The 55,294-nt window shown below is 69.2% G+C and carries 52 protein-coding genes (1 of these 52 cut by a window edge); 18 read left to right on the plus strand and 34 right to left on the minus strand.

Going from position 1 to position 55,294, the window contains the following annotated elements; translation table 11 throughout:
• Positions 1-68: 68 nt before the first annotated feature.
• Entirely contained in the window at positions 69-1,265 is a 1,197-nt protein-coding gene (locus AVJ23_RS02990; RefSeq protein WP_058860641.1) for a M24 family metallopeptidase, read from the plus strand.
• 127 nt (positions 1,266-1,392) lie between these two features.
• Positions 1,393-2,553 (plus strand): acetylornithine deacetylase, encoded by a 1,161-nt coding sequence (gene argE / locus AVJ23_RS02995; protein WP_058860642.1) that lies wholly within the window; start codon positions 1,393-1,395, stop codon positions 2,551-2,553.
• A gap of 68 nt (positions 2,554-2,621) precedes the next feature.
• Here argE and AVJ23_RS03000 read toward each other — a convergent pair whose 3' ends face one another.
• The 3 genes from AVJ23_RS03000 to ribA are packed head-to-tail and all read right to left on the minus strand — an operon-like array spanning position 2,622 to position 5,278.
• A complete protein-coding gene (locus AVJ23_RS03000; RefSeq protein WP_058860643.1) occupies positions 2,622-3,137 on the minus strand; it encodes a L,D-transpeptidase family protein in 516 nt (171 codons plus the stop codon).
• Entirely contained in the window at positions 3,134-4,135 is a 1,002-nt protein-coding gene (locus AVJ23_RS03005; RefSeq protein ID WP_058860644.1) for an LLM class flavin-dependent oxidoreductase, read from the minus strand. The genes AVJ23_RS03000 and AVJ23_RS03005 overlap by 4 nt, the downstream gene beginning before the upstream one ends.
• 60 nt (positions 4,136-4,195) lie before the next feature.
• Positions 4,196-5,278 carry a GTP cyclohydrolase II gene (ribA, locus tag AVJ23_RS03010; RefSeq protein ID WP_058860645.1) on the minus strand — a complete coding sequence of 361 codons (1,083 nt, stop codon included), beginning with the start codon at positions 5,276-5,278 and terminating at the stop codon, positions 4,196-4,198.
• A 147-nt stretch (positions 5,279-5,425) separates the two neighbouring features.
• Here ribA and AVJ23_RS03015 point away from each other — a divergent pair, with 147 nt between their 5' ends.
• Positions 5,426-6,112, plus strand: coding sequence for a response regulator transcription factor (locus AVJ23_RS03015; protein WP_058860810.1), 687 nt, complete (start codon positions 5,426-5,428; stop codon positions 6,110-6,112).
• Between the two features lie 538 nt (positions 6,113-6,650).
• Here AVJ23_RS03015 and pnp read toward each other — a convergent pair.
• On the minus strand, positions 6,651-8,792 hold the full coding sequence (gene pnp, locus AVJ23_RS03020) for a polyribonucleotide nucleotidyltransferase (protein WP_058860646.1): 2,142 nt from the start codon (positions 8,790-8,792) through the stop codon (positions 6,651-6,653).
• Between the two features lie 290 nt (positions 8,793-9,082).
• On the opposite strand from pnp, the gene AVJ23_RS03025 reads away from it, so the two are divergent.
• Positions 9,083-11,335, plus strand: a complete 2,253-nt coding sequence (locus AVJ23_RS03025; protein ID WP_058860647.1) for a trypsin-like peptidase domain-containing protein — start codon at positions 9,083-9,085, stop codon at positions 11,333-11,335.
• Between the two features lie 65 nt (positions 11,336-11,400).
• On the opposite strand, the gene rpsO is transcribed toward AVJ23_RS03025, so the two are convergent.
• The 3 genes from rpsO to AVJ23_RS03040 form a co-directional block, all read right to left on the minus strand.
• Positions 11,401-11,670, minus strand: coding sequence for a 30S ribosomal protein S15 (gene rpsO, locus AVJ23_RS03030; protein WP_058860648.1), 270 nt, complete (start codon positions 11,668-11,670; stop codon positions 11,401-11,403).
• Positions 11,671-11,800: 130 nt separating this feature from the next.
• Complete coding sequence (locus AVJ23_RS03035) at positions 11,801-12,937, minus strand: calcium-binding protein (RefSeq protein WP_084794251.1); 1,137 nt, start codon at positions 12,935-12,937, stop codon at positions 11,801-11,803.
• 104 nt (positions 12,938-13,041) lie between these two features.
• The gene (locus AVJ23_RS03040; protein ID WP_058860650.1) at positions 13,042-13,563 is read right to left on the minus strand and encodes a DUF1643 domain-containing protein; all 522 of its coding nucleotides are present in this window, start codon (positions 13,561-13,563) and stop codon (positions 13,042-13,044) included.
• 101 nt (positions 13,564-13,664) lie between these two features.
• Between AVJ23_RS03040 and AVJ23_RS03045 the strand changes: the two genes are divergently transcribed.
• The gene (locus AVJ23_RS03045; protein ID WP_058860651.1) at positions 13,665-14,633 is read left to right on the plus strand and encodes a threonine ammonia-lyase; all 969 of its coding nucleotides are present in this window, start codon (positions 13,665-13,667) and stop codon (positions 14,631-14,633) included.
• 3 nt (positions 14,634-14,636) lie between these two features.
• Here the strand turns inward: AVJ23_RS03045 and AVJ23_RS03050 are convergent, their stop codons facing one another.
• The 7 genes from AVJ23_RS03050 to AVJ23_RS03080 all read right to left on the minus strand — a co-directional run bounded on the left by AVJ23_RS03050 (position 14,637) and on the right by AVJ23_RS03080 (position 19,737).
• The gene (locus AVJ23_RS03050; RefSeq protein WP_058860652.1) at positions 14,637-14,831 is read right to left on the minus strand and encodes a Trm112 family protein; all 195 of its coding nucleotides are present in this window, start codon (positions 14,829-14,831) and stop codon (positions 14,637-14,639) included.
• Positions 14,828-15,469, minus strand: a complete 642-nt coding sequence (locus AVJ23_RS03055) for an LON peptidase substrate-binding domain-containing protein (protein ID WP_058860811.1) — start codon at positions 15,467-15,469, stop codon at positions 14,828-14,830. Before AVJ23_RS03055 ends, AVJ23_RS03050 begins: the two co-directional genes overlap by 4 nt.
• 27 nt (positions 15,470-15,496) lie before the next feature.
• Positions 15,497-16,417, minus strand: a complete 921-nt coding sequence (locus AVJ23_RS03060; protein ID WP_058860653.1) for a thioredoxin family protein — start codon at positions 16,415-16,417, stop codon at positions 15,497-15,499.
• Between the two features lie 73 nt (positions 16,418-16,490).
• Positions 16,491-17,279 (minus strand): exodeoxyribonuclease III, encoded by a 789-nt coding sequence (locus AVJ23_RS03065; protein WP_058860654.1) that lies wholly within the window; start codon positions 17,277-17,279, stop codon positions 16,491-16,493.
• Positions 17,280-17,350: 71 nt separating this feature from the next.
• Complete coding sequence (locus AVJ23_RS03070) at positions 17,351-18,394, minus strand: succinylglutamate desuccinylase/aspartoacylase family protein (protein WP_099045462.1); 1,044 nt, start codon at positions 18,392-18,394, stop codon at positions 17,351-17,353.
• A gap of 64 nt (positions 18,395-18,458) precedes the next feature.
• Positions 18,459-18,980 carry a GNAT family N-acetyltransferase gene (locus AVJ23_RS03075; RefSeq protein ID WP_058860656.1) on the minus strand — a complete coding sequence of 174 codons (522 nt, stop codon included), beginning with the start codon at positions 18,978-18,980 and terminating at the stop codon, positions 18,459-18,461.
• A 103-nt stretch (positions 18,981-19,083) separates the two neighbouring features.
• Positions 19,084-19,737: a peroxiredoxin gene (locus AVJ23_RS03080; protein WP_058860657.1), complete on the minus strand. Its 654-nt coding sequence runs from the start codon at positions 19,735-19,737 to the stop codon at positions 19,084-19,086.
• A 168-nt stretch (positions 19,738-19,905) separates the two neighbouring features.
• Here AVJ23_RS03080 and AVJ23_RS03085 point away from each other — a divergent pair, with 168 nt between their 5' ends.
• A complete protein-coding gene (locus AVJ23_RS03085) occupies positions 19,906-21,345 on the plus strand; it encodes an aldehyde dehydrogenase family protein (protein WP_058860658.1) in 1,440 nt (479 codons plus the stop codon).
• A gap of 166 nt (positions 21,346-21,511) precedes the next feature.
• On the opposite strand, the gene AVJ23_RS03090 is transcribed toward AVJ23_RS03085, so the two are convergent.
• From AVJ23_RS03090 to AVJ23_RS03125, 8 genes are all read right to left on the minus strand, one after another.
• Positions 21,512-22,159 carry an RluA family pseudouridine synthase gene (locus tag AVJ23_RS03090; protein ID WP_058860659.1) on the minus strand — a complete coding sequence of 216 codons (648 nt, stop codon included), beginning with the start codon at positions 22,157-22,159 and terminating at the stop codon, positions 21,512-21,514.
• 43 nt (positions 22,160-22,202) lie between these two features.
• Positions 22,203-24,647 carry a GcvT family protein gene (locus tag AVJ23_RS03095; protein WP_058860660.1) on the minus strand — a complete coding sequence of 815 codons (2,445 nt, stop codon included), beginning with the start codon at positions 24,645-24,647 and terminating at the stop codon, positions 22,203-22,205.
• A gap of 66 nt (positions 24,648-24,713) precedes the next feature.
• Positions 24,714-25,634 (minus strand): homocysteine S-methyltransferase family protein, encoded by a 921-nt coding sequence (locus AVJ23_RS03100; RefSeq protein WP_058860661.1) that lies wholly within the window; start codon positions 25,632-25,634, stop codon positions 24,714-24,716.
• The gene (locus AVJ23_RS03105; RefSeq protein ID WP_058860662.1) at positions 25,631-28,069 is read right to left on the minus strand and encodes a GcvT family protein; all 2,439 of its coding nucleotides are present in this window, start codon (positions 28,067-28,069) and stop codon (positions 25,631-25,633) included. The genes AVJ23_RS03100 and AVJ23_RS03105 overlap by 4 nt, the downstream gene beginning before the upstream one ends.
• 4 nt (positions 28,070-28,073) lie before the next feature.
• Complete coding sequence (locus AVJ23_RS03110; protein WP_058860663.1) at positions 28,074-28,448, minus strand: GFA family protein; 375 nt, start codon at positions 28,446-28,448, stop codon at positions 28,074-28,076.
• A gap of 16 nt (positions 28,449-28,464) precedes the next feature.
• On the minus strand, positions 28,465-29,034 hold the full coding sequence (locus AVJ23_RS03115; protein WP_058860664.1) for a helix-turn-helix domain-containing protein: 570 nt from the start codon (positions 29,032-29,034) through the stop codon (positions 28,465-28,467).
• A gap of 113 nt (positions 29,035-29,147) precedes the next feature.
• Positions 29,148-29,615: a GAF domain-containing protein gene (locus AVJ23_RS03120; protein WP_058860665.1), complete on the minus strand. Its 468-nt coding sequence runs from the start codon at positions 29,613-29,615 to the stop codon at positions 29,148-29,150.
• A 59-nt stretch (positions 29,616-29,674) separates the two neighbouring features.
• Positions 29,675-30,847, minus strand: a complete 1,173-nt coding sequence (locus AVJ23_RS03125; protein WP_058860666.1) for an acetyl-CoA C-acyltransferase — start codon at positions 30,845-30,847, stop codon at positions 29,675-29,677.
• An 88-nt stretch (positions 30,848-30,935) separates the two neighbouring features.
• On the opposite strand from AVJ23_RS03125, the gene AVJ23_RS03130 reads away from it, so the two are divergent.
• The 4 genes from AVJ23_RS03130 to AVJ23_RS03145 all read left to right on the plus strand — a co-directional run bounded on the left by AVJ23_RS03130 (position 30,936) and on the right by AVJ23_RS03145 (position 33,307).
• Positions 30,936-31,271, plus strand: a complete 336-nt coding sequence (locus tag AVJ23_RS03130; protein WP_058860667.1) for an STAS domain-containing protein — start codon at positions 30,936-30,938, stop codon at positions 31,269-31,271.
• 27 nt (positions 31,272-31,298) lie between these two features.
• Entirely contained in the window at positions 31,299-31,766 is a 468-nt protein-coding gene (locus AVJ23_RS03135) for an ATP-binding protein (RefSeq protein WP_058860668.1), read from the plus strand.
• A 433-nt stretch (positions 31,767-32,199) separates the two neighbouring features.
• Positions 32,200-32,769 (plus strand): DUF805 domain-containing protein, encoded by a 570-nt coding sequence (locus AVJ23_RS03140; protein WP_058860669.1) that lies wholly within the window; start codon positions 32,200-32,202, stop codon positions 32,767-32,769.
• A gap of 4 nt (positions 32,770-32,773) precedes the next feature.
• A complete protein-coding gene (locus tag AVJ23_RS03145) occupies positions 32,774-33,307 on the plus strand; it encodes a DUF805 domain-containing protein (RefSeq protein WP_058860670.1) in 534 nt (177 codons plus the stop codon).
• A 4-nt stretch (positions 33,308-33,311) separates the two neighbouring features.
• Here AVJ23_RS03145 and AVJ23_RS03150 read toward each other — a convergent pair whose 3' ends face one another.
• The 3 genes from AVJ23_RS03150 to AVJ23_RS03160 form a co-directional block, all read right to left on the minus strand.
• Positions 33,312-34,682, minus strand: coding sequence for a glutamate--cysteine ligase (locus AVJ23_RS03150; RefSeq protein WP_058860671.1), 1,371 nt, complete (start codon positions 34,680-34,682; stop codon positions 33,312-33,314).
• Positions 34,683-34,744: 62 nt separating this feature from the next.
• On the minus strand, positions 34,745-35,278 hold the full coding sequence (locus AVJ23_RS03155) for a hypothetical protein (RefSeq protein WP_058860672.1): 534 nt from the start codon (positions 35,276-35,278) through the stop codon (positions 34,745-34,747).
• A gap of 16 nt (positions 35,279-35,294) precedes the next feature.
• Entirely contained in the window at positions 35,295-36,017 is a 723-nt protein-coding gene (locus AVJ23_RS03160; protein WP_058860673.1) for a 16S rRNA (uracil(1498)-N(3))-methyltransferase, read from the minus strand.
• 11 nt (positions 36,018-36,028) lie between these two features.
• Here AVJ23_RS03160 and ubiA point away from each other — a divergent pair, with 11 nt between their 5' ends.
• The 5 genes from ubiA to AVJ23_RS03185 all read left to right on the plus strand — a co-directional run bounded on the left by ubiA (position 36,029) and on the right by AVJ23_RS03185 (position 40,901).
• Positions 36,029-36,997 carry a 4-hydroxybenzoate octaprenyltransferase gene (gene ubiA, locus AVJ23_RS03165; protein WP_058860674.1) on the plus strand — a complete coding sequence of 323 codons (969 nt, stop codon included), beginning with the start codon at positions 36,029-36,031 and terminating at the stop codon, positions 36,995-36,997.
• A 62-nt stretch (positions 36,998-37,059) separates the two neighbouring features.
• A complete protein-coding gene (locus AVJ23_RS03170) occupies positions 37,060-38,964 on the plus strand; it encodes an OmpA family protein (RefSeq protein ID WP_058860675.1) in 1,905 nt (634 codons plus the stop codon).
• On the plus strand, positions 38,957-39,283 hold the full coding sequence (locus tag AVJ23_RS03175; protein WP_058860676.1) for a hypothetical protein: 327 nt from the start codon (positions 38,957-38,959) through the stop codon (positions 39,281-39,283). The genes AVJ23_RS03170 and AVJ23_RS03175 overlap by 8 nt, the downstream gene beginning before the upstream one ends.
• Positions 39,284-39,370: 87 nt before the next feature.
• Positions 39,371-40,243, plus strand: coding sequence for a TIGR01459 family HAD-type hydrolase (locus AVJ23_RS03180; protein WP_058860677.1), 873 nt, complete (start codon positions 39,371-39,373; stop codon positions 40,241-40,243).
• A 214-nt stretch (positions 40,244-40,457) separates the two neighbouring features.
• The gene (locus AVJ23_RS03185) at positions 40,458-40,901 is read left to right on the plus strand and encodes a MaoC family dehydratase (RefSeq protein ID WP_058860812.1); all 444 of its coding nucleotides are present in this window, start codon (positions 40,458-40,460) and stop codon (positions 40,899-40,901) included.
• A gap of 294 nt (positions 40,902-41,195) precedes the next feature.
• Here AVJ23_RS03185 and AVJ23_RS03190 read toward each other — a convergent pair whose 3' ends face one another.
• Complete coding sequence (locus tag AVJ23_RS03190; RefSeq protein ID WP_058860678.1) at positions 41,196-42,242, minus strand: NAD(P)/FAD-dependent oxidoreductase; 1,047 nt, start codon at positions 42,240-42,242, stop codon at positions 41,196-41,198.
• Between the two features lie 48 nt (positions 42,243-42,290).
• On the opposite strand from AVJ23_RS03190, the gene mnmC2 reads away from it, so the two are divergent.
• Positions 42,291-42,986, plus strand: a complete 696-nt coding sequence (mnmC2, locus tag AVJ23_RS03195) for a tRNA (5-methylaminomethyl-2-thiouridine)(34)-methyltransferase MnmC2 (protein ID WP_058860679.1) — start codon at positions 42,291-42,293, stop codon at positions 42,984-42,986.
• A gap of 54 nt (positions 42,987-43,040) precedes the next feature.
• Positions 43,041-43,910, plus strand: coding sequence for a DMT family transporter (locus tag AVJ23_RS03200; protein WP_058860680.1), 870 nt, complete (start codon positions 43,041-43,043; stop codon positions 43,908-43,910).
• A 161-nt stretch (positions 43,911-44,071) separates the two neighbouring features.
• Here AVJ23_RS03200 and AVJ23_RS03205 read toward each other — a convergent pair whose 3' ends face one another.
• Entirely contained in the window at positions 44,072-46,033 is a 1,962-nt protein-coding gene (locus AVJ23_RS03205) for a lytic transglycosylase domain-containing protein (RefSeq protein WP_058860681.1), read from the minus strand.
• Between the two features lie 144 nt (positions 46,034-46,177).
• Here AVJ23_RS03205 and dapA point away from each other — a divergent pair, with 144 nt between their 5' ends.
• On the plus strand, positions 46,178-47,053 hold the full coding sequence (dapA, locus tag AVJ23_RS03210) for a 4-hydroxy-tetrahydrodipicolinate synthase (protein WP_058860682.1): 876 nt from the start codon (positions 46,178-46,180) through the stop codon (positions 47,051-47,053).
• 85 nt (positions 47,054-47,138) lie between these two features.
• On the opposite strand, the gene AVJ23_RS03215 is transcribed toward dapA, so the two are convergent.
• From AVJ23_RS03215 to AVJ23_RS03245, 7 genes are all read right to left on the minus strand, one after another.
• Positions 47,139-48,455: a M16 family metallopeptidase gene (locus tag AVJ23_RS03215; RefSeq protein WP_058860813.1), complete on the minus strand. Its 1,317-nt coding sequence runs from the start codon at positions 48,453-48,455 to the stop codon at positions 47,139-47,141.
• Positions 48,455-49,801, minus strand: a complete 1,347-nt coding sequence (locus AVJ23_RS03220; RefSeq protein ID WP_058860814.1) for a M16 family metallopeptidase — start codon at positions 49,799-49,801, stop codon at positions 48,455-48,457. Before AVJ23_RS03220 ends, AVJ23_RS03215 begins: the two co-directional genes overlap by 1 nt.
• A gap of 82 nt (positions 49,802-49,883) precedes the next feature.
• Positions 49,884-50,390: a DUF3035 domain-containing protein gene (locus AVJ23_RS03225; RefSeq protein ID WP_367576922.1), complete on the minus strand. Its 507-nt coding sequence runs from the start codon at positions 50,388-50,390 to the stop codon at positions 49,884-49,886.
• 71 nt (positions 50,391-50,461) lie between these two features.
• A complete protein-coding gene (gene lspA, locus AVJ23_RS03230; protein WP_058860684.1) occupies positions 50,462-50,932 on the minus strand; it encodes a signal peptidase II in 471 nt (156 codons plus the stop codon).
• A gap of 253 nt (positions 50,933-51,185) precedes the next feature.
• Complete coding sequence (gene purH, locus AVJ23_RS03235; protein ID WP_058860685.1) at positions 51,186-52,775, minus strand: bifunctional phosphoribosylaminoimidazolecarboxamide formyltransferase/IMP cyclohydrolase; 1,590 nt, start codon at positions 52,773-52,775, stop codon at positions 51,186-51,188.
• A 19-nt stretch (positions 52,776-52,794) separates the two neighbouring features.
• On the minus strand, positions 52,795-54,543 hold the full coding sequence (locus tag AVJ23_RS03240) for a heparinase II/III family protein (RefSeq protein ID WP_058860686.1): 1,749 nt from the start codon (positions 54,541-54,543) through the stop codon (positions 52,795-52,797).
• 79 nt (positions 54,544-54,622) lie between these two features.
• Positions 54,623-55,294: the 3' portion of an RsmB/NOP family class I SAM-dependent RNA methyltransferase gene (locus tag AVJ23_RS03245; RefSeq protein ID WP_058860687.1), read on the minus strand. 576 nt of this gene lie beyond the right edge of the window; only the last 672 of its 1,248 coding nucleotides appear in the window; its start codon lies beyond the right edge, outside the window; it ends in the stop codon at positions 54,623-54,625.

A 55,294-nucleotide genomic window follows, 5' to 3' on the forward strand; every position in this document is an offset into this window, starting at 1 on the left:
CTGAACCAGAATTCCGGCAGCTTTCCCACGTAGCGCTGAAGAAAGACCCCCGGAACGGAGCCGACCACGTGCGTCAACACCGCTTTGACAAGGACATCCCGTTTACCGAAGGCGAGTACCTGCGTCGCCTCGCCCTGACCCGTGCCGCGATGGATCGCGCGGGCATCGAGGTGCTGCTGGTCACCGACCCGTCCAACATCGCGTGGCTGACCGGCTATGACGGGTGGTCCTTCTACGTGCACCAGGCCGCGCTGGTCTTCCACGATCGCGACCCGGTCTGGTGGGGGCGCAACCAGGACACGAACGGCGCGCTGCGCACCGTGTGGATGAACGACGACCGGGTGATCGGCTACGAGGACAGCTATGTCCAGAACCCCGACAAGCACCCGATGGAGGATCTCGTGCTGCGCCTCGTGGGCATGGGCTTTCCCGCCCCGCGGCTGGGCGTCGAGATGGAGAACTACTATTTCTCGGCCCGCGCCTATCTTGCCCTGGGCGAGGCGGCGCCCGAGGCCACGCTGATCGACGCCACCGGGTTGGTGAACTGGGAACGCGGCATCAAGTCGGACGAGGAAGTGGTCTTCATGCGCCGCGCCGCGCGGATCTCGGAAAAGATCGTCGACGGGCTGCTGGAGCGGGTCGAGCCGGGCGTGCCCAAGAACGAGATCGTCGCCCAGATCCAGCATGACGCCTATACCGGCGCCGACGGGCACTGGGGCGATTACGCCGCCATCGTGCCGCTGCTGCCCTCGGGCTCGGACGCGGCCGCGCCGCACCTGACATGGGATGGCCGTCCTTTCCGCAAGGGCGAGGCCACCTTCTTCGAGATCTCGGGCTGCTACCGGCGCTACCACGCGCCGCTCTGCCGGACGATCTTCCTGGGCGAGCCGCCCGAGATCTTCCGCGCTGCCGAGGCCGCGCTGATCGAGGGGCTGGAGGCCGGGCTGGAAGCGGCCCGCGCCGGCAACCGCGCCTGCGACATCGCCCATGCGCTGGCGGCGCCGCTGGAACGCGCCGGGATCGAACGCGGCGCCCGCTGCGGCTACCCGATCGGCCTGTCCTACCCGCCCGACTGGGGCGAGCGCACGGTCAGCCTGCGCACCGAGGACGAGACCGTTCTGCAACCCGGCATGACCTTCCATTTCATGCCCGGGCTGTGGATGTCCGACTGGGGGCTGGAGATAACCGAATCCATCCTGATCACCGAGGACGGGCCGGCGGAATGCTTCTGCGATCGGCCCCGCAAGATGTTCGTCAAACCATGACCGAGCTCGACCGCAACTGCGCCCCGCCGCATCGAAGGCGCGCGCCCGCCGCCTGATCCGCTCCCGGCCGGCCCGGGGGTCCCTGCCCTGCCCCGGGGCCCGTTCTTTTCCATGGGAGGTCACAGAAATGACCGTTCTTGCACAGACCGAAGACCTGCTGTCGCGCCTGATCGCGCATCCCACCGTCTCCACCGACAGCAATCGCGAGATGCTGGCCGACGCGGCAAGCTGGCTGGAGCATCACGGCGCGCGGGTCGACCTGATCGAGGATTCGACCGGCCGCAAGGCCAATCTCTGGGCGACGATCGGCCCCGAGGGCGATGGCGGCATCGTGCTGTCGGGCCATTCCGACGTGGTCCCCGTCACCGACCAGGACTGGAGCGTCGATCCCTTCGCGCTGACCGACCGCGACGACCTGCTCTATGGCCGCGGCGCCTGCGACATGAAGGGCTTCATCGCCGCGGCGCTGGCCATGGCGCCGCGCTATGGCGAGGTGCCTCTGCGCCGCCCGGTGCATATCTGCCTGACCCATGACGAGGAAGTGGGCTGTCTGGGTGCGCGCGCGCTGGTGCCCGAGCTGCAGCGCCGCGGCATCCGGCCCGGCATCGCAATCGTAGGCGAGCCGACCTCGATGCGCATCATCGAAGGGCACAAGGGCTGCTGCGAATACACCACCCGCTTTACCGGGCTGGAGGGGCATGGCTCGGCCCCCGATCGCGGCGTGAACGCGGTGGCCTATGCGGTGCGCTATGCCACGCGGCTGATGGAGCTGTCGGAATCGCTCAAGGCCCGCGCGCCGCTGGGCTCGCGCTTCGACCCGCCCTGGAGCACGGTCAATATCGGCCGGCTGGCCGGAGGCGTGGCGCATAACGTGATCCCCGGCAAGGCCGAGCTGGAATGGGAGATGCGCCCGGTCCACTGGACCGACACGGACTATGTCAAGAACGCGCTGGAGAGCTTTGTCGCGGCCGAGCTGCTGCCCGCCATGCGCGCGATTTCGCCCCATGCCGACATCACCACCGAGGTGATCGGCGAGGTGGTCGGGCTGGAGCCCATGGCCGAGAACGCCGCCCGCGACCTCGTTGCGGGGCTCACCGGGCAGGAGACCTGCGACCTGGTCCCCTTCGGCACCGAGGCCGGGCTGTTCCAGGAAATGGGCATGTCGGTGGTGGTTTGCGGCCCGGGCTCGATCCAGCAGGCGCACAAGCCTGACGAGTACGTCGCGCGCACGCAACTGGCCGATTGCCTCGAGATGCTGGAGGGGCTGGGCCGCAGCATCGCCGCCTGACCCCGGCCGCGCGCCGTCGGGGCGCGGGGGATGTGAGTATTTTCGGAAAGATGAAAGAGGGGGCGGGCCTAGCGCGCCAGCCCCTCCGGCACGATGAGCCGGGTGTCATAGGTGATGCGCTGCGCGATGGCGAGCAGGTCCTGCGGGGCGAAGGCGATGCACCCCTCGGTCGGGTATCCGGGCCGGCGCCAGCGATGCAGGAAGATGGCCGAACCGCGCCCGCGCTCGGCGCGCGGCCAGTTCCAGTCGGTCAGGATCACGAGATCGTAGAGCCGGTCGCCGCGGCGCAGCCGCTCGTGGCTGTGCGGATAGGGCGCGCGGACCATGAGGTTGTAATCCTCGTGGCCCGGGTCATCCGACCACAGGTCGGAAGGGCGGATCGGCACCGCCCAGTCCACCGGGCGGGCGATGCGATCGGGGCGGTAGAGCAGGCCGACGATGCGATGCGTGCCCGCGGGCGTGGCGCCGTCGCCCTCGCGCTTGTCGGTGGTCACGCCGCCGCGCCCGATACTGCAAGGCCATATCCGGCCGGCACAGCGCAGGCCGACCGGGGTCAGCACCATGTCCGAAACGGCGGCGCTCATGCGGGCTCGGGCACGGCGAGGCGCTGCAGGATGTCGGCGGCGATCTCGAAGGAGCGCAGCCGCGCGGCCGGATCATGGATCTGGCCGGTCAGGATCACCTCGTCCGGGCGGTGGCGCGCGACCAGCTCGGCGAGCTGCCGCTCGACCGTCTCGGGCGCGCCCACGGCCGAGATGCGCAGCGCCGCGTCGATCTGCGGCTGCACCTGCGGCGGCACCACGGTGTCGAGATCGTCGACCGGCGCGGGCAGCTTGCCGGGCTGGCCGGTACGCAGCCGGTAGAAGGCCTGTTGCATCGAGGTCCGGAGGCGGCGCGCTTGCACGTCGGTCTCGGCGGCGAAGACGTTGACCGCCAGCATGGCATGCGGCCGTTCCAGCGTCTGCGAGGGGCGGAATCGCGCGCGGTAGAGGGCCAGCGCCTCTTCGAGGTGATCGGGCGCGAAATGCGAGGCGAAGGCATAAGGCAGGCCCAGCGCCGCCGCGACCTGCGCCCCGTGCAGAGAGGAGCCAAGGATCCAGAGCGGCACCTGCGTGCCCTCGCCGGGCAGCGCCCGCACGCGCAGCGCGTCATTCGGCGGGCCAAGAAGGGTGCGCAGCTCGGCCACTTCGTCGGCGAACCGCTCGGCCCGCGAGGGATGCACGCCCAGCGCCTGCATCACCGCGCGATCGCCGCCCGGCGCGCGGCCGAGCCCGAGATCGATCCGGTCGGGATAGAGCGTGGCCAGCGTGCCGAAGGTCTCGGCCACGGCCAGCGGCGCGTGGTTGGGCAGCATGATGCCCCCGGCCCCCACCCGCATCCGCCGGGTCAGCCCGGCGACATGACCGATCAGCACGGCCGTCGCAGAGGAGGCGATGCCGGCCATGTTGTGATGTTCGGCCAGCCAGTAGCGGTGATAGCCCCAGCCCTCGGCCTGGCGGGCGAGGTCGCCGGTGTTCTTCAGTGCCTGCGCGGCATCCGATCCCTCGGGAACCGGGGCGAGGTCGAGTAGCGAGTAGCGCATGTCCGTCTCCTTTGGGTGTCAGCTATGCAGCGCCGCGCGCGGCGCAAGGGGCGGGCCGCGTCATAGCAGGTGCCCGGATTTCTCGGCCTTGACGGCAAGGTAGCGGGCGTTGAAGGGCGTCTCGCCCACTTTCAGCGGCACGCGCTCGGCCACGGCGATGCCGCAGCTTTCCATCATCGCCAGTTTGGCAGGGTTGTTGGTCATCAGCCGCACCGCGCCGAAGCCCAGCGTCTGAAGGATCTGCGCGCCGAGGCGGAAATCGCGCTCGTCATCCTCGAAGCCCAGCCGGTGATTGGCCTCGACCGTGTCGAAGCCCTGGTCCTGCAGGGCATAGGCGCGCATCTTGTTGGCCAGCCCGATGCCGCGGCCCTCCTGCTGGAGATAGAGCAGCACGCCCGCGCCCTCCTGCCCCATCTGCATCAGCGCCGCGTTGAGCTGCGGGCCGCAATCGCACTTCAACGAACCCAGCAGGTCGCCGGTGAAGCAGGCCGAGTGCAGCCGGGCGAGCACGGGGGCGGCGCGGTCGGGGCGGCCGATCTCGATCGCGTAATGCTCGTCGCTGCCATCCTCGGGACGGAAGATGTGCAGCCGCGCCTGTTCGGCGGCGCGCAGCGGCACGCGGGCCGTCACCACGTGATCGAGCGGCGGCAGCAGGTCGAGCAGCGGGGCCAGTGCCTCGACCGGCAGGGTGACGAGCCCGCCCTCGGCCGGCAGGCGCGCCGGCACCGGCACGACCAGCGCGGCGGGCAGCAGCCGGGCGGTCTTGCACAGGCGGATGGCCAGGCGATGCGCCTCGGCCGGGCCGCCGCGGCGGGTCGACAGCGGGCCTTTCATCGGGCTGTCCAGGTCGTTGGCCGGGTCGGCGAGATCCCGGATCCAGCGCAGGTCGGCGCCCTCCGGCACCACGACACGGGCGAGGTCGCCGTCATAGGCGCGGGCCTTCAGCGTCTCGGCCCGGCGGGCGGTCAGCGCGAGATCCACCGCACCCAGCGCAAGGATCTCGGCCAGCCGCGCGGGGCGCAGCGTCTCCGCCGCGGCCAGCAGCAGCGTGCCCTCGGGACCGGTCAGCGCCACCGGCACGCCCATGCGCAGATCGGCGCGCGCCCGCGCTACGTTCTCGTTCAGATCCGGTCCCAGTGCCATGCCCGCCCCTTGCCCATCGTGCCGTTTCGACGCAGGTCCTGTAACATTTCCCCCTCGCGGACACGAGACCGTGAGAGGGATGCAGCAATCCTTGCCCGCCTGCGCATGACCGCACACTTGCTGCAAAACGAGCACGGAGACAACGCGATGGCACAGCTGAGAAACATCCTTCTGGTCGACGATGACGAGGACCTGCGCGAGGCGCTGGCCGAGCAACTGGTCATCACCGAGGATTTCGAGGTGTTCGAGGCCGAGAACGGCGCCTCGGCCATGAGCCGCGCCAAGGAACAGATCTATGACCTGATCATCCTCGACGTGGGCCTGCCCGACACGGATGGGCGCGAGCTGTGCCGGCTGATGCGCAAGCAGGGCGTCAAGTCGCCGATCATCATGCTGACCGGCCATGACAGCGACGCCGACACGATCCTGGGTCTCGATGCGGGCGCCAACGACTACGTCACCAAGCCGTTCAAGTTTCCCGTCCTGTTGGCCCGGATCCGGGCGCAGATGCGCCAGCACGAGCAATCCGAGGACGCGGTCTTTACCGTGGGGCCCTACACGTTCAAGCCCTCGATGAAGGTGCTGGTGACCGAGGATGACCGCAAGATCCGGCTGACCGAGAAGGAAACCAACATCCTCAAGTTCCTCTACCGCTCGACCGAGGGCGTGGTGCCACGCGACACGCTGCTGCACGAGGTTTGGGGCTACAATGCCGGAGTGACGACCCACACGCTCGAGACGCATATCTACCGGCTGCGCCAGAAAATCGAGCCGGACCCGTCCAACGCGCGGTTGCTGGTCACCGAGTCGGGTGGCTACCGGCTGGTTGCCTGAAATTTCGGCAATTCCGCAGCCCGGGCGCACAAAGCCGCGCCAGTGACGCAAGGATATGGGCAAAAGCGCGGCAGGAATGCCGCAGTACAACTTGACGCAGATCAAAGGCGTATTGCCCGCCTGCCTTTATTCCGGTCATACTGAAGGGTGAAAGTTCCCGTTGCATGTGCGGGTCATCGCATGCACCTCCCTGTTGGACCTGGCCGGGCCTCGTGCCCGGTCTTTTTTTTGCGGCATGCACAGGGCGGAAGGGTCGGGCCCCGGCATCCCCGCCGAGGCCCACGGCGCGTTCCGTGAGTGATGTGGTGAAACGGCCGATCCGTCGACACGTGCCATGATTGACGGTGCCGATAACGGGTAAAGACTTCGTCAACTTCCCCGCGTCTCGCGTATAGGTAGCACGCAACGGGCTGGCCACAAACAACCATGAGGCGATATCGGCAGGGCTTTGCCAGTCGCCAGGCCGCCTGGCACGAAAAAGGGGCGCCCGAAGGCGCCCCGATCAAGGTCGCGCACGTGGCGCGCGATGGAGGACCGCTCAGTCCGCGGCCTCTTCCTTCTTTTCCTTGGTCATTTCTTCGCCGGTCTCCTGGTCGACCATCTTCATGGCCAGGCGCACCTTGCCGCGATCGTCGAAGCCCAGAAGCTTCACGAAGACCTCCTGGCCTTCCTTCAGCACGTCGGACGGATGGTTCAGGCGGCGATTCTCGATCTGGCTGACATGCACCAGCCCGTCGCGCTTGCCGAAGAAGTTCACGAAGGCGCCGAAATCGACGATCTTCACGACCTTGCCCTTGTAGATCTTGCCCTCTTCCGGCTCGGCCACGATCGAGTAGATCAGGTCATAGGCCTTCTTGATGGATTCGCCATCCGGCGAGGCGATCTTGATGATGCCCTCGTCGTTGATGTCGACCTTGGCGCCGCTGGTCTCGACGATCTCGCGGATCACCTTGCCGCCCGAGCCGATCACTTCACGGATCTTGTCGGTCGGGATCTGCATGGTCTCGATGCGCGGCGCGTGCACGCTGAAGCTGCCCGCCTCGCTGAGCGCCTTGGCCATCTCGCCGAGGATGTGCATGCGGCCCGCCTTGGCCTGGGCCAGCGCGGTCTTCATGATCTCGGGCGTGATGCCGGCGACCTTGATGTCCATCTGCAGCGAGGTGATGCCGTTCTCGGTGCCCGCCACCTTGAAGTCCATGTCGCCGAGGTGATCCTCGTCGCCCAGGATGTCGGTCAGCACGGCATAGTCACCGTCCTCTTCCAACACGAGGCCCATGGCCACGCCGGCCACCGGCGCCTTGAGCGGCACGCCCGCATCCATCATCGACAGCGACCCGCCACAGACCGAGGCCATCGAGGAAGAGCCGTTCGATTCGGTGATCTCGGAGACCACGCGGATCGTGTAGGGGAAATCGGTCGCTGCCGGCAGCACCGCCTGCAGCGCGCGCCATGCCAGCTTGCCGTGTCCCACTTCGCGACGGCCCGGAGGGCCAACGCGCCCGACTTCGCCGACCGAGTAGGGCGGGAAGTTGTAGTGCAGCAGGAAGTTGGAGCGGTAGTTGCCGTGCAGCGCGTCGATGATCTGTTCGTCATCGCCGGTGCCCAGCGTGCTGATGACCAGTGCCTGCGTCTCGCCGCGCGTGAACAGGGCCGAGCCATGCGTCCGCGGCAGGACCGAGGTCTCGGACACGATCGGGCGCACCTCGTCCAGGGCGCGGCCGTCGATGCGGCGCTTGTTCTTCACCACGTCCGAGCGCAGCACGACCGATTCCAGCTTCTTGATGGCGGCGCCCAGATTGGGATCCTCCAGCTGCTCCTCGGTCAACGCGGCCTTGATCGCCTCCTTGGCCGCCGACAGCGCGGCGACGCGCTCCTGCTTGACCGTGATGGCATAGGCGTCGCGCATCTTCTGCTCGCCCGCGGCCTTCACCGCCTCGTAGAGTGCCGAGTAATCCGGCGGCTGGAAGTCGAACGGCTCCTTCGCGGCGTCCTCGGCCAGCCCGATGATCAGGTCGACGACCGGCTGGATCTGCTCGTGCGCGAAAAGCACCGCGCCCAGCATCTCTTCCTCGGTCAGCTCATAGGCCTCGGACTCCACCATCATGACGGCATCCTTGGTGCCCGCGACAACCAGGTCGAGCCGCTGCTCGGGGTTGTTGCGCAGCTGGTCCATGTCGTCGACGGTCGGGTTCAGAACGTATTCACCGTCCTCGAAGCCCACGCGGCAGCCGGCGATCGGGCCCATGAAGGGCACGCCCGAGATGGTCAGCGCGGCCGAGGCGGCGATCATCGCCACGATGTCGGGATCGTTGACGAGGTCGTGGCTCAGCACGGTGCACATGACCAGCACTTCGTTCTTGAAGCCGGGCACGAAAAGCGGACGGATCGGACGGTCGATCAGGCGGGCGGTCAGCGTTTCCTTCTCGGTCGGCCGCGCCTCGCGCTTGAAGAAGCCGCCGGGCACCTTGCCGGCCGCATAGTATTTTTCCTGGTAGTGAACGGTCAGCGGAAAGAAGTCCTGGCCTTCCTTGGCCTCCTTGGCGAAGGTCACGTTTGCCATGACGCTGGTCTCGCCCAGCGTGGCAATCACCGTGCCATCCGCCTGACGGGCAACCTTGCCCGTTTCCAGTGTGAGCGTCTCCTCGCCCCACTGCATGGTCTTCTTGGTCTCTTTGAACATCATCGTATCCTGTAGGGGAGCGCGCCCGGCCCCTGCCGGGTCTCCCGTTTGAGTGGCGGCCCCATTGCCGCCGGTCCCTCTCATCTATCCTTCACGGCGCGGGGACCGTCGCACCACGTCTCAGATGTGCGGCTCCGTTACATGTTTTCGGGCGATTTGGAAAGCCTTTCCGCCGCCCGGGCGACGATGCGCCCCGCCCCGCGGGCGCCCGTGACCGGGGGTATTCAGGACTTGAGATCGCATCCGGGCCGCGCTTCACTTACCGAAGACCGCCCAGCCCGGAGCCTGCCATGCGACGCCTTGCCCTGCTCTTCGCCCTTCTCGGCCTGTCTGCCGCGCCCGCCTCGGCCCAGGGCCTGGCCAGTTGCGATTTCGGTTTTGAGGTCGACACGCAAAGCTCGGCCTTCCAGGCCATGGTCGTCGATGGCGAGGCCAAGCCGGGCTTCTGGCTGTCGATCAACCGTGCGCCTTCGGATGTGCGCGAGATCGCGCGCTTCGTGGGCCGCATGCAGATCTGCCTCTCGACCCCGGACGGCAAGCCGCGCGAGATCACCCGCAACGGCCGCCGGATCACGCTGGACAGCCCCTTCGTGTCCTCCTGCACGGTGGCGCTGCTGCCGGGCAACCGGCTGCTGACCAACCGGCATTGCTTCCACGATCCCGATCTCGAACGCGGCGGCTTCGAGATCGTGCAGGAGGCGCGGGTGAACTTCAACTACACCGATCAGGACACGACCTCGGCAGTACGCACCTATCGCGTGCTGCCGCGAGCGCTGGCCGAGGATGCGGCGCTGGATGCGATGGTCCTGCAGGTGATCGGGGGCGATGCGAATGCCGATCTCGGAGGGCATCTGCCGCTGCGCATGATGACGCGGGCCGAGCCCTTCCAGGAGCTGCGCATGATCCACCATCCCGGGGGCGATCCGCAGCAATACTCCACCGGCACCTGCCAGGTGCATCGCCGCCAGTCCGAGATTCCGCCCGAGGACTCGGTCTTCCGCCACACCTGCGAAAGCACCGGCGGCTCGTCCGGCGCGCTGCTTTTCGATGCGCGGACGCTGGCGGTCGTGGCGCTGCACAACCAGGGCGGGCTGAGCCGCGTGGGCGACAGTTTCAACGGCGGCCACAAGATCGGCCCGATCGCCGCGGCGCTGGGTCTGGGTTTCGAGTCCGTCGAACAGGCCGAGCCCGAGCGCGATCCTGCACCGGACCGCGCGGCGGCGGCCACGGCAGCGCTGGGAGCCGCGCTGATCCCGACCGATCCGCAGACCCGCATGGAGGCCCTCGCGCGGGTCGCGGAAGACTTCGACGGCACGCCGGCCGCGGCGACGGCCAAGCGCCTGCAGACACAGTTGCGCGACGAGCTGGCGGCCGAACAGGCGAGGCAGTCCGAACGGGCCGAGGCCGAGCGGACCCAAGCGGCCCAGTCCGCGCTGGAGGCCGCGCTGAACCCGCTGGATCCAACGGCGCTGCGCGCGGTGCGCGACCGCTTTGCCGGCACCGAGGCGGCACGCCGGGCAGAGGCCGAGCTGGACCGGATCGACGCCGCAGAGACGCTGGAGCGCCGCGCCAATGACGCGCTGTCCGCCGCGCTGCGGATCGACGATCTGACCCGGCGCATCGCGCAGCTGCTGGTCGTGGCCAAGGATTTCCCCGAGACCCGTGCCGGGCTGCGCGCACAGGACGCCGCCGCCCGCTATGCCGAGACGCTGCGACAGGAGCGGGCGGACCCGTCCGAGGCGCTGATCGCCCTGTTCCGGCAGGGCCCCGAGGCCGACCTGTCGCAGATCCCGGTAGTCCGCGTGCCGATCATCGAGAATCCCGGCCCGCAGAAGGACATCCAGGCGCGGCTCGTGACGTCCAAAGCGCGCAGCCCGGTGGACACGCTCTACGATCATCTGCGCGTGCACCTGCAGACCATGGAGGTCTCGGGCCGCGACGATGCCTTGCGCGCGCAACTGGGCGGGGCCCGCAATTTCCGCGCCGTGCAGGTCTATCACGACACGGACGGCACCCGCGCCGCGCTGCGGGGCTGGGTCTCGGGCGGCGAGCTGTCGATGCTGGTGCTGGTGCTGCCGGCCGAGGCACGCCCGGCGCGGCTGGTGCGGCTGGCGATCCCGGCCGGGCCGCGCGGTCTGCACCCGGGCGACGATCCGGGCTATGTGGTGCCCGATTCCAACTATGTCGCGCAGGCCCCCGATGGCGGGCTGCTGATCCAGCTGGACACGGCGCGCCGCTGTTCAGGTACACGACGGATGGGGATCATCGTCTCGCTTGCGCCCGGGCTCAACCGGCTGAACTGGGTCTCGCCCATCCGCACCGCCGGCGGCAACCATTTCGGCTTTACCGAAGACAGCCTCTTCGCGGTGGATGGTGGCTCCTGCGAGAATGACTACCTGTACGAGATCGACATGGCGACCGGCCGCGTGAAGACGCGCGAGGTAATCCCCTCGGCGCAGGATGCCGGCGATTTCACCGCGGTGGACGGCAAGGACCTGTACCTGGTGCTCTACAACCGGTTCATGCAGTTCCGCCTGCCCTAGAACGGGAAACGCCCGCTCCGACATGGAGCGGGCGCCTGTCCCTCGGTATTCTGAAGCGATCGCTCTTAGCGGCGAATGCCCAGGCGCTTGATGAGGTCGCGATACCGGCCCTCATCCTTGCCTTTCAGGTAATCCAGCAGCTTGCGGCGCTGTGCCACGAGCTTGAGAAGGCCACGACGCGAGTGGTTGTCCTTCTTGTGGGTCTTGAAGTGCTCGGTCAGCGTCGCGATCCGCGAGGTCAGAATGGCCACCTGAACTTCGGGCGAACCGGTGTCGCCGTCCTTCGTGGCGTATTCCTTCATCAGGCGGGTCTTTTCCTCGGCCGTGATCGACATCGGGGTCTCCTTTTCGGATCAATGGGTTATGGCACAAGCCGGGATGTCGTCCAGCAAGGCCCATGGAGGTGCTCCGCAAAGCGGATGCGTGCCTTTACGTGATTCTGAGCGGATTGCCAAGCGCGCCCGGTCAGGCGAAGGCAAGCTCTCCCGCGGCGCTTTCGCCCACCAGCACCAGCTGGTCGGGGCTGGGCGCCTCGGACGAGGGCAACACGGTCAGCACCGTGCCATCCACGACGATTTCGGTCATCTCCGGATCCTCGGCACTGGGCCGGATGTCCAGCTGCGGATCGGCGCCGCCGTCGCTGTCGTAATAGACGATCACGATCTGGTCCTCGGCCGCGTCGAAATCCATCAGCTCGGACGGGCCCTCGACGATCCAGTCGCCCAGCACCAGCACATCCGCGCCCTCGCCGCCCGAGACAACGTCGCCCGTGCCGATTCCGATCGTGTCATCCCCGTCGCCGCCGTTCAGGAAGTCCGGCGCGTCGATATCCTGCCCGGTGGCCGGATCGCGCAGCACGCCGTTGAGCATGTCATCATCCCAGCCGCCGAACAGCGTGTCGGGCCCCGCACCGCCATCCAGCGTGTCGGCGCCTTCGCGACCATGCAGCGCATCCGCACCCTCGCCGCCCAGCAGCATGTCATGGCCAAGACCGCCCTGCAGCTCATCCGCACCGGCGCCGCCATGCAGCCAGTCATCGCCGTCATGCCCGAAGAGCGCATCATCGTCCGCGCCGCCCTCGATCCAGTCCGTGCCGCCCTCGCCATGGGCTGTGTCGGCCCCGTCCCCGCCCAGCACGGTATCATCGCCCGCGCCGGTGCGGATCTCGTCACCTCCGCCGAGCCCGTCCACGTGGTCATCGCCCTCGCGCCCGCCTAGCAGGTCGATATCACCCGTGCCACGCAGCGCGTCATCGGCCTCGGTCCCCGGTTCGATCACGCCATGGCCATATTCCAGCGGCTCGGGGGCGGCATCCTCTTCCGGTGCGGCTGCCGTTGCGTCATCTTCCGGTGCGGCCCGGGCCACCGCCGCCTCGGCCTCGGCACCGCCGAGCCCGGGCATGTTGATCAGCCCCAGCTGGGCAAAGAGCGAGGTGCCCTCGCCCCCCTCGACCTCGTCCTCGGGCAGGTCATCGGGGTCGCCGGACGCGCCGGTGCGGGCCACCGACGACTCGTCGGTCTCTTCCTCTTCCGGTGTCGTGGTGCTGACGATGGCCACCGATCCCAGCGCCATCATGCCCAACAGCCCTGCAAGAAACATCATCGGCCCGGCCTCATACGAAAACGCATGAAATATCCCAGATCACCCCTGACCGATCAACGGAATTCGCAGTGGAAGGTTAACGAGGCGTCCCGCGCCGGGACCGCTCAACCCCCGGCATAGCGCGCCTCGCGCGGCCAGGGCGTGGGGGTGACGGCATAGGATACGTAGAGCGGGTGGCGCGGGTGGCCGTCGCGGGTCAGGCCCAGGTGGCGCACGTCCCCGGCCAGTTGCGGAGCGATCGCGGCCCCCTGCCCCTGCAACGCGCCATGCACACCCCAGGCCGCGATGGTGACATCGGCGCCAGCCGACCACCCTGCCAGCAGCGCGGCATTCTCGGGGCCGACCGGGTCCTCGGCGCGGCGCAGATCCTCGGGCCGGGTAGCGCGGAAGGCAAAGAGATTGGCGATCCGCATCCCGCCGAAGCCCAGCCGCAGCGCCCGGCGCTGGCAGCGCTCGATCGTGGGATCATTGGCCGCCTCGGTCGCGGTCGAAGGGTTCAGCATGACGAAGAGCAACTCGGGCCCGGCCGGGTCCCAGACCCGCCGCAAGCCGTAGCGATAGCGTTCGCAAGGAGAATAGAGCGCGGTGCTGCGCTGCGTCCCGGTCTCGGCCATCCGTTCGATCATGGTCGGCACGCTGCCGCGGGCGGCACCCGGGTGCAAGACGCGTTGACATGGCCGGGCCGGCGCGCCCTAGTCCGCAGAGGCAAGACAGGGAGCATGACACCATGGATATCGCCGCGATCGAAGCCGCCGCCACCCGGGCCGAGGGCCATGTGCGGCGCACGCCGCTGCTGTGGTCGCCCGCGCTGGACGCGCTGGCCGGCCGGCGGGTGCGGGTCAAGCCGGAATGCCTGCAGCACACCGGCAGCTTCAAGCTGCGCGGCGCATGGTCGGCCATCTCGGCGCTGGACCCGGAGGTGCGCGCCCGGGGCGTGCTGGCCTATTCCTCGGGCAACCATGCGCAGGGCGTGGCCTGGGCGGCGCGTGCCTTCGGCGTGCCGGCGCTGATCATCATGCCGCGCGATGCGCCCGCCGCCAAGATCGAGGGCACGCGGGCCCTAGGCGCCGAGGTGGTGCTCTATGACCGCGGCAGCGAGAGCCGCGAGGAGATCGGCGCACGGATGGAGGCGGAGCGCGGGCTGACCCTGATCCGTCCCTATGACGAGCCGATGGTCATCGCCGGTCAGGGCACCTGCGGGCTGGAAATCGCCGCGCAGGCGGCCGAGCAGGGTATCGAGACGGCCGATGTGCTGGTCTGCTGCGGCGGCGGCGGCCTGACGGCCGGGATCGCGCTGGCGCTGGAGGCAAAGGCGCCCGGGCTGCGCGTGCGCCCGGTGGAGCCTGCGGGCTATGACGACACTGCCCGCTCGCTGGCCAGCGGCACGCGGCAGGGCAATGCGACCGAGGCTGGCGGGCTCTGCGACGCGATCCTGACCCCCATGCCGGGCGAGATTACCTTCCCCGTCCTGCACCGGCTCTGCGGGCCGGGCGTTGTGGTCAGCGATGACGAGGTGCTGCGCGCCATGGCGCTGGCCTTCCGGCATCTCAAGGTGGTGGCCGAGCCGGGCGGGGCCGTCGCGCTGGCCGCGGCGCTGTTCCACGGCGACGCGCAGGAGGGCGACGCCGTGATCTGCACGATCTCGGGCGGCAATGTCGACACCGCCACCTTCACCCGTGCACTCGAACAGGGCTGAGGGTCAGTCGTCGAGCTTGCGCGCCTCGTCCACCAGCATGACCGGGATGCCGTCCCGGATCGGGTAGGCCAGACCGGCGCGGTGGCTGACCAGCTCCTGCCGCTCGGCATCGTACTCCAGCCCGGTCTGGCTGACCGGGCAGATCAGCGCCTCGAGCATGCGGCGGTCGAATGCGGCCGTCCCGGAGGTCTCGGTCATTGGATCAGGTCCTCTTCCCCGCCACGCATGGCGTATTCGATCAGCGTCACCAGCGTCTCGCGCCGCGTGGCGAGCGAGGGCGCCTCGAGCAGCGCCTGCTTGTCCTCCGGCCCGAACTCGAGGATCATCGACAGCGAGTTGACCAGCAACTCGTCATCCGCCTCTTTCAGCGTATCCCAGTCGGCCGACAGGTTCTTGGCCGCGAAGAACCGGTCCAGCAGGTCGAGGAAGCGGCGCCGGTCGAACTGGCCATCCTCCTCGCTGCCGGCACGGTCGCGGTCGAACCCGTCCCACGACACCTCGCAGCGGCGATAGGGCGCGAAGCCCTCGACCTCCTTCGAGACGCGGAAGCGCGAGATCCCGGCCAGCGTGACCAGGTAGCGCCCGTCCTCGGTCTCGGAGAACTGCGTGATGCGCCCGGCGCAGCCGATCTTGTGCAGGCCCGGCCCGTCGCGGCCCGGCATCTCGTTGGGCTGGACCATGCCGATCAGGCGGGTCTGGGTCTTGAGCGCATCGTCCAGCATCGCAAGGTAGCGCGGTTCGAAGATATGCAGTGGAAGCCGGGCCCGGGGCAATAGCAGCGCCCCAGACAACGGGAAGACCGGAATTGTGTCCGGCAGATCTGAGAAGCGTGTCATGAAGGCCAAGCTAGCCCACGCCCCTGCTCAGGCAAATATCATCGAGCTGAGTTTCCGACGGCCGTTCAGCACCACCGGGTCGTTGGGCTTCAGCGCCTCGAAAATCGTGAAAAGCTGGGCCTTTGCGGCCCCGTCATTCCACTCGCGATCGCGCCGGAACAGCTCCAGCAGCTGCGCCACCGCGCCCTCGGCATCGCCCTTGGCATAGAGCGCTTGCGCCAGGTCGAAACGCGCCTGGTGATCGGCCGGATCGGCTTCGACCCGGGCCATCAGATCGGCCACCGGGCCGGCATTGGCGGCCTGCTTGGCCAGCTCGATCTTGGCGTGCACGGCCTCCAGCTCGGGCGCCTTGGAGATCTCGACCGGGGCGCCGTTCAGGATCGCCTCGGCCTGGTCGAGATCCTCCATCGCCACATGCGCGTCCACGAGACCCGCATAGGCGCGCGCGTTGGCGGGCTCTTCCTCGAGGATCGCGGCAAAGGTCTGGGCCGCATCCACGGCCGCGCCCTGCTCCAGCATCTCCTCGGCCGCGGCGATGGCCTCGTCCAGCCCGCCGCCCGGGGCCTCGCCGCCGGCCGCCGCCACCACGCGGTCGATGAAGGCCTTGAGCTCGGAGCCCGGCAGCGCACCCTGGAACCCGTCGACCGGCTGGCCCTGCCAGAAGGCATAGACCGTCGGGATCGACTGGATGCGCAGCTGACCCGCGATCATCTGCGCCTCGTCGACATTGACCTTGACCATGCGCACGGCGCCCTTGGCCGCGCGCACGGCCTCTTCCAGCGCGGGGCCCAGCGTCTTGCAGGGGCCGCACCAGGGCGCCCAGAAATCGACGATCACCGGCACCTTGGCCGAGCCATCGACCACCTCGGCCATGAATTCGGCCTCGGAGATGTCCTTGACGAGGTCGTCCTGTGCCTGCGGCTTGGCGCCGCCACCCAGTTCCAGCATGTGATCCTCCGCTCCTTGCGGTCCGTTTCCCGCTAGATGGCGCAGCGCCACGCGTTATGCAAGGGCGGCGGGCCTACAGGTCGAAGGTGGCGAAGACCGGGGCGTGGTCCGAGGGTTTCTCCCAGCCGCGGGCGGCGCGCAGGATGCGGCTGGAATGGGCGGCATTGGCGATGTCGGGCGTGGCCCAGACATGGTCCAGCCGCCGCCCCTTGTCGGCCGCGTCCCAGTCGCGCGCGCGGTAGGACCACCAGGAATAGAGCTGCCCCTCGGGCAGGTCCTTGCGGGTGATGTCGACCCAGCCGCCGGCCTCCTGCGTCTGGCCCAGGTGCTCGACCTCGATCGGCGTGTGCGAGACCACCTTGAGCAGCTGCTTGTGACTCCAGACATCATCCTCGCGCGGGGCGATGTTCAGATCGCCCACGAGGATCGACTTCTCGGGCTTCTCGGCATGGAAGCGGTCGCGCATCTCGGTCAGGTAGTCGAGCTTCTGGCCGAATTTCACGTTCACCTCGCGGTCGGGCACGTCGCCGCCGGCAGGAACGTAGAAATTGTGCACGGTGACCCCGTTCTCCAGCCGCGCCGCGATGTGGCGCGCGTGGCCCAGCCCGGCGAAATCCTCGGCCCCCGCCTCTTCCAGCGGCAGGCGTGACAGGATGGCGACGCCGTTATAGCCCTTCTCGCCGCGCGCCACCATGTGGGTGTAGCCCAGCTCGGCAAAGCCCTCGGTCGGGATCTTGTCGACCGGCGACTTGCATTCCTGAAGGCACAGCACGTCCGGCGCCTCCTCGTTCAGCAGTTTCTCGACCAGCCCCTTGCGCAGGCGGACCGAGTTGATGTTCCAGGTGGCAAGCGTGAAGGACATGGGCGACTCCGGTGACAAGGCCGCGCGACCCTGCCAATCCGCAGCCCCGGGTGCAACCGGATATGCGGCGCTCAGATGATCTCGTCCTCGTCGAAGAGCGGCGCCGCCTCGAGATGGGCGTCAAACCCCTCGGCGGCGGCCTCGGCCTTCTCGGGCTCGCGCGGCTCGGCGATGTGGAACAGCGCGTCGCCCTCGTTCACCACGGGCAGGTTGGTGCGGCCGACGATGATGCCGGTCACCTCGGCCACCACCTCGGCCTCTTCCTCGCCGAACGGGTCGGCCACGATGCCCAGCACGGTGCCCGCCTCGACATAGTCGCCGCTGGCCTTGAGCGAGCGCAACAGCCCGCCCGAGGGTGCGCGCACCCAGGAGGACCGCTCGCAGAAGACCGAGGGCGTGCGCGCCCGCGGCACGCCGCGCCCGGCGATCATGCCCAGCCGCGCCATCACCCGCAGGATGCCGGTCACCCCGGCCCGTGCCGCGAACTCGTCGAAGCGCAGCCCCTCGCCCGCCTCGTAGAGCAGAACGTCCACGCCGGCCGTGCCCGCCTCGAGCCGGAGCGAGCCCTCGCGCTCCTTGCTGAGCATGGTGACCGGCGCGGCAAAGGCCTCGCCCAGGTCGCGCAGCCGCGCGCTGCCGGGTGTCAGCCGGATCTGGGGCAGGTTCTCGCGCCGCACGGCGGCCGAATGCAGGTCGATGCCCACATCACTGCGCGCCACGATCTCGGTCATGAAGAGATGCGCCAGCCGCCCCGCCAGCGAGCCGTGTTGCTGGCCGGGAAAACAGCGGTTCAGGTCACGCCGGTCCGGAAGATAGCGCGACTGGTTGAGAAAGCCGAAGGCGTTGACGATGGGCACCGCGATCAGCGTTCCCGACAACCGCGCCACAGGGGCGGCGCGCAACACTCGGCGCACGATCTCGACCCCGATCACCTCGTCGCCATGGATCGCGGCCGAGAGAAACATGACCGGGCCGGGCTTCCGGCCGTGGATCACGTGGGCCGAGAGCGTCACCGGCGTGTGATCGGACAGCACCGAGACCGGCAGGTCGACGGTGCGCCGGTGCCCGGGCAGGATGGTCTCGGTTCCGAGGTCGAACGGGTCGCGCATGGTCAGGTCCTTTCGGGCGCCGATAAAAGGCCAAGCGCGGGGTGTCTGCAAGGGCGTGTGCCCGCCTGCCTCACGGCAGATCGAGCCGGTACATCTCGCTCGGCCCGGTCGACAGGGCCGGATCGCGTTGGAACCCCGCCTTGACCAGCACCCGCGCCGAGGCCGGGTTGGCCGGGTCCACGCCGGCCAGCAGCAGGGCCGGCCCTCGTGCCGACACTGCCTCCACGACGCCCCGCAGCACCTCGGTGGCGTAACCCTGCCCCCAGGCGACCTCGGCCAGCAGGTAGCCCAGGTGCAGCACGGGCGGCTTCGACTCTTCACCCCCGGCAAGGATCAGCAGCCCCAGCAGCTGCCCCGTGGCCTTGTCTTCAACAAGGAAGACCTCGGATTCCGCACGCCGCGCCGCGATCCACTCCGCCATGGCCGCCGCGCCCGTTCCCGGATGCAGCGCGGGTGGCAGGTGCGCCGTGACCGCTGGGCTCAGCAGCCTGGCCAGCGCGACCTCCAGCGCGGCCCGTCCAGCGCCGTCGCTCAGACGCGGGCCCCATGGCGTCACGCACAGCCGTGCCGTCTCGAATCGCCCGGGCATCATGGGCCGCCCTCCCCTCTCACATGCGCCGCGTTGCCGGGCCATGATACAGGAACGCCCCCGCATTTCGATGCGGGGGCGCGCCATGTCACATCAGGCGTGCCGATCAGGACGGCAGCTTGGCCTTGCGCAGGTAGGGCAGCACGGTTTCGATCTCGCCATACTTGGCCCGGGCGTCCTCGTCCGAGACCGCCGTCGGGACGATCACGTCCTCGCCCACGGTCCAGTTCGCGGGCGTCGCCACGTTCTCGCGCGCCGAAGTCTGCAGCGCGTCCAGCGCCCGCAGCACTTCGGCAAAGTTGCGGCCCACGGTCATCGGGTAGGTCATGGACAGCTTGAGCTTCTTGTCCGGGCCGATGATGAAGACCACGCGCACCGTGGCGCTGTCGGCCGGCGTCCGGCCATCGGGCAGGTAGGCATCGGCGGGCAGCATGTCGAAGGCCTTGGCCACGGTCAGCTCATCGTCGGCAATGATCGGGAAGCCGGCCGGCGCGCCCGAGGTCTTCTCGATATCGCCCTTCCACTTCTTGTGATCCTCGACCCCGTCGACCGAGATGCCCATGACCTTGGTGCCGCGCTTCTCCCATTCGTCGGCCAGCTGCGCCACGGCGCCGAACTCGGTCGTGCAGACCGGGGTGAAGTCCTTGGGATGCGAGAAGAGAATCGCCCAGCTGTCGCCGATCCAGTCATGCAGGGTGATGTCGCCCTGATCGGTGGGGACGGTGAGGTTGGGGATTTCGTCGTTGATGCGCAGAGCCATGGCGGAGATCCTTTTCTGTCCGTTTTGCTCGGGAATGAGTTTGCAGGTCCTAGATATATTCAAAAGTCGGGATGTAAACCCCTCCTTGCACCTTCCCTAACACGATGACAGAGTGAAGCCAAAGACCGACCACGCGGTCGGGTAAACATGTTTTCCCGGAGGAACGAGATGATCGAGAAACGCCAGTTCTATATCGACGGAACCTGGGTGGATCCCCGTGACGGGCGCGACCACGCGGTGATCGACCCGGCGACCGAAGAGCCCTGCGCCACGATCTCGCTGGGCGGGCAGGCCGATACCGACGCGGCCGTCGCCGCCGCCAAACGGGCGCTGCCGGGCTGGATGGCCACCCCGCCCGAAGAAAGGATCGCCGCGCTGGAACGCGTCTACGCCGCCTACAAGGCCCGGACCGAGGATCTGGCCCAGGCGATCAGCCTCGAGATGGGCGCCCCGATCGCGCTGGCGCGCAGCGCACAGGTCGGCGCCGGCATCGCGCATCTCAAGACCTTCATCCGCGCCGCCCGCGACTTCCCGTGGGAGGCGCCGTTGGGCGATCACGCCCCCGATGACCGCATCCTGCACGAGGCGGTGGGTGTCTGCGCGCTGATCACGCCGTGGAACTGGCCAATGAACCAGGTCACGCTCAAGGTCGGCGCGGCGCTGGTCTCGGGCAACACGATGGTGTTGAAACCCTCCGAGGAAAGCCCGCTCAGCGCGGTAATCCTGGCCGAGATCATGGACGCGGCCGAGCTGCCCGCCGGCGTGTTCAACATGGTCAACGGCGACGGGGCCGGCGTGGGCAGCCAGCTGTCCGCGCATCCGGACGTGGACATGGTCAGCTTCACCGGCTCGACCCGCGCGGGCATCGCGATCTCGAAGGCGGCGGCCGACACGCTCAAGCGCGTGCACCTGGAACTGGGCGGCAAGGGCGCGAACCTGCTCTTCGCCGATGCTGATGACAAGGCGGTCAAGCGCGGCGTGCTGCACATGATGAACAACTCGGGCCAGTCCTGCAACGCGCCTTCGCGGATGCTGGTCGAATCGACGATCTACGACAAGGTGGTCGAGGAAGCCGCCGCCGTGGCCGCCAAGGTCGAGGTCGGCCCGCCCTCCGAGGATGGCCGCCATATCGGCCCCGTCGTGAACGAGACCCAGTGGCACAAGATCCAGGACCTGATCCAGAAAGGCATCGACGAGGGCGCGCGCCTCGTCGCCGGCGGCACGGGGCGTCCCGAAGGCTTCAACAAGGGCTTCTACGTGCGCCCCACGGTCTTTGCCGATGTCACCAACGACATGACCATCGCGCGCGAGGAGATCTTCGGCCCTGTCCTGTCGATCCTAAAGTTCGACACCGAGGAAGAGGCCGTGCGCATCGCCAATGACACGCCCTACGGTCTGACCAACTACGTGCAGAGCGGCGACGACCAGCGCCGCATCCGCATGGCCCGCCAGCTGCGCTCGGGCATGGTCGAGATGAACGGCCAGCCCCGCGGCGCCGGCGCCCCCTTCGGCGGCATGAAGGCCTCCGGCAACGGCCGCGAAGCCGGCAGCTGGGGTATCCACGACTTCGTCGAGGTCAAGGCCGTGTCTGGTTGGGCCGCGGAGTGACACCGGTGGGTGGGGGCGCTGCCCCCGCCTTCCTTCGGAAGCCTCCCCCGGAGTATTTGGGGAAAGATGAAAGGGAGGTCGTCCGACCGGAGGGGCGCTCTTTCATCTTTCGTAAAATACTCGGGGGAGACCGCGCAGCGGTCGGGGGCGAAGCCCCCTCACCGTTTCAGAATGGCGCCTTGGCGCGGAACTTGAGGCCGAACCCGGTCTCGGGGTGGTTGAGGCGCAGTTCCTCGGCATGCAGCATCATGCGCGGGTAGCGGGAGGCGGTCTCGGGGGCGTAGAGCGTATCGCCGAGGATCGGGTGGCCGAGCGCCAGCATGTGCACGCGCAGCTGGTGGCTGCGCCCCGTCAGCGGGAAGAGGCGCACGCGGCTTTCGGCCTCGGTGGCCTTCACCACTTTCCAGTCGGTGATCGCCGGCTTGCCGGTGGCGTGGCAGACCATCTGGCGCGGGCGGTTGGGCCAGTCGACGGTCAGCGGCAGGTCGACCTGGCCGCTGCGCGGCGTCAACTGCCCGGCCACGCGCGCCAGGTAGGTCTTCTTCACCTTGCGCGTCTCGAATTGCTGGCCGAGATGCCGCTGGGCCGCGGCGGTCAGGGCAAAGACCATGACGCCCGAGGTGTCGCGGTCGAGCCGGTGCACCAGCCGGACGGTGGGAAAGGCCCGTGTCAGTCGCGACAGCAGGCAATCGGCCAGCTCGGGGCCCTTGCCGGGGACCGAGAGCAGGCCCGCCGGCTTGTCGACGACCAGCAGGTCGCTGTCCTCGTGCAGGACGGGGATCTCGCCCTGGGGCGGAGCGTAATCGGACACCATGGCGGCCCTGATTGCAGAGCCGCCGGGCGCGCGCAAGCCCCGCTCAGCCGCGCATGCGCAGCGATTTCGGATCGTAGAGCGGTTTCAGCGAGGCCGTGGCCGCAACCCGTGTGCCCGCCACGTCGATCTCGTAGCGCGAGGCCAGGAGCTGCTCGGCCGTCTCGCCCGGGCAGGGCACGTAGCCGAGACCCACGGCGCCGCCCAGGTGGTGGCCATAGGCGCCCGAGGTCAGGTGGCCCACGATCTCGCCATCGCGCAGGATCGGCTCGTTGTGGTAGACCAGCGGCTCGGGATCGCTCAGCAGGAACTGCACCAGCCGCCGGGTCAGCCCTGCCTCGCGCCGGGCCAGCACGGCGTCGCGGCCGATGAAATCCGGCTTGGCCGTCTTGACCGCGAAGCCCAGGCCCGCCTCCAGCACGTGATCTTCGCAGGTGATGTCATGGCCGAAATGCCGGAAGGCCTTTTCCGCGCGGCAGCAATCCATGGCGTGCAACCCGCAGAGCACCAGCCCGTGCCCCTGCCCCGCCTGCCAGAGCACCTCGAAGACATGCGCGGCCATGTCGGCGCTGACATAGAGCTCCCAGCCCAGCTCGCCCACGTAGGAGACGCGATGCGCGCGGATCCGGGCCATGCCCAGCTCGATCTCGCGCGCGGTGCCGAAGGGGAAGGCCTCGGTCGACAGGTCGTCGGACGAGCAGGCCCGCAGCACCTCGCGCGCCCGCGGGCCCATCACCGCCAGCACGGCTTCGGCGGCCGTCACGTCGGTGACCACCACCGCGCGGTCCCCGGCATGGCGGCGCAGCCAGGTGGCATCGGCGCGCAGCGTGGCGGCCGGCGTCACCACCAGGTAGGCGGTCTCGGAGAGCCGCGTCACGGTGACGTCGGCCTCGATCCCGCCGCGGCTGTTGAGGAACTGCGTGTAGACGATGCGCCCCACCGGCACCGACATGTCGCCGCCGCAGACGTGATTCAGCAGCGCCTCGGCGTCGCGCCCCTCGACACGCAGCTTGCCGAAGGAGGACATGTCGTAGAGCCCTACTCCTGTGCGGATCGCGGCATGTTCGGCGGCGACATTGGTGAACCAGGGCTGGCGGCCCCAGCCGAAGCTGTAGTCGCGCGGGCCCTCGGGCCGGGCGATCCAGTTGGCGCGCTCCCAGCCGGCCAGCTCGCCGAAGACCGCGCCCCGCGCGGCCATCTGCCCGTGCACGGGCGAGCGGCGCAGCCCGCGGGCCGTTTCCTTCTGGCGATAGGGGAAATGGTCGGCATAGAGCAGGCCCAGCGTTTCCGAGACCCGCTCCGCGAGATAGGTCCGGTTGGTCTGGAAGCCCTGCGCGCGGGCGATGTCCACGTCGCCCAGGTCGAAGGGTTTCTCGCCCGTATCCATCCATTCGGCCAGCGCCATGCCCGCGCCGCCGGCGGACTGGATGCCGATCGAGTTGAAACCGGCCGCGACCCAGACATTCGCGCGTCCCGGGCACAGCCCCATGTGATAGGCATTGTCCGGGGTGAAGCTTTCAGGCCCGTTGAAGAAGGTGTGGATGCCGGCCTCTCCCAGCACGGGCATGCGGCTGACCGCCTGTTCGAGGATCGGCTCGAAATGGTCGAAATCCTCGGGCAGCTGGTCGAACTCGAAGCTTGCGGGGATGCCCTCCACCGCCCAGGGCTTGGCGCGCGGCTCGAAGGCGCCCAGCATCAGCTTGCCGGCATCCTCCTTGTAATAGGCGCATTCATCCGGCACCCGCAGGACGGGCAGCGCCGAGAGCCCGGCAATGGGTTCCGAGACGATGTAGAAATGCTCGCAGGCCTGCAGCGGCACGTCGGTGCCGAGCATGGCACCCACCTCGCGGCCCCACATGCCGGCGCAATTGATGACGTGGTCGCAGGCGATGGTGCCGGTGTCGCCATCCTCGCCCTGCCAGTGCACATGGGTGACGCGATCGCCTTGCGTGTCCACGCCGGTGGCGCGGATGCCCTCGGCGATGCGGGCGCCGCGCTGGCGGGCGCCGCGGGCCAGCGCCAGCGCGATATTGGCCGGGTCGCCCTGCCCGTCGCGCGGCAGGTAGACTCCGCCCCGCACACCGTCAGTGTTCAGATGGGGGTATTTCGCGACGATCTCGGCCAGGCCGATCTCGTCGATCTCGACCCCGAAGGCGCGCGCCATGGCGGCCTGCCGGCGCAGCTCCTCGTGGCGCTCGGCCGTCAGGGCCACGGTGATGGAGCCCGTGCGGCGGAAGCCGGTGGCGACGCCGGTCTCGTCCTCCAGCGTGCCGTAGAGCTCCTGGCTGTATTTCGCCAGCCGCGTCATGTTGGCACTGGCGCGCAGCTGCGCGATCAGCCCCGCGGCATGCCACGTGGTGCCCGAGGTCAGCCGCTTGCGCTCCAGCAGGACGACGTCGGTCCAGCCCAGTTTCGTCAGGTGATAGGCCAGCGAGCAGCCGATCACGCCGCCGCCGATGATGACGGCTCGGGCCGTGTCGGGAAGGGTCATCGCAGGTGTCTCCGTTGCGCGCCACGCCCGGCCACCAGTTGGGGCGCGGGCGGGATCGGTGTCATGTCAGACGATCGCATGGCCGGCCGCCCGCAGGCGGCGGGCGATCTCGGCGATATGGGCGGGGCCGGTCTCGCAGCAACCGCCGACGATGGTGGCGCCCTGCGCGACCCAGCCCATCACGTGGTCGGCATAGGCCTCGGGGCCCATGTCGCGCCGGGCCGACAGCGACGCCGCTGTGGCGCCGCCCGCGATGAAATCCTTGGTCAGCGTGGCGAAGGCATTGGCATAGGCGCCCATGGGCACACCGGCGGGCGCCAGCGCGTCGAGCGCGGCGGGCATCGCCTCGGGCGCCGAGCAGTTGACCAGCGCGGCATCGGCAGCGGCGGCAACCTCGACCACCTCAGCCAGCCGCTCGCCCGAGCGCAGGCGATCGCCCTCGGTGTCGTCCACCGTGAAGGACAGCCAGACCGGCCGCCCCGTCTGGCGCCCCGCCGAAAGGCAGGCGCGTGCCGCCATGACCGAGGGGATCGTCTCGAAGAGCAGCAGGTCGACCCGCGGGGCCAGCACCTGCGCCACCTCGGCATAGAGCGGCACAGCGGCGGCCTCGTCGGGATGCAGGTCGGCACGGTAGCTGGCCCCCAGCGGCCCGATGGCCCCCGCGATGCGCCCGCGGTCGCGCACCGGCTCGGCCGCGTCCAGCGCGGCGCCCAGCAGCGCGCCCAGCTGGTCCTCCATGTCGGGCAAGACCACGTCGTCGCTGGCATAATGGTTGCTGGAGCCGCCGCGCAGCCGGTCGCGGTGCAGCGCGTAGCTGTTGGTCGTGGCCACCGAGGCGCCCGCATCGGCAAAGGCCAGGTGCACCTCGCTGACCAGCTCCGGCCGGTCGATCAGCATCTGCGTCGACCAGAGCGGCGTTGCGGGTTGGCCGTTGCGCCGGATCAGCTCCTGCCCCATGCCGCCGTCCAGAAGGGTGATGTCGGTCATGCGCGCAGCCTTTCATTGGCCGGATCCCAGGCCGGGCCGGTCCCGGTCACCGTGGCGGGATGGCGGGTGCCGAAGATCTCGACCTCGATCGCGGTGCCCGGCGCGGCCAGGTCGCTGCGCAGCATGCCCAGTGCCAGCGACCGCCCGGTGCGATAGCCGCGCGCGGCCGAGGTGACCTCGCCCACCATCGCGTCACCCTGCCAGAGCGGCGCCATGTAGGGCGCGTCCCGCGGCCCCGGGGCCACGTCCAGCGTGACGAAGGATTTCGCGGGCCCGGCCTGACGTTCCGCCTGCAGCGCGGCCATGCCCGGAACGGTGGCCGGTTTGGACCAGTCGATAAACCGGTCGAGCCCCGCCTCGAGCAGCGAGTAGTCGGTCGAGAGATCCCCCTTCCACGCGCGATAGCCCTTCTCGATGCGCAGGCTGTCCAGCGCGTACATGCCGAAGGGCACCGCGCCCGCGCCGGTCAGCGCATCCCAGATCGCCGGCGCGTCGGCCGGGGCGCAATGCACCTCCCAGCCCAGCTCCCCGGCAAAGGACACTCGCAGCAGCACGCAAGGACGGCCGCAGACCTGCGCCTCCTGGAAGGACAGCCAGGGCAGTGACAGGTCGCCATCTGTCAGCGGGCCCAGCACGTCGCGCGCGGTCGGGCCGGTGACCAGCAGGCAGTCGTATTTCTCGGACCTGTCCGAGAGGGTCACCCCCTCGGGCAGGCCGGCGGCCAGAAGGTCGCGGTCATGCCATTGCGCGGCGGCCGCGGTGATCAGCCAGATCGCCTCGTCCGATTGCGGGATGACCGACATCTCGGTCACGATGCGGCCGCGCGCATCGGCGAAATAGGCCAACCCGACGCGCCCCGGCCGCGGCAGCCGCGAGACGGTCAGCGCATCCACGGCATCGCGCGCGCCCGGCCCCTCGACCGCCAGCCGGGTGAAGCCGGACAGCGCCAGCACGCCGCAGCCGTCGCGCACCGCGGCGCATTCGGCTTCCACGCGCGGCTGCCACGGTCCGTCCGTGTCCCAGGTCAGCGTCGCGTCCTCGGAGGTGTCGTCGCCGGGTGCCGCGAACCAGTTGGCGCGCTCCCAGCCATTGTAGGCACCGAATTGCGCCCCTGCCGCGTCCAGCCGGTCATGCAGGGCCGAGCGGCGCCGGTCGCGGGCGGCGGGCCATTCGTGATGGGGAAAATGCATCGCGTATTCGTGGCCATAGACCTCGAGCGCCTTGTCGATGCAGTATTGCGGGTCGGTGTAGCCGGTGTAGCGGCGCGGATCGACCGCCCACATGTCCCACTCGGTGGCGCCCTCGGTCACCCATTCGGCCAACACCTTGCCCGCGCCGCCGGCCTGCGTGATGCCGAAGGTGAAGACACAGGCCTCGAACGCATCGGGCACGCCCGGCATCGGACCGATCAGCGGCAGCCCATCGGGCGCATAGGGGATGGGGCCGTTGATCACCCGGCTGACCCCGGCCGTGCCCAGCAGCGGCACGCGGGCCATCGCGTCCTCGATATACCACTCCAGCCGCTCCAGGTCGTCGGGATAGAGCTGGAACGAGAAATCTTCGGGCATGGGATCGTCCGGCGTGATCCAGTGCGCGCGACCATTGCGCTCGTAGGGGCCGAGGTTCAGGCCGTTCTTCTCCTGCCGCAGGTAGTAGGAGCTGTCGACATCGCGCAGGAGCGGCAGCTTGCCGTTCTCGGCCGCCCAGGCCTGCAACTCGGGGATCTCGTCGGTCAGGAAATACTGATGGCTCATCACCGCCATGGGCACGGTCCGCCCGCCATAGGGCTTGAACCACTCGCCCACGCGCTGCGCGTAGTAGCCGGCGGCATTGACCACCTTCTCGCAGCGGATATCGCCTTTCTCGGTATGCACGATCCACTCGCCGCCCTGGCGCGAGACGCCCGTGGCCGGGCAGAACCGCTCGATCCGCGCGCCGGCCATGCGCGCGCCCTTGGCCAGCGCCTGGGTCAGCTGGGCGGGGTCGATATCGCCGTCATCGGCATCGTAGAGCGCGCCGGCCAGGTCGTGGGTTTCGAGGAACGGGTAGCGGTCCTTGAGATCCGAGACCTGCAGCATCTCCAGCGACATGCCCTGCGCCGCCGCCATGCCGCGGGCGCGTTCGAATTCCAGCATCCGCTCGGGCCCGTGCGCCAGCCGGATCGAGCCGGTGACATGGTAGTTCATCGGGTAGTCGACCTCGTCGGCCAGCCGCCGGTAGAGCGCCAGCGAGTAGCGCTGCATGTTCATGATCGCCCAGGAACTGCTGAAGGAGGGGCAGTTGCCGGCCGCATGCCAGGTCGAGCCGGCGGTCAGCTCGTTCTTCTCCAGCAGCACGCAATCCCACCCGGCGCGGGCGATGTGATAGGCGCAGGAGGCGCCCACGGCACCGCCGCCGATGATGACCACGCGGGTCTGGCTGGGAAAGTCGCTCATGGCCTCACTCCTTCTGTGGCAGGCTGTCCGAAATCGTGTAGTAATCGCCCTTGTCGGCGGTGAAGATGTGCTTTTCCAGCGTGATGCCGGTCGGCGCGTCCAGCGCGCCCAGCGAGATGCTGATCATGTCCTCGGCCCGGGCATGCCAGAACAGGAAGCTGCCGCAGGTCGGGCAGAAGCCGCGCTGCGCCGCCTCGCTGCTGTCATGCCAGCGCACCGGTCCCGTGATCTCCAGCGCCGGTTTGGGCACCTGCGCCGAGGCCCAGAGATGCCCCGACTGCCGGCGGCACATGGCGCAATGGCAGACCGAGGCGCCGGTCGGCGTGGCCCCCGTCCGGAAGCGCACCGCACCGCAGAGGCACTGTCCGGTCACGCCCATCCCGCCCTGCCTGCGCTCAGTAGACCGGCGGCGCGATCACCCAGATCGCGACCGCGGGCGTGTCATGGGGGTTTTCCCAGCGGAACGGCTCGCCCCGGATGCGGAAACTGTCGCCGGCATGGATGCTGTGCCGCTGGCCGCCGATCTCGAGCTCCAGCGATCCGCTGACCAGGTAGCCCACCTCCTGCGTGGGGCGGGTCACCGTCTCGCCGATCTGCGAGTGTGGCTCGAAGGTGGAATGCACCACCTCGAAATCATCGGTCAGGTCGGGCGAGAGCAGCTCTTCGACCAGCCCCGAGGCGCGCGAGCCGATCGGCCGGCGCGAGGCCTTGCGCACAACGACGCCCAGGTCGTCCGGCGCGGCATGGCCGGGCTGCGCCAGCATCGAGACCGAGACCTCGAGCGCGGCGGCAAGGTGGCGCAGATCGGTGATCGAGGGCTCCGAGAGGTCGCGCTCCACCTGGCTCAGCCAGCCGACCGAGCGGCCCAGCCGGTCGGCCAGGTCCTGCAGGGTCAGCCCGCGATTGCGCCGGAGCGTCCGCAGGTCGGCCCCGATGGAGCGCGCGATGGGCAGGGAATCGGACATGGCTGGTGAATATCTCCGCTGTGCTTTCAGCCTCGCCGGGACGCGGTGAAAAATCAAGGGAAAATTTCACTAGGTCCTGCAATGGCCGGCCCGAACCCCGTTCGCGCGCCCTGTCAGACCGCCGCGTCCGCGCCCGCAAAGACCCGGTCGAGGATCGCCTGCAACCCGTTCGCATCAGCCTGCGTGAAAGCGGCCGGGCGGTCGCTGTCGATGTCGAACACGGCCAGCAGCGCGCCCTGCGCATTGCGCACCGGCAGGACCAGTTCCGACCGGGTGCTGGCCGCACAGGCGATATGGCCGGGAAAGGCCTCGACATCCTCGACCAGCTGCACCTCGCCGCTGCGCGCGCAGGCCCCGCAGACGCCCCGCTCGAACGGGATGGTCAGGCAGCCATGGCCGCCCTGGTAGGGTCCAATCTTCAGCAGCCCCGGCGCCACGACGCGGTAGAAGCCGGTCCAGTCGAAGCGGTCATCGGCGTGATGCACCTCGCAGGCCAGCGTGGCCATCAGCGCCACGGCGTCGGTCTCGCCCTCGCAGAGCGAGTCGATCACCCGCCCGAGGCTGTCATAGTCGATCTGCATGGTCCGCTCCTGTTCGCCGACACAAGGCTGGGGCCCCCGGGATGGCGGGCGCAAGATGGTCAGACCCGCTCGATGGCGATGGCCGTGCCTTCGCCGCCACCGATGCAGATCGCCGCGACGCCGCGCTTCAACCCGCGCGCCTCCAGCGCGTGCAGCAGCGTGACGATGATCCGCGCGCCCGAGGCCCCGATCGGGTGGCCCAGCGCGCAGGCCCCGCCATGCACGTTCACGATCTCATGGTCGAGCCCCATCTCGTGCATGAAGGCCATGGGCACGACGGCAAAGGCCTCGTTCACCTCCCACAGGTCGACATCCGCCTTGTCCCAGCCGATCCGCTCCAGCAGCTTCCGCGCGGCCGGCACCGGGGCGGTCGGGAAGAGCGCCGGCGCCTGGGCGTGGCTGGCATGGCCGAGGATCCGCGCGCGGGGCGCCGCCGCGGCGGCCTCGGCCGCGGCGCGCGTGGAAAGCACCAGCGCCGCCGCCCCGTCCGAGATGGACGAGGAATTGGCCGGGGTCACCGTGCCGTCCTTGCGGAAGGCAGGTTTGAGATGCGGGATCTTGTCGGGCCGCGCCGTGGCGGGCTGTTCATCGGCATCGATGCGCGCCTCGCCCTTGCGGGTCTGCAGGGTGACAGGGGCGATCTCGTCCGCGAAACGCCCGGCCTCCTGCGCCTCAAGCGCGCGCGACAGCGAGGCCAGCGCATAGGCATCCTGCGCCTCGCGGGTGAACTGAAACGCCTCGGCGCAATCCTCGGCAAAGGTGCCCATCAGCCGGCCGGTGTCATAGGCATCCTCGAGCCCGTCGAGGAACATGTGGTCGACCACCTGCCCGTGGCCCAGCCGCGCGCCGCCGCGCATCTTGGGCAAAAGGTAGGGCGCGTTGGTCATCGACTCCATGCCGCCCGCCACGATCGTGCCGGCCTGTCCCAGCGCCAGCCGGTCGAAGGCCATCATCGCCGCCTTCATCCCCGAACCGCACATCTTGTTCAGCGTGGTGGCGGGCACCGTCTCGTCCAGCCCGCCGGCAAAGCCCGCCTGCCGCGCCGGGGCCTGCCCCTGCCCCGCCGGCAGCACGCAGCCCATCAGCAGCTCGTCCACCGCCGGGCCGCCGGCCTGCGCCAGCGCGGCGCGGATCGCCTCGCCGCCCAGCCGGGCCGCGGGTTCCGACGCGAACACGCCCTGGAACCCGCCCATGGCGGTCCGGGCCGCCCCGCAAATCACAACGTCCTGCATCCTGCCTCCGCTCTGGTCCTGCCCCTGAATACCGAATGGTAAGGTTTCGCGTCTAGCCTCGCGGCGACACGAGAGCAACGAGGCAGGCATGGACCTTCAACTCCAGCAGACGGGACCGGTGAACGTGATCACGGTCGATGCGGCGCGGATCGACGCGGCGGTGGCGATCCAGTTCAAGGACGGCATGCGCGAACGGCTGAACAGCGTGCAGGGCCGCACGGTGCTGGACCTGCACAAGGTGGATTTCATCGATTCCAGCGGACTGGGCGCCATCGTCGCCGCGATGAAGTTGATGCCGCAGGGCAACAAGCTGGAACTGGCCGGGCTGACCCCGGCGGTGGACAAGGTGTTCCGCATGACGCGGATGGATTCGATCTTTGCCATCCATGACACGGTCGCCGACGCCGCCGGGCCGCCCGGCTAGGTCGCGGGCACGGCACGGGGGCCGCCGATGCAGATCGAGACCGCGCCGGACGGGACGCTTGTCCTGAGCAGCGCCATCGACAGCACGCCCGAGGCGGTGCGCGACCTGCTGGCGCGGCTGACCGCGGCGCTACAGGCCCGCGATGCCCTGCCCCCGCCCGATTCCATGTGGGAACTGGTGCTGGCCGAGGCGCTCAACAACATCGTCGAGCATGCCTATGGCGACCGCCCCGCGGGACGCATCGCGCTGCGCATCGCGCGGGGCCCCGGACGGCTGCGCGTGGACATTGCCGATCACGGGCGACCCATGCCCGGCGGCCGCCTGCCCGACGAACGCGATGCCGACCTCACCGTGGCGGCCAGCGACATGCCCGAGGGCGGATTCGGCTGGACGCTGATCCGGCGCCTGACCGAGGATCTGCGCTATACCCGCGACGGGCCGGTCAACCGCCTGCGCCTGTCGATCCGCCTGACACCGCCCGGACAGGTGTCGTGAAATGGCCCGGACCGGGTCACAGTCCTGCCCAGATGCACCGGCATACACGGTCTTGTAGCTGCATATGGCTTCCCTCGGTGCCGCGTGTTATCAGCCCCCACCCAGTGCGCGGCACCGAGGCTCTTCTCCCCCACAAATTCCGGAACAAAACCCACGCCACGCGCGGCACACACGCCGTTAACCGGTCCGAGTCTTTCCCCAGCGTCACCATATTTCCGCCCGGTTTGCCCGGCATACCCGTCGCTGTAGCTGCATATGGCTTCCCTCGGCGCCACGTTGCAACAGCCCCCACCCAGTGCGTGGCGTCGAGGTATCTTCCCCTCTCCAGACAGAACCGACAGGCCGGGCACCGCGCCGCCACATTTCCGCGCTTTCGCCCCAATCGCGCCGCAGCGTCCGGGCACCCTGCGCGAGACCCCAGCGGAGAGCCCCGATGATCGGACCTGTTGCAGCCCTCGAATCCTTCGTCTTCAACGCCTTCAAGCTGTCTGGCCGCGCCACCCGGGCCGAGTACTGGTGGGTGGTGCTGTTCCTGTCGCTGACGTTGATCGGCGCGGCAGCCGCCGACCTTGCCAGCCTGAGCAGTGGCATGGCGACCAGCATGAACCCGCTGGCCTATTTCTCGCCCTGGCTGGTCATCCTGACCTTCGTGCCGCAACTGACGCTGGTGGCGCGCCGCCTGCATGACACGGGCCGCTCGGCGCTGTGGTACACGATCACTTTCGTGCCGCTGGTGGGGCCGATGATCCTGATGGTCTTCCTGACCCTGCCCTCGCAACCCGAAGAGAACCGCTGGGGCCAGCCGCGTGGGCCGAGGCGCCGCACGCCCCGGCCGGACAGCCCCTCGAAAGGCGCCCCGGCCAGCGTGTCTCACGACCCGATGCAGGGCTACAAGGTGCTGCTCTCGGCCGACCGCCCGCCCTCGCCCGAGGAACTGGCCCAGCAGCGCGCGCAGATCCACGACTATTACCGCACCCATGTGCTGAAACAGGCCGAGGCCTGATCCCGTGGCGCCGCACCTGGCCGTCTGGGCGATGTTCCGCAACGCCTTCAACCTGTCAGGACGCGCCAGCCGGTCGGAATGCCTCTGGCCCGTCCTGATCTTCGAGGGCCTGCCCGTCACCCTGATCGGCTGGTCGCTTTTTTCGGGCAACCGCGGCGGCCATGCGCTGGTCGACATCCTGATCCCGCTGGTGCTGTTGACGCTCTGGCCGGGGCTCGCGCTGCGCGTGCGGCGCTTCCATGATATCGGCTGGTCGGGGGTCTGGGTGGTCGTGATCCCGATGATCCCGATCCTTGGCCTGCCCGTGGCCTATGGGATGCTGTTCCTCAAGGGGCAGGACCGGCCCAACAAGTGGGGCCCGCCGCGCACCCCCGGCCAGGGCGTTCGCGCCCCCCGCCGCCGCGATGCCCCCAAGGGCAAGGATGCGCCCCCGCGCCTGTCGGCTGATGAGATTGCCGCGGGGCGGGCCCGCACGCAGGCGCTCTATCGCAGCCGCGTGCTGGGCCTGTCCGAGGCCGACCCGCGCGCCACGCCCTGAGAAATCAGTAGGAGAACTCGGAATAGATCCGGGTCAGGTCGCCGTTCCAGTCGCCGTGATAGTGCTCCAGCAGCTCGTCGGCCGGCACCTTGCCGCTCTGGACGCTGTCCTTGAGCGCGTTCAGGAAATGCGTCTCGTCGGCCAGCAGACCGCCGGCGCCGGTGCGCGCGCGGGCGGACAGTCCGGCCTCGGCGATGCTCAGCACCTCACGCGCCAGCGCATGCATGTCCACGTCGCCCACCCGCGCCTGCAGCCCGTCGACCGAGGCCGCCACGCGCATCGCGTCGCGCGTCTCCTGATCCCAGTGCTTGACCAGGTCCCAGGCCGCGTCCAGCGCCCCCTGGTCATAGGTCAGCCCGACCCAGAGCGCCGGCAGCGCGCAGAGCCGGCGCCACGGACCGCCATCGGCGCCGCGCATCTCGATGAATTTCTTCAGCCGCGCCTCGGGGAAGATCGTGGTCAGGTGGTCCGCCCAGTCCGACAGGGTGGGCTTCTCTCCCGGCAGCGCGGGCAGCTCGCCCTTCAGGAAATCACGGAAGGACTGGCCCAGCGCATCCACGTAGACCCCGTCGCGATAGACGAAATACATCGGCACATCGAGCGCGTAGTCGACGTAGCGCTCGAAGCCGAACCCGTCTTCGAAGACGAAGGGCAGCGTGCCGGTGCGGTCATCGTCCAGCGACCGCCACACGCGCGAGCGCCACGACTTGTGCCCGTTGGGCTTGCCCTCGAAAAAGGGCGAGTTGGCGAAGAGCGCGGTGGCCACGGGTTGCAGCGCCAACGCCACGCGCATCTTCTGCACCATGTCCGCCTCGGAGGCGAAATCGAGGTTCACCTGCACGGTGCAGGTGCGGCGCATCATGTCTCGCCCCATCGTGCCGACCTTGCCCATATAGGCATCCATCAGCTTGTAGCGCCCCTTGGGCATCAGCGGCATCTGGTCATGCGTCCAGATCGGCGCGGCGCCCAGCCCGATGAAGCCCACGCCGATCTCGTCGGCGATGTCCTTGACCTCGCGCAGGTGCTCGTTCACCTCGTCGCAGGTCTGGTGGATGGTCTCGAGCGGCGCGCCCGACAGCTCCAGCGCCCCGCCGGGCTCGAGGCTGACATTGGCGCCGTCCTTGACCAGCCCGATCAGGAAATCGCCCTCGGTCACCGGGTCCCAGCCATGGCGGTCACGCAGCCCCTCCAGCACCGCCCGGATCGAGCGGTCGCCATCATAGGGCAACGGCTTCAGCGTGTCCTTGCAATAGCCGAACTTCTCGTGCTCGGTCCCGATGCGCCAGTCCTGCGGCGGCTTGCACCCCGCGGCCAGGTATTCCGCAAGCTGTTCGTGGCGTTCGATGGGCCCGCCACCGGATTGGGGGATCGACATGGGATGCTCCGGAAATGTCCTGCCGTGTTTGGCATCTGTCCTGTGCGCAAACGCACCGGGTGTCAATGCAGCCGCGCCCGGCGGTCCTGCACATGCGGCGCGCGCCAGATCACCGAGACGCCCGCGTCGCGGCTGCGCATCCGGCGCAGCATGTATTCCGTGCGGATGCCGGGCAGGCTGGCGAAGGCATCGAACAGCGCCTCGGCGCCCTGCGCGTTGACCGGGATGGCCAGGTCCTGCTGTCCAGGTTGCTGCAGCCGCCAATGCGCCGGGCGGGCGCCGGTGTCGAGCGACAGCACCTCGAGCGATTCCAGATCCGCCACCCCGCCCTCCAGCGGGCCGAAATAGGCGATGCGCCCCTCGACCACCTGCACGACGCCCGGCCCCTCTCCGTTGCCGGCGCGGAAACGGGCGCGCTGCACGCCCGCCACCACCAGCGCGGCCCCGATCAGCAGCGTGGCAATGCCCATCCAGCGCAGCACGCCGGGCCCCGAGAAGACGGCCCACCAGAGCCCCAGCGCCAGCGCCGCGCCCCCGGCCAGAAGCTCGCGCCAGCGCCGCAGGGTCGCGGCAGCCTCGGGACGAATCAGCGCCATGATGCGGCCTGTGTGGTCATTGCCAGTCTCCCAACCGTGTCTGCCACAGCACCAGCGCCGCGACAGCCGCGGTGTCGGCGCGCAGGATGCGCGGGCCCAGCGCCACCGGGTGGGCGGCGTCCATGCCGCGCAGCCGGTCGCGCTCGGGCTGCGAAAAGCCGCCCTCGGGGCCGATCAGCACCGCCCAGGGGCCCGGGGCCAGCCCCGAGAGCGGCGCGTCCTGCCCGGCCAGCGCCTCGTCGCAGAACAGGATCTGCCGCGCGCCGTCCCAGCCCGCCAGCAGCCGGTCGAGCCGGACCAGCTCGGCCACCTCGGGCACGAAGGTGGCGCCGCATTGCTCGGCCGCCTCGACCGCATGGGCCTGCAGCCGGTCGCGGCGGATGCGTTCGGAATTGGTGAATTCGGTCTGCACCGGCAGCAGGCGGCGCACACCCAGCTCCACCGCCTTTTCCACGATGAAATCGGTGCGCGTTTTCTTGACCGGCGCGAAGCACAGCCAGAGATCGGGCGGGCTGCCCTGCGGCGCGGTCTGTTCGCGGCATTCCAGCGTGCCGCCGCGCTTGCCCGCGTCGACGACCTCGGCCGACCATTCGCCGTCCCGGCCGTTGAACAGCGCCACCGTGGCGCCGACGGACAGGCGCATGACGCCGAACAGGTAATGGGCCTGCTCCCGCGTCAGCGCGACCGGTTGTCCCGGCCCCAGAGGGTGCTCTACACAAAGGCGGATCTTGGGTTTCATGAGGCGAACATATGACCGGCACCAGCGAAGGGCCAGAGGCCGAGGGACAGGTTGCCGACGCGGTCCGGGGCAACTGGGTCGACCGATACGCGCCCGAAGGCCTGCGCCCCTACCTGCGGCTGAGCCGCGCCGACCGGCCGATCGGGACATGGCTGCTGTTGCTGCCCTGCTGGTGGGGGCTGCTGCTGTCGATGGTGCATGACGGGCGCGCCGGCTGGTTCGACCTGTGGATCTTCATCGGCTGCGGCATCGGCGCGGTGCTGATGCGCGGCGCGGGCTGCACGTGGAACGACATCACCGACCGCGACATCGACGGCTCGGTCGCGCGCACCGCCTCGCGGCCGATTCCCTCGGGCCAGGTCAGCGCGAAACAGGCCCTCGGCTGGGCGATCCTGCAATCGCTGCTGGCCTTTGCCATCCTGCTGACCTTCCCGCTGGCCGCCATCGGGCTGGGCATCCTGTCGCTGGCGCCGGTGGCGATCTACCCCTTTGCCAAGCGCTTCACCTGGTGGCCGCAGATCTTTCTGGGCATCGCCTTCAACTGGGGCGCGCTCTTGGCCTGGACCGCGCATTCCGGGCGGCTGGAACTGCCGGCCGTGCTGCTCTACGCCGCCGGCATGGCCTGGACGCTGTTCTACGACACGATCTATGCCCATCAGGACAAGGAGGATGACGCGCTGATCGGGGTGAAATCCACCGCGCGGCTGTTCGGCGATGACGCGACGCCGGCCTGGCTGGCCCGGTTCCTCGTGGCCGCCGTGGCGCTGATGGGCATCGCCATCGTCGCCGCCGCGCCCGATGGCGAGATCCTGCAACTGGTGGTGCTGCTGGCCGGACCCTGGGCCTTTGGCTGGCACATGATGTGGCAGCTGCGCCGGCTGAAGATGGACGACAATGACCGGCTCTTGTCGCTGTTCCGGTCGAACCGCGATGCCGGGCTGCTGCCAGTGCTGTTTTTCGCCGGTGCGCTGCTGGCATGATTGCAGAGGCCCCCTGCCTTGCGTATCTGTCCTGAAACAAGAACAGGAACAAGAACACGCCCATGCGGCTCTCTTCGCTCGTCACCGTGGCCGGTGCCTTCCTTGCAGCGCTCGGCCTCAGCCTTGTCACCGCCTATTTCCTCGTCCAGATCGTCGAAACCGCCTCGCGCACGCAGGTTCTGGCCGAGCTGGACCGCGAGGCCATGACCTGGGCCGAGGTCGACACCAACGGGTTGCAGGTCTTCCTGATCGGCACCGCCCCGGACGAGGCCGAACGCTTTCGCGCGCTCAGCGTCGCCGGTGGCGCGGTCGACGCGGCCCGGCTGATCGACCAGATGCTGGTGGAAGAGCCCGAGGATGTCGCGCCGCCGCGCTTCTCGATCGAGATCCTGCGCAATGATGCCGGTGTCTCGGTGATCGGGCTGGTGCCGCAAAGCACCGACCGCGCCGCCTTGCTCGAGCAGTTCGGCGCCATCGCCGGTGACCTGCCGGTGACCGACCTGCTGGAAAGCGCCAGCTTCCCCGCCCCCGAGGGGTGGGAGGATGCGCTGCGCTTTGCCACCGGCGCGCTGCGCGAGCTGCCGCGCTCCAAGATCTCGCTCGATGCCGAGCGGGTCGAGATCACCGCCATGGCCGAGAGCGAGCAAGCGCGCAGCCGGCTCGAGACCACGCTGAGCCGCCGCAAGCCCGAGGATCTGCGCCTGGCCATGGACATCTCGGCGCCGCGCCCCGTCATCACGCCCTTCACCCTGCGCTTCGTCATCGACGAGGACGGCGCGAACTTCGACGCCTGCTCGGCCGATACCGAGGCCGCGCGCGACCGGATCCTGGCCGCCGCCGCGCAGGCCGGGCTGGAGGGCAAGGCCGAGTGCCGGCTGGGCCTGGGCACGCCGTCGCGCCACTGGGGCGAGGCCGCCGCCATGGCCATCGACACGCTGGCCAAGCTGAAGGGCGTCTCCGTCACCTTCACCAATGCCGATATCGCGCTGGTCGCGCCCGAGGGCACGTCGCAATCGACCTTCGACCGCATCGTGGGCGAGCTGGACGCCGCCCTGCCCGAGGTCTTTGCCCTGAACGCCGTCCTGCCGCAGCCTCCGGACCAGTCCGAGGAAGGCCCGCCCGATTTCGTGGCGACGCTCAGCCCCGAGGGGGCGGTGCAGCTGCGCGGCCGGCTGTCGAGCGAGATCTCGCGCCAAACCGCCGACAGCTATGCCCGCGCGCGCTTCGGCTCCGAGAATGTCTATACCGCCGCGCGCGTGGCCGAGAACCTGCCGCAGGACTGGCCGGTGCGCACGCTGGCCGGGCTCGAGGCGCTGTCCATGCTGGTCAGCGGCTCCGTCACGGTCGAGCCCGATCTCGTCATCGTCACCGGCAAGACCGGCAATTCCAACGCCGCCGCCGAGATCGCCGCGCTGATGGGCACCAAGCTGGGCGACGCGGCCGAGTTCGACATCGACGTGGAATACGTCAAGCGCTTCGACCCCAGCCTGGGCATCCCGACGCCCGAGGAATGCGTGCTGCAGATCGCCGAGATCATCGGCCAGCGCAAGATCTCGTTCGAGCCGGGCTCGGCCACATTCGATGCCGAGGGCGAGGGCATCATGGACGACATCGCCGTGCTGCTGAAGAAATGCGGCGACATCCCGCTCGAGATCGGCGGCCATACCGACAGCCAGGGCCGCGAGAGCATGAACCAGCAGCTCAGCCAGGAGCGCGCACAAGCGGTTCTGGATGCCCTCAGGGAAAGGCTGGTGCCGGTCAAGTCCTACACGGTAAGAGGGTACGGCGAGGAACAGCCCGTCGCCGACAACGACACCGCGGAGGGGCGCGAGGCCAACCGCCGGATCGAGTTCAAGCTGGTCGAGACCGAGGACACGGACGAGACCGGCGACACCGATGCCGAGACGGGCGAGGATACCGACGCGGCGGCCGCCGACACGGCGGCAGAAGGGACGGAAGATGAATAGGACCGAGTTCATCGTGGCCACGGCGATCATTCTCTTCGCGGCCTTCTGCATCGGCTGGTTCGCGCATTGGCTGGTGCATCGCTTCCGGCGTGTCAGCCAGGCCGATGTGGACCAGCTGGAGCGCATGAGCCAGGAGCTGCACGAGGCCGAGGAGACGCGCGACCAGGCGATCACCTACCTGCAGCAGCGCGAGGCCGAGCTGACCAACCAGCTGGCCCAGACCGAGGCTGAGCTTTCGGCCGCCATGGACGGACTGCGCGAGGCCCGGCAGGAGGCCGAGGAAATGCGCGCCTATGTGGAGCGCATGAAGCAGGTCTGACCCGCCGGGGCTTTCCAGCGGGGGCGCGATATGGGATGACCACGCCCAAGGCATCGTCCCCCCTGTCCCCGCGAAAGACCCTGTCCCATGTCCCAGATCATCGAGTCCCTCTCCGAGATTTCCCAAGGCTACGACGCGCTCTTCGTCGATCTCTGGGGCTGCCTGCATAACGGCGTGCGCGCTTTCCCGGAGGCCGTGGCCGCGCTGCAGGCCTATCGCGCCACGGGCGGCGCCGTGATCCTCGTGACCAACGCCCCCCGCTCGCGCCATGACGTGGCCCGCCAGATCGCCGGGTTCGGCATCCCCGAGGAGGCCTATGACGACATCGCCACCTCGGGTGACAGCGGCCGCGCGGCCATGTTCCGCGGCGCGGTGGGCGCAAAGGTCTGGTTCATCGGCCAGGACCACGACACCTCCTTCTTCGACCCGCTGCAGCTGATCGAGGACCCGGTCGAGATCACGCGCGTCCCGCTGGAAGAGGCCGAGGGCATCATCTGCTGCGGGCCCGAGGATCCGCATGCCGATCCCGAACTCTACCGGCCGCAATTCCTCTATGCCAAGCAGAAGGGGCTCAAGCTGCTCTGCGCCAATCCCGACATCGTGGTCGACCGCGGCGAACGGCGCGAGTGGTGCGCCGGCGCGCTCGGCCAGCTGTATACGCAGATGGGCGGCGAGAGCCTCTATTTCGGCAAGCCGCACCCGCCGATCTACGACCTCGCGCGGCGCCGGCTGGCCCGGCATCGCAGCGACGTGCCCGACAGCGCCATCCTCGCCATCGGCGACGGGCCGCAGACCGATATCCTCGGCGCCATGGGCGAGGATATCGATTCGCTCTTCATCACCGGCGGGCTCGCCGCGAAGGAGACGCGCACCGAGCGTCAGCCCGAGGCCAAGGCGCTCGAGGCCTACCTGGCCGAGGAACAGATCGCCCCGCGCTACAGCATCGGCTTCTTGCGCTGAGACCAGCCTGACCGGCCTTTCTGTCCGCCCCGCGATGCCCCGACCGGGCGTCGCGGGGTTTTGCCTGTCCCGCGCGGCATTCCGCGCGTGAGACGCCCGCAGCCCGGGCTGCGACAAAACAGGACTTGATTTTCTGCGCGCGCAAAGTAATTTAATTTCGCAACAGGGCGACACGTCGTCCATTTATTACCCACGGGGCGCCTTGGAGACGGACATGCTGGACAACCTGCCACGCGGCACGATCTGCATCGAAGATATCGAGATGGGCATGTCCCGCCACCTGCGCAAACAGGTGACCGACCAGGATATCGAGATGTTCGCCCAGATCTCGACCGACCGGAACCCGGTGCATCTCGACGATGATTACGCGCAGGACACGATCTTCGAGGGGCGGATCGCCCATGGCATGCTGACCGCAGGGCTGATCTCGGCGGTGATCGGTGAACAACTGCCCGGCCATGGCACGGTCTACCTGGGCCAGACGCTGAAATTCCTCGGCCCCGTGCGCCCCGGCGACATGGTCTATGCCGAGGTCAAGGTGATTGACATCGACATCGCCAAGCGCCGCGTCACGCTGGACTGCCACTGCGCGGTGGACGGCAAGAAGGTCCTGATCGGCGAGGCCAAGGTCCTCGCCCCCTCCCGCAAGTTCGATTAAGGCGCGTTCGTCCCAGCGAACGCGCCTGGTGGGCAGGGGTGTCTTTCCGCAGGAAAGATCACCGGCCCACACCGGGACATGCCAGGCGCACCCACTGTCACGCGAGCCTCGTCTCGCGCGCCTGGTGGGCAAGGGTGTCTTTCCGCAGGAAAGATCACCGGGCCACCACCCGGACATGCAAGCACCCCACCGCCGACCCCATTCTCGCGCCCTCTCCATGCCGGGTACCCCGCGGGATGGCGGGTGGGGCGATGTGCGCAGCACGAGCGTCCGGCCGACAGGCCGGCCCACCCGTCAGCCCATCAGCGCTTCGGTCCCGAATCCCTCCGGGATGCCCGACGCCTCTCCCTCCAGCACCAGATCGGCCATGACCTCGGCCACTTTCGGCGCCATGCCGAAGCCGATCTTGAATCCGCCATTGGCCACGAGGTGCCCGGCCCGCCCCGGCCAGACCCCCAGCAGCGGCGCACGGCTGCGCGCCCGCGGGCGCACGCCGGCCCAGCGCTGCAGGATCTCCGCCCCCTCCAGCGCCGGCAGTGCCGCGCGGGCCCGCGCGATCAGCGCGTCGCATTGCCCGTCCACCGCCGCGGGATCCTCGAATTCCCGCTCCGAGGTCGAGCCCACGGCCAGCGTGCCGTCCGCATGGGGCACGAGGTGCAGCCCCTCCACGAACAGCTGCGGCGCCTCGCGCGCCTCGAACCCCATCAGCACGGCCTGCCCCTTGACCCCGTCGCCCACCTTCCGCCCCGCGGCCTGTGACAGCTCCAGCAGCCCCTGCCAGCCCGTGGCCCAGACCACCGCGCCCGCATCGGGCGCCTCGGACATGATATCGACCCCGCGGGCGCGCAGCGCCGCCACCAGCGCGGCGCAGGCCCGGCGCGGGTGCAGCCGCGCGCTCAGCGTGTCGCGCACCAGCCAGCCCGAGGGCGAGAGCGGCGCAAAGCCCCCCGCCTCCGCCGCCTCGATCACCTGCCACGCGGCCCGGCCCTGCCAGAGCGTCTCGGCCTTGCGGCCCCGCTCCCGGGCCAGTTCGACCGCCGCCGCATCGGCCAGCGGCTGCAGCCGCCCGCTGCGCGCATAGCCCGGCGCACCGCCGCCCGCCTCTGCCACCTCGGCCCAGAACCCCTCGGCCCTCAACAGGCTGTCCAGCTGGAAGGCCTTCTTCTCGTTCCAATTCTCCGGCACATGCGGCGCAAGCGCCCCCACGATGCCGCCCGAGGAACCCGCCCCGGGCCCGGCCGGGTCCACGACCTGCACGCGCGCGCCGCGCCGTGCACAGGCCCAGGCGATGGACAGGCCGAAGATCCCCGCCCCGCGCACCGTCACGTCCACCCTTGCCATTGCGCCCTCCTGCCTGCACGAACGCGGCAGAGCTTAAGGACATCTGCCATGGCCGACCAGAGCCCGCCCCTGACATGGCGTGACGGAACCCCCGTCTCGACCCGCTTCGACGATCCCTATTTCTCGCTGCAGAACGGGCTGGCCGAGACGCGCCATGTCTTCCTGTCGGGCAATGACCTGCCCGCGCGCTTCCGCGACGGGGTTCACATCGCCGAGCTGGGCTTCGGCACCGGGCTGAACCTGCTGGCCACGCTCGATCTCTGGCAGCGCAGCGGGCAGCGCGGCCAGCTGCGCTACACGACCTTCGAAGCCTATCCGCTGGCCGCCGGGGACATGGACCAGGCGCAGGCCGCCTTCCCCGAACTCGCCCCGCTTGCCGCCAAGCTCGCACCGCATTGGCGCGCCGGGGCACGCGCCTTCGAAACCCCGACCTTGCGCTTCGAGATGGTCGAGGGCGATGCCCGCGACACGCTGCCACGCTGGCCGGGACGGGCCGATGCCTGGTTCCTCGACGGCTTCTCGCCCGCCCGCAACCCCGAGCTCTGGGACGCGCGGCTGCTGCAGGAAGTTGCCGGGCATACCGCGCCGGGCGGCACCGCCGCCACTTACACCGCGGCCGGGCACGTGCGCCGCGCGCTGGCCGCGGCGGGGTTCGAGGTCATCCGCATCGCGGGGTTCGGCCGCAAGCGCCACATGACCGTGGCCCGCATGCCGACAGGCCCCCGGCTGACGGAATCGACTTGAACCGGCGGGCAAATTGGGGCCGAACAGGGCCATGCCCGGCCGCGCGGAACAGTCATGACCGAACAGAACACGACCCTCGGGATCTGGCTGATGGTGGCCACGACCCTCATCTTCGCCGTGCAGGACGGGCTCTCGCGCCATCTCGCAGGCGAGTACAACACGATGATGGTGGTGATGATCCGCTACTGGTTTTTCGCCGCCTTCGTCCTCAGCCTGGCCGCCCGGCAAGCCGGCGGGCTGCGCGCCGCCGCGCAGAGCGCCATGCCCTGGCTACAGGCCTTCCGCGGCGCGCTGCTGGTGGTCGAGATCAACGTGATGGTGCTCGGCTTCGTCTTCCTCGGCCTCGTCGAGAGCCACGCGGTCTTCGCCGCCTACCCGCTGCTCATCGCCGCGCTGTCCGGCCCGGTCCTGGGCGAGCGCGTCGGCTGGCGCCGCTGGGTCGCGATCGGCGTGGGCTTCACCGGCGTGATCATCATCCTGCAACCCTCGGGCGGGGTCTTCTCGCCCTACGCCGCCATCCCCCTGCTCGCGGCGCTCTTCTTCGCGCTCTACGGGCTACTCACCCGCTACGTGGCCCGCACCGACAGCGCGGCCACCTCCTTCTTCTACACCGGAACGGTCGGGGTGGTGGTCGCCACCGGCATCGGGATGTGGTTCTGGCAGCCGATGAGCGCGCCGGACTGGGGCTGGATGGGGCTGCTCTGCCTGACCGGCGCGGCGGGCCACTGGACGCTGATCCGCACCTACGAGGTGGCCGAGGCCAGCGCCGTGCAGCCCTTCGCCTACCTGCAACTGGTCTTCGCCAGCCTGATGGGCATCATCGTCTTCAACGAAACCCTGCGCCCCAACGTGGCCGCCGGCACGGCCCTGATCGTCGCCGCGGGGCTCTTCACGCTCTGGCGCGCCCGTCAGCGCGCCACATGACCCGCCCGCCCGGCCTACCCCGGTCGCCAGTTTCGAGTATTTCTGAAAGGTGAAAGCCCCCTGCTCTTTCATCTTTCCCGCAAATACTCATGCCGAAGCGTGCAACTGCTGCCGCGGCCGGGATGGGAGCACACCCTCCCCACCGTGTGGCAGGGCGCGGGCTATTCCCCCGGAACGGGCGTCTCGCGCAAGGTACTGCCGACGAGCTCCTGGCTGAACGGCACGGGATGCGGGTCCTTGCCGATCCGGGCGCGGTAAACCGGCAGGCTCTCGGCCACGCGCATGACGTAGTTGCGCGTCTCGTCGAAGGGGATGAACTCGATCCAGTCGATCACGTCGACCGCGCCGGTCCGCGGGTCGCCACGCTCACGCATCCAGCGCAGCGGCCGTCCCGGACCCGCATTGTAGCCCGCCGCCATCATCACCACGTTGCCGTCGAAGCGCCGCGCCAGCCCGGCCAGGTAGGTCGAGCCCAGGCGCGCATTGTAGGACGGATCGTTGAGCAGCTTGGTCGGATCGTAGGCGATCCCGAGGCTGCGCGAGACGTCCCGGGCCGTGCCCGGCATCAGCTGCATGAAGCCCCGCGCCCCGGCGCCCGAGATCACCCGCGGGTCGAACTCGGATTCGCGCCGCGCGATGGCCAGCACCAGCTCCTTGGGCACCGGGAAGGCGGTGCGCATGATCTCGGGGTGCAGCGCGTAATAGGGCCCGGGCAGCTCGACCCCGTCCTGGGCCGCGCGCTTGCCCAGCATGACCTGGATATGCGGGCGCTTCATCTCGTCCAGCATCACCCCCATCTGACCCAGCGCGGTCTCGTCCTGGCTCTCGGCCAGGTGGGTCAGGAACCGCTCGCCCAGGTTGGTCTCGCCCGCAGCGAGCAGCAGGATGCCCGCCTTGAAGACGCTGCTTTCGGTGAAATCCGCCTCGCGCCAGTCGGGAAACTCCTGCGTGCCGGCCAGCGCCGTGTCGAAGGCGATGCCGCCGGCCTCGGCGGCGAGCAGCCCGTAGAACGAGGTCTGGAAGGCGGCGCCCATGGCATAGGCTTCCTGCGCGGCCTCGGCATTGCCCAGCGCCTCCTGCGCGCGGCCCAGCCAATAGCCCGCCCGGCCGACCGAGATCGGCGTCCAGACCGCGTCGCGGAAGCTCTCGAAATGTGCGACGGCGAGTTCGGGACGGTCGAGGAAGCGCAGCGCGATATAGCCCGACAGCCATTCGAGATCGGCAAAGTCGCGCCCCTCGACCAGGTAATGGGTCGAGGCGATGCGATAGGCCTCGGCCATGGCGCCGGCGCGCATCCGCTCGCGCGCGAGGTCGCGGCGCTCGCGCGCCCAGGCCCAGGGTTCGCCCAGCGCCTCGGCACTGGTCGAGCGTTCCAGAAGCATCTCGATAGCGCTCGCATCGCGACGCTTGCGCACGCGCCAGAGAAAGCGCTCATGCGCAAGGCCCGGGTGATCGGCCAGTTCTTCGGGCACGCGGTCGATCAGCCCGTCCACCCCGCCGGCCGAGCGCCGCAGCGCCAGCCGCGCCTCGGCGAGGCGCCGCCAACCCTCGTCGACGAAGGGCAGCATGCCGGTGGCGTTCTGGCTCCAGCCGCGCCAGAGCGCCATGTCCAGACGCGCCTCGTGATGCGGTTCCAGCACCTCGCCCCATCGCGACAGGAAGGCGCGCCGCTCGTCCCCGGTCAGCGCCAGCGTGCGCCAGGCCAGCACCACATCCGCCTGCGCCGCACCCTCGTTGCCCACCGCCATATGCGCCCGCGCCAGCGCCAGCGCGCCGGTGCCGGTCTGCGGCAGGTGATCGGAGAAATAAGCGATGATCTCTTCGGGCTCGGCCTCGGACATGGCCGCCTCGCTCTTCTCGCGCAGATAGGGCAGGCCCGGCCAGTCGGGATTGCGGGCGAGGAAATCCTGCACCTCGACCGCGTCGCCGCGGCCGGCGCGCAGGTAGTGCCACAGGATCACGTCCAGCGCCGCCTGCCCGTCGCCGCGCGCCTCGATTCGCGCGGCTGCCCAGTTGCCCTGCCGCATGGACTGCATCGCCTTGGCAAGATCCTGCCCGGCCTCCTGTGCCTGTGCGCCCAGCGCGGTGGCAACGACGAGAAGGGCGGCGAGGACACGGTACATCAGCTTGCAATTCTCTTCGCGAAAAGGAATAGACACATCTGGCGAGGATATCGCGGATGCACCGGGCTTCAACTCATTTTCCCGAGCGTCCGACATCGGGCCTTGCCGGTCGAAGACTCTCGGATCTGCAAGAAGGAGCGTGTCATGTTCAAGGGATCGATGCCAGCCCTGGTCACGCCGTTCAAGGACGGCGCGGTGGATTACGACACGCTCAAACGGCTGGTCGACTGGCATGTCGAGCAGGGCAGCCACGGGCTGGTCCCGGTGGGCACCACGGGCGAGAGCCCGACCCTGACGCATCGCGAGCATGAAGAGATCATCGAATGCGTAGTGACGGCGGCGGCCGGACGGCTGCCCGTGATCGCGGGCACCGGCTCGAACAATACCGACGAGGCGATCCGCTTCACCCGCCACGCGGCCGAGGTCGGCGCGGATGGCGCGCTGGTCGTGACGCCCTATTACAACAAGCCCACGCAGGACGGCATGATCGCGCATTTCAAGGCGGTGCATGACAGCGCCGAGATCCCGATCATCATCTACAACATCCCCGGCCGGTCGGTCGTGGACATGTCGCCCGAGACCATGGGCGAGCTGGCCAAGCTGCCGCGCATCATCGGGGTCAAGGATGCCACCGCCGACCTGACCCGGGTGTGCCGGCAGCGGATCACCTGCGGGGCGGATTTCATCCAGCTCTCGGGCGAGGATCCGACGGCGCATGGCTTCAACGCACAAGGCGGCGTGGGCTGCATCTCAGTCACCGCCAATGCGGCTCCTGCACTTTGCGCGGAGATGCAGGAGGCCTGCCTCGAAGGGGATTACGCCAAGGCGCTGGCGCTGCAGGACCGGCTGATGCCGCTGCACCAGGCGATCTTTGCGGAGCCGGGCCTCTGCGGCGCGAAATACGCCATGTCGCGGCTGGGGCTCTGCGATGACGAGGTGCGGCTGCCTCTGGTGCCGGTCACCGAGCCGGTCCGTGCCCGGATCGATGACGGGTTGCGCCACGCCGGGCTGCTGAACTGAGCACCGGGCCCGGGCGGAGAAATTTCTTGGAAAGAAATTTGCAAATTCCATGCATGGAATTTGCCCGCCCGGCCCACAGCGTTTCCTACTGGCCCAAAGTCGACTCGAGCCCCTCGGGCTGTCCCACCACCACGAAATGCAACGCGTCGGGCTTGAGAAGCTCGCCCGCGACTCGCTTCACATCCTCCAGCGTCACCGCCTCGATCTGCGCATTGCGCGTGGTCACGTAGTCGGGGCTGAGATCGTCCATTTGCATGCCCACGAGGATGCGGGCAATGGGGCGGTTGCCGTCGAAGCGCAGCGGGTAGGCGCCGGTCAGGTAGGTCTTGGCGGCCTCCAGCTCCTCCTGCGTCGCCCCCTCTTCCGCCATCTTCCGCCATTCGGCACGGATCACCTCGATCGCCTCGGCGATGCGGTCATTGGCCGAGGCGACGCGGCCGAGGTAGAGCTCGGCGTGATCCTTGGGCACGAGGTAGGAATAGACCCCGTAGGTGAGCCCGCGCTTCTCGCGCACCTCGTCCATCAGCCGCGATTCGAAGCCGCCGGCGCCGAGCATCTCGTTCAGCACGTAAGCGGTGAAGAAGTCGGGATGGTCGCGCGGCAGGCCCTCATGGCCGAAGATCGCCACGGATTGCGGGGTCTCGAAAGGGACCACGGTCACGCCGGCCTCGGTCTCGACCTCGACACGCTCGGGCATGGACGCTCCGGTCTCGGGCAGGTCACTCAAGAGACGGTCCATCAGCGCGCCCAGTTCCTCGGCCGAGATGTCGCCGGCCGCCGCCACGTAGACGCGGTCCTGCGCGATCGCGTTGCGATGCGCCGTCACCAGGTCCTCGCGCGAGAGGGCCGCCACGCTTTCCAGCGTGCCGTCCAGCGACGATCCATAGGGGTGGTCACCGAACACCATGCGGTCGAAGGCGGCGCTGACGATCTCGTTCGGGTCCGTCGCGTCCGAGCGGACCGAGGACAGCACCTGGCGCCGCACGCGCTCGATCGCGTCGGCATCGAAGCGCGGCTCGACCAGCGAGGCGCGCAGCAGCTCGACCGCTTCGTCCTGCGTCTCGGTCAGGAAGGTGGCCGAGATGCGCACCGAATCGTCGCCGAGGTCATAGCCGATCCGCGCCGCGATCGATTCCCGCGCCGCCGCGAAGTCCCGCGCCGACATCTCGCCAGCGCCTTCCTCGAGCAGGCCGACCATCAGGTTGGTCGCGCCGCGCTTGCCCGGCAGGTCGAGCGAGCCGCCGCCCTTGAAGCGCAGCTCCAGCGCCACGAAGGGGATCGAGGGTTCCTCCACCAGCCAGGCCTTGAACCCGCCCGGGCTTTCGACCTCCTGGATGTCGATCTCGGCCTGCGCGGTCAGCGCGGTCAGGGCCAGCGCGCAGCTCAGGATCAGGCGCATCATCATTGGGTCACCTCCGCGGTCTCGGTGTTCATCAGGTAGCCGGTGACCGACCGGTCGCGGTCGAAGACCTCGCGCGCGGCGGCGATGATGTCCTCGCCGGTCACCGCGTCGAGGATTTCGGGCCAGGCCTGCACATCCTCGACGGTCAGCCCCTCGGTCAACGCGCGGCCATAGCGGCGGGCCAGCGACCCTGCATCGTCGCGGCCATAGATCTGCTGGGCGCGGATCTGGAACTTGATCCGCTCCAGCTGCTCGGGATCGACGCCGGTCTCGAGGAACTCGGCCAGGGTGGCGTCCATCGCCGCCTCGGCCTCTTCCAGCGTCACGCCCGGCGCCGGCACGATTACCAGGCCGAAAGACGTGTCGTCCAGCGACACGCCGCTGTAGAAGGCGCTGGTGTAGACCGCCTTCTGCGTCTCGAATTGCAGCTTCTGCGTCATGACCGAGGTCTGCCCCCCGCCCAGCACCTCGGCCAGCAGGGTCAGCGCTGCGGCCTTTTCCTGGGCGCCGGAATCGCGTTCGGGCGCAAGGTAGGAGCGGATCACGTAAGGCTGCGCCACGCGTGGGTCGCGGAAGCTCAGCCGCCGCTCGGCCATCTGCACCGGCTCTTGCGGGCGCACGCGTTCGCCCAGCGCCGGGTTCGGCGGCAGCGGGGCATAGTGCTCCTCGGCCAGGCGGCGAACTTCTTCAGGGGTGACATCGCCGGCCACGACAAGCACGGCGTTGTTGGGCGCGTAATGGGTGCGGTAGAAGGACAGCGCGTCGTCGAGATCGAGCGCCTCCATCTCGTGTTTCCAGCCGATCACCGGCGTGCCGTAGGGATGGTTGAGGTAGAGCGCCGCGCGGGTCTGTTCGCGGAACAACGCGGCGGGATCGTTCTCGACCCGCTGGTTGCGCTCTTCGATGATCACGTCCCGCTCGGTCAGGATGTCGTCGGGCCCCAGGCGGATGTTGAGCATCCGGTCGGCCTCCATCTGCATCATCAGGCCAAGCCGGTCGGCGGCCACCCGCTGGAAATAGGCGGTCTGGTCATAACTGGTAAAGGCGTTGTCCGTGCCGCCATTGGCCGCCACGGTGGCGCTGAACTCGCCCGGCTCCAACGTGTCGGTGCCCTTGAACAACAGATGTTCGAGGAAATGCGCCACGCCCGAGGCACCGGGCTGCTCGTCCGCGGCCCCGGCCTTGTACCAGACCATGTGGACCACGGCCGGGGCGCGATGATCCTCGATCACCACCACCTCCATCCCGTTGTCGAGCGAGAACGTCGTCACCGGATCCGGCGTCTCGGCCCGGACCGGCACGGCCACGCTCATCGCGAGGCCCAGCAGCACGCCCAATCGCAGCATCATGTCTCCTTCCCTGACTGGTTATCGGAAAGGTACGACCTGTGCTGCGGGTTTCAAGCGACCGTGACGGCTTTGTGAGAGATCACTCGCCCGGTGGAGGTGCGGCCGGGGTACGGGCGCCCGCGCGGCGATAGCGCTGCAGCCAGAGATAGGGGTCGAGCGACTGGCGGCGATAGGCCTTGTAATACTCGTCCTCGGGCACGATCGACCAGGTGAAGCGCGAGCGGCGCTTGCGGAAGGCCAGATCTTCCTCGGCCAGCTGCGCCCGGATGCCGGGATCGCGGCCATAGCGGCTGGCCGATTGCACCAGCGCCACGTCGCCCGAGGGCACGCCCGCGCCCGGCGTCAGCGCCGCGGGATTGCCTCCCAGCAGCGCCACGGCATCGGCCTTGGGCGTAGGATCGGCACGGTTCGCGGCCCCCGGCGTGGGCGCCGGCAGCGCGTTGTAGCTGTCGGGCTCAAGCAACGGCTTGTTCGGCACGATCGAGAATTCCTCGGGCTCGCCGCTATTGGTCCGCAGGTCGTGCAGCGTGATGTCACGCGGCGCGCCACTGCAGGCCGCCAGCCCTGCAAGTCCAAGAATTGCCACAAGATGCGCACCCCGCATCGCACCCTCCGATTGCCGTTCGCGTTCAGCCTTAACCCATCTCCCCGGCGGCGTCACGAGCCCTTTTTCCCGCCCGGGAACAGAACCAGCCCCAGCGCGCCGGCAAAGATCGCGATGTCGGCGACGTTAAAGGCGAAGGGGTTGTTGATGCCGCAGCAGGACATGTTCAGGAAATCGGCCACCGCGCCATAGACCAGCCGGTCGACCACATTGCCCAGCGCCCCGCCGATCAGCAGCCCGGCCGAGATCAGCCCCGGCCGTCCCGGCGGGTCGCGCCGCATCCAGACCAGCACGAAGAGCACGATTCCCACCGCGACCGAGATCAGGATCCAGCGCGTCGCCGCCGCCTCGCCGGCCAGCAGGCCGAAATTGATGCCGTAGTTCCACGCCATCCGGAAATTCAGGTAGGGCGGGAAAACGTCGATATTCAGGCGTGTTGCAAGGTCGAGCACGTGCACGACCCAGATCTTCGAGACCTGGTCCAGAACGAAGATCACGGCGGCCCAGATCCAGACCAACCGCATGTCCTTCCTGTATCGGCTTTCTGCCATGGCGTGTGTCACTGCCCTGATGGTGATGTCGGAGGGCGTGTGTAGCGGCGCGCGCGCCGGATGAAAACGCGCCTCGGACCGGCAGGGCGCGTCCCGGCCGCCCCGCCCGGCTGCCCACGGCGGGGCGGCAAGTCGGATAGTCCAGCGATGCCAGCCGGTTGCGCGGCGCAGGCGCGGCCGGCACGGTGCGCGGGCTCGGCAAGAACCCGCGCATCCAGGTGCCCGCTCAGTGGCGGAAATGGCGCATCCCGGTGAAGACCATGGCCAGCCCCGCTTCGTCGGCGGCGGCGATCACCTCGTCATCGCGCATCGAGCCGCCGGGCTGGATCACGCAGGAGGCGCCGGCCGCCGCGGCCTCCAGCAGCCCATCGGGGAAGGGAAAGAACGCGTCCGAGGCCACGGCCGAGCCGCGGGTCAGCGGCTCGGGCAGGCCCAGATCCTCGGCCATGCGCTCGGCCTTCTTCGCGGCGATCAGCGCGCTGTCCACACGGCTCATCTGCCCGGCGCCCACGCCCACCGTGGCGCGGTCGCGCACATAGACGATGGCGTTGGACTTGACGTGCTTGGCGACCTTCCACGCAAAGAGCAGGTCGGCCATCTGGTCGGCATCGGGCGCCTTCTTCGTGACCACCTTCAGGTCGTCGGGCCCGCGCACGCCGTTGTCGCGGTCCTGCACCAGCAGCCCGCCCGAGACCTGCCGCCAGGCCAGCCCCGGCGCGTCCGTCGCGGCCAGCGCCGGCGTCACCAGAAGGCGCAGGTTCTTCTTCCTCGCAAAGATCGTGCGCGCGTCCGCGTCGGCGCCGGGCGCGATCACCACCTCGGTGAAGATCTCGGCAATCGCCTCGGCCGTGGCCCCGTCCAGCGGCCGGTTCAGCGCCACGATGCCGCCAAAGGCCGAGGTCCGGTCGCAGTCGAACGCCTTGCGATAGGCCGAAAGCAGCGAGATGCCGGTGCCCACGCCGCAAGGGTTGGCATGCTTGATGATCGCGCAGGCGGCCTCGACCCCGGGATCGAATTCCGAGACCAGCTCAAAGGCGGCATCGGTGTCGTTGATGTTGTTGTAGCTCAGCGCCTTGCCCTGCAGCTGCTCGGCCTGCGCCACGCCGGGCCGGTCCGAGCCGTCGACATAGAAGGCCGCCCCCTGATGCGGGTTCTCACCGTAGCGCAGCCCCTGCGCCAGCGTGCCGGCAAAGACGCGGCGACGCGGCGTGGCCTCGCCAATGGCCTCGGCCATCCAGCTGCTGACCGCCGCGTCATAGGCGCCGGTCCGGGCATAGGCGATCTGTGCCATGCGGCGGCGGAAGGCCAGCGTGGTCTGCCCGTCATTGGCCTCCAGCTCGGCCAGCAATGCGCCGTAATCCTCGACATCGACCAGCGTGGTCACGTGGCCGTGGTTCTTGGCCGCGGCGCGGATCATCGCCGGGCCGCCGATGTCGATATTCTCGATGCAGGTCTCGTAATCGGCGCCCTTCGCGACCGTGTCCTCGAACGGGTAGAGATTGACCACCAGCAGGTCGATCGGCGCGATCCCGTGCTCTTCCATCGCCGCCACGTGGCCCGCATCGTCGCGCAGCGCCAGCAGCCCGCCATGCACCTTGGGGTGCAGCGTCTTGACCCGGCCGTCCATCATCTCGGGGAAGCCGGTCAGATCGGCCACGTCGCGCACCGCGATGCCCGCCTCGCGCAGCGTGCGGGCCGAGCCGCCGGTGGACAGGATCTCGACCCCGCGCGCGGCCAGCGCTTGGGCCAGGTCGGTCAGGCCGGTCTTGTCGGACACGGAAAGGAGGGCGCGGCGAAGAGGCGCGAGATCGGTCATGCGAGGGGTCCCCAGATGGTCAAACGGTCAGGTCCGCCTCGTCGCGGGCCAGATCGCGGATGGCAAGCGCGGTTTCCTGCGCCTTGGCCAGCGACCAGCGGACCCGGGTCGCATACTGCATTGCGCGGCCGGTTAAAACGACCTGCTTGGTCGCACGGGGCCGCAAACGCCCCTTTTCAAGGTAGACCGAAGGCTCGATCTCCAGCTCGACCGCGCCGTCGAAGCGGAATACCCAGATCTCGCCCGAACGCTGCGCCATCGACACCGCCTGCCCGCCCATGTCCAGCTCCACATCCACCTCGGGGTGGATGTGAAAGCGGATCTGGAAGGGCAGCCCGGCCAGCTTGACCGTGTCCATCGCCTTGTCGAAGCGTTTCTTGCCGGCGGCATCCAGCGCCACGAGGTAATCCTCGCCCTTTAGTTCGCGCCCGTCGAGGCTCAGTTCGAGGCTGCGCGCATGGGTCAGGCCCTGCACGGTGACATAGCCGTCATGGCCGCCCTCGAAGCGCAGGCTCTGGCTCAGATGGGTCATCTGGATGGGCACGTGGCGCGGCGCGTCCTCCAGCAGCTCGCGCCGCGAGGTGCCGATCCAGCGCGCCGCGCCCAGCCGGGCGCTTGAATAGCCCTGCAGGCAAAGCGTGGAATGCGACGGCGTGGCCCGCCCGGCGCGGCGCCAATCCTCGCCGAACCCGCCGCCCGAGCCGCAATTGACCACCAGCGGCCGCCGCCCCGAGGTCAGCTCGAAGGCCAGCGTCGAGGCATGGGCATGGGCCGAGGCGCGCCCCGCCGGCGGCGGCGCCGCGTCCACGATGACCGAGCTGCGCGCGGCCGAGAGCCGGGCAAAGCCCATGGCCAGCCCGTCGGCCTGCCGCTTCTTGTTGCCCGAGGCCGCAAGGGCCAGGTCCAGCCGCCCTTCCAGCCCGCGCCCGCCGCCATGGAACCGCGCCAGCCCGCCATCGGCATGGCGCAGCGTGCGCAGCGTCGGCGCGATGCGCCCGATCGCCTCCAGATGCGCCGGGTCCGGCACGCGGTCGACCTCGTCCAGCGCCAGCTGCGCCCATGTCAGCAGGGTGAAGACCTCGAGCAACTCCTCGGGGTTGCGGGTGGGCAGCCCGCCCTGCGCGTCGATCTGGCGGGCGCATTCGGCACCCAGCGCGCTGCGCGCGGGCTCGATCATGCGCTCCATCCCTTCCAGCGAGATGCCGGCATAGAGCAGCCCGGTCAGCGCCTCGAAGCGCGGCAGGCCCGGCGAAGCGGCGCTGCCCCGCCGATAGAGGAACTGGCTCTGCGCAGCCAGCGCGGCGAAGAAGGCGGCGCTGTCCTCGGCCGAGCGGCCGCGCAGCAGGAAGAGCGCGTGATGCACCCAGCGGATCACCCGCCGCCCGGCCAGCTCGGGCGTCCAGCCCGGACCGCGCCCACGGCCATAGCGTTCGATCCAGCCCCACAGCCATTGCTGCGCCAGCTGCCGCGCGCGCAGGTCGCCCACCGCGGCCAGGTCATCCAGCCAGGAGAAGCCGTGGATCTCCTCGACAAAGGCCGCGTCGGGCGCGTCGAGATCCCAGAGCATGGCATTGGGCGCCTCGATCAGGTGACCGGCGAACATCAGGTTGCCGGCCATCATCTGGCGGCCGCGGGCAAAGAAGCCGATGGTGCGGGGCTCGGGCTGCGAGACGAAACCGTCGGCCGGGCGCGCCCGCGCCGCCAGCCGCGCATGCACACGGTTGAACAGCCGCGCCCGTGCGGCGTGCCAGTTTTGCCCCTTGGCCATTCTGCTCAGCCTCTTGTCGCCTGTACCCGGCAAACTTGGGCGCCAGCATACCGCGCCGCCACGGCGAAGTCACCTTGCTTTACCCGGCCTGCAGCACCGCCATGTAGAACCCGTCCATCCCGCCGGCATCTGCCCAGAAATCGGGCCGCAGGCGCAGCCCGCCCTCCTCCGAGCGCCAGCCCTCCTCGAGCCCCGGCGCCTCGGGGCGCAGCACGGTAACGCCCGGCCGGTCGTCCAGCGCCTCAATGTGGCACTCTCCCTCGTCGGGCAGCAACGAGCAGGTGGCAAAGACCAGCCGCCCGCCGGGCTTCAACAGCCCCAGCGCATGATCCAGCAGCGCGCCCTGCAGCTCGATCAGCCCCGAGATCCGCTCGCCCTGGTGGGCATGGGGCAGGTCCGGGTGGCGGCGCAGCGTGCCGGTGGCCGAACAGGGCGCGTCCAGCAGGATCGCGTCGTAGCGGCCCTCATGCACCAGCGCGTCACCCGCCACCAGCCGGGCCTGCAGCCCGGTCCGCCCGAGGTTCTCGCGGATGCGTTCAAGCCGCGTGGCAGACAGGTCCAGCGCCGTCACATCGGCCCCCGCGGCGGCCAGTTGCAGCGTCTTGCCGCCGGGGGCGGCGCACATGTCGAGCACCGATTTGCCGGCGACGTCGCCCAGGAGTTTCGCCGGCAGTGCGGCGGCGGCATCCTGCACCCACCAGGTGCCGTCCACATAACCCGGCAGCGCGCTGACCTGCCCGGCCTCCTGCAG

Source organism: Pseudoponticoccus marisrubri (genome assembly GCF_001482405.1).
GTDB classification, from domain to species: domain Bacteria; phylum Pseudomonadota; class Alphaproteobacteria; order Rhodobacterales; family Rhodobacteraceae; genus Pseudoponticoccus; species Pseudoponticoccus marisrubri.

Bases quoted from the DNA above. Each gene is read 5' to 3' on its own strand.
- argE (WP_058860642.1), top strand. From the start codon at position 1,393: ATGACCGTTCTTGCACAGACCGAAGACCTGCTGTCGCGCCTGATCGCG.
- AVJ23_RS03000 (WP_058860643.1), bottom strand. From the start codon at position 3,137: ATGAGCGCCGCCGTTTCGGACATGGTGCTGACCCCGGTCGGCCTGCGC.
- AVJ23_RS03005 (WP_058860644.1), bottom strand. From the start codon at position 4,135: ATGCGCTACTCGCTACTCGACCTCGCCCCGGTTCCCGAGGGATCGGAT.
- ribA (WP_058860645.1), bottom strand. From the start codon at position 5,278: ATGGCACTGGGACCGGATCTGAACGAGAACGTAGCGCGGGCGCGCGCC.
- AVJ23_RS03015 (WP_058860810.1), top strand. From the start codon at position 5,426: ATGGCACAGCTGAGAAACATCCTTCTGGTCGACGATGACGAGGACCTG.
- pnp (WP_058860646.1), bottom strand. From the start codon at position 8,792: ATGTTCAAAGAGACCAAGAAGACCATGCAGTGGGGCGAGGAGACGCTC.
- AVJ23_RS03025 (WP_058860647.1), top strand. From the start codon at position 9,083: ATGCGACGCCTTGCCCTGCTCTTCGCCCTTCTCGGCCTGTCTGCCGCG.
- rpsO (WP_058860648.1), bottom strand. From the start codon at position 11,670: ATGTCGATCACGGCCGAGGAAAAGACCCGCCTGATGAAGGAATACGCC.
- AVJ23_RS03035 (WP_084794251.1), bottom strand. From the start codon at position 12,937: ATGATGTTTCTTGCAGGGCTGTTGGGCATGATGGCGCTGGGATCGGTG.
- AVJ23_RS03040 (WP_058860650.1), bottom strand. From the start codon at position 13,563: ATGATCGAACGGATGGCCGAGACCGGGACGCAGCGCAGCACCGCGCTC.
- AVJ23_RS03045 (WP_058860651.1), top strand. From the start codon at position 13,665: ATGGATATCGCCGCGATCGAAGCCGCCGCCACCCGGGCCGAGGGCCAT.
- AVJ23_RS03050 (WP_058860652.1), bottom strand. From the start codon at position 14,831: ATGACCGAGACCTCCGGGACGGCCGCATTCGACCGCCGCATGCTCGAG.
- AVJ23_RS03055 (WP_058860811.1), bottom strand. From the start codon at position 15,469: ATGACACGCTTCTCAGATCTGCCGGACACAATTCCGGTCTTCCCGTTG.
- AVJ23_RS03060 (WP_058860653.1), bottom strand. From the start codon at position 16,417: ATGCTGGAACTGGGTGGCGGCGCCAAGCCGCAGGCACAGGACGACCTC.
- AVJ23_RS03065 (WP_058860654.1), bottom strand. From the start codon at position 17,279: ATGTCCTTCACGCTTGCCACCTGGAACATCAACTCGGTCCGCCTGCGC.
- AVJ23_RS03075 (WP_058860656.1), bottom strand. From the start codon at position 18,980: ATGATGCCCGGGCGATTCGAGACGGCACGGCTGTGCGTGACGCCATGG.
- AVJ23_RS03080 (WP_058860657.1), bottom strand. From the start codon at position 19,737: ATGGCTCTGCGCATCAACGACGAAATCCCCAACCTCACCGTCCCCACC.
- AVJ23_RS03085 (WP_058860658.1), top strand. From the start codon at position 19,906: ATGATCGAGAAACGCCAGTTCTATATCGACGGAACCTGGGTGGATCCC.
- AVJ23_RS03090 (WP_058860659.1), bottom strand. From the start codon at position 22,159: ATGGTGTCCGATTACGCTCCGCCCCAGGGCGAGATCCCCGTCCTGCAC.
- AVJ23_RS03095 (WP_058860660.1), bottom strand. From the start codon at position 24,647: ATGACCCTTCCCGACACGGCCCGAGCCGTCATCATCGGCGGCGGCGTG.
- AVJ23_RS03100 (WP_058860661.1), bottom strand. From the start codon at position 25,634: ATGACCGACATCACCCTTCTGGACGGCGGCATGGGGCAGGAGCTGATC.
- AVJ23_RS03105 (WP_058860662.1), bottom strand. From the start codon at position 28,069: ATGAGCGACTTTCCCAGCCAGACCCGCGTGGTCATCATCGGCGGCGGT.
- AVJ23_RS03110 (WP_058860663.1), bottom strand. From the start codon at position 28,448: ATGGGCGTGACCGGACAGTGCCTCTGCGGTGCGGTGCGCTTCCGGACG.
- AVJ23_RS03115 (WP_058860664.1), bottom strand. From the start codon at position 29,034: ATGTCCGATTCCCTGCCCATCGCGCGCTCCATCGGGGCCGACCTGCGG.
- AVJ23_RS03120 (WP_058860665.1), bottom strand. From the start codon at position 29,615: ATGCAGATCGACTATGACAGCCTCGGGCGGGTGATCGACTCGCTCTGC.
- AVJ23_RS03125 (WP_058860666.1), bottom strand. From the start codon at position 30,847: ATGCAGGACGTTGTGATTTGCGGGGCGGCCCGGACCGCCATGGGCGGG.
- AVJ23_RS03130 (WP_058860667.1), top strand. From the start codon at position 30,936: ATGGACCTTCAACTCCAGCAGACGGGACCGGTGAACGTGATCACGGTC.
- AVJ23_RS03135 (WP_058860668.1), top strand. From the start codon at position 31,299: ATGCAGATCGAGACCGCGCCGGACGGGACGCTTGTCCTGAGCAGCGCC.
- AVJ23_RS03140 (WP_058860669.1), top strand. From the start codon at position 32,200: ATGATCGGACCTGTTGCAGCCCTCGAATCCTTCGTCTTCAACGCCTTC.
- AVJ23_RS03150 (WP_058860671.1), bottom strand. From the start codon at position 34,682: ATGTCGATCCCCCAATCCGGTGGCGGGCCCATCGAACGCCACGAACAG.
- AVJ23_RS03155 (WP_058860672.1), bottom strand. From the start codon at position 35,278: ATGGCGCTGATTCGTCCCGAGGCTGCCGCGACCCTGCGGCGCTGGCGC.
- AVJ23_RS03160 (WP_058860673.1), bottom strand. From the start codon at position 36,017: ATGAAACCCAAGATCCGCCTTTGTGTAGAGCACCCTCTGGGGCCGGGA.
- ubiA (WP_058860674.1), top strand. From the start codon at position 36,029: ATGACCGGCACCAGCGAAGGGCCAGAGGCCGAGGGACAGGTTGCCGAC.
- AVJ23_RS03170 (WP_058860675.1), top strand. From the start codon at position 37,060: ATGCGGCTCTCTTCGCTCGTCACCGTGGCCGGTGCCTTCCTTGCAGCG.
- AVJ23_RS03175 (WP_058860676.1), top strand. From the start codon at position 38,957: ATGAATAGGACCGAGTTCATCGTGGCCACGGCGATCATTCTCTTCGCG.
- AVJ23_RS03180 (WP_058860677.1), top strand. From the start codon at position 39,371: ATGTCCCAGATCATCGAGTCCCTCTCCGAGATTTCCCAAGGCTACGAC.
- AVJ23_RS03185 (WP_058860812.1), top strand. From the start codon at position 40,458: ATGCTGGACAACCTGCCACGCGGCACGATCTGCATCGAAGATATCGAG.
- AVJ23_RS03190 (WP_058860678.1), bottom strand. From the start codon at position 42,242: ATGGCAAGGGTGGACGTGACGGTGCGCGGGGCGGGGATCTTCGGCCTG.
- mnmC2 (WP_058860679.1), top strand. From the start codon at position 42,291: ATGGCCGACCAGAGCCCGCCCCTGACATGGCGTGACGGAACCCCCGTC.
- AVJ23_RS03200 (WP_058860680.1), top strand. From the start codon at position 43,041: ATGACCGAACAGAACACGACCCTCGGGATCTGGCTGATGGTGGCCACG.
- AVJ23_RS03205 (WP_058860681.1), bottom strand. From the start codon at position 46,033: ATGTACCGTGTCCTCGCCGCCCTTCTCGTCGTTGCCACCGCGCTGGGC.
- dapA (WP_058860682.1), top strand. From the start codon at position 46,178: ATGTTCAAGGGATCGATGCCAGCCCTGGTCACGCCGTTCAAGGACGGC.
- AVJ23_RS03215 (WP_058860813.1), bottom strand. From the start codon at position 48,455: ATGATGCGCCTGATCCTGAGCTGCGCGCTGGCCCTGACCGCGCTGACC.
- AVJ23_RS03220 (WP_058860814.1), bottom strand. From the start codon at position 49,801: ATGCTGCGATTGGGCGTGCTGCTGGGCCTCGCGATGAGCGTGGCCGTG.
- lspA (WP_058860684.1), bottom strand. From the start codon at position 50,932: ATGCGGTTGGTCTGGATCTGGGCCGCCGTGATCTTCGTTCTGGACCAG.
- purH (WP_058860685.1), bottom strand. From the start codon at position 52,775: ATGACCGATCTCGCGCCTCTTCGCCGCGCCCTCCTTTCCGTGTCCGAC.
- AVJ23_RS03240 (WP_058860686.1), bottom strand. From the start codon at position 54,543: ATGGCCAAGGGGCAAAACTGGCACGCCGCACGGGCGCGGCTGTTCAAC.